Genomic DNA, 57671 nt, shown 5'->3' with positions numbered 1-57671 from the left:
GGCACGCACGGCTCCACCTTTGGTGGTAACCCGCTCTCCTGCACTGCAGCACTGACGGTGCTGGAGGTGATCGAAGAAGAGTCACTGCTGGCCAATGTGAAGGCGCGTGGCGAGCAGTTGATGCAGGGATTGAAAGCGATTCAGGCCCGCTTTCCGGTGATCAAAGAGGTGCGTGGACAGGGGCTGCTGATCGGTGCCGAGCTGAGTGTTGAAGCTGCCCCCCTCATTGCGCAGGCACGCGAGGCAGGGCTGCTGGTGCTTTCGGCAGGGCCGAATGTGTTGCGGCTGTTGCCACCGCTGAATGTGAGTGAGGCGGAAGTCGATGAGGCTCTGGTAACGCTGGCTACCGTCATGGAGAGGACGCAATGAGACATTTTCTGACACTGCTGGACGTTTCAGCTGAAGAGGCGCGTTATATTCTTAAGCGCGCTGCCAAGATCAAACGCAAGCTTAAAGAGGGCAAGGCAACGCACTCGCTGCAAGGCAAAACGCTGGGCATGATTTTTGACAAGGCGAGTACCCGCACGCGGGTCTCCTTTGAGACCGGCATGTTCCAGCTTGGTGGTCATGCACTGTTCCTGCACTCCGGCACCACACAGTTAGGTCGTGGTGAACCGATTGAGGATTCGGCACGTGTGCTCTCGAGCATGGTGGATTGCGTTATGATTCGCACCTTTGGCCATGATATTGTGCAGAAATTTGCCGAATATTCGGCGGTGCCGGTGATCAACGGCCTGACCGATCTGACGCACCCCTGCCAGATTCTTGCCGATGTCTTCACCTACGAGGAGCATCGCGGTTCGATCGAGGGTAAAACCGTGACCTGGATCGGTGATGGCAACAATATGGCCCACTCCTGGATCAATGGTGCGGTCTCTTTCGGCTACAGCCTGAGAATTGCCAGCCCTGAGGGTTATCGGCCCGATGCCAGGCTGCTTGCTGCAGCTACCGCACTTGGTGCCGATGTCTCTCTGATCGATGATCCGGTTGCCGCTGTTGATGGTGCTGATCTGGTGACCACCGATGTCTGGGCATCGATGGGGCAGGAGCAGGAGCAGGCTGAGCGTGAAGTGGCCTTTGCCGGCTATCAGGTCAATGACCGGGTTATGGCGCATGCCAATGCTGATGCGCTGTTCATGCACTGCTTGCCGGCCCATCGTGGCGAAGAGGTGACCGCTTCGGTGATCGACGGGCCGCAGTCGGTGGTCTGGGCAGAAGCTGAGAACCGCCTGCATGCGCAGAAAGGGCTGCTCGACTTTTTGCTGCGCGGTCAGCAGTAATCACACGCGCCTGATAGCGCGTTAGCGGCGGCGCGTGTAGTCTGCGCGGCCGAATTAGAAAATATTTAATCCAACGATGTTGAGGACTCAATCATGGCGCATTCCGATGTAAAGAAGGCTGTACTCGCCTACTCTGGAGGTCTGGATACCTCTATTATCCTGAAGTGGCTTCAGGACACCTACGATTGCGAGGTGGTCACTTTTACGGCCGATCTCGGGCAGGGTGATGAGGTTGAAGATGCTCGTGCCAAGGCTGTAGCCGGTGGTGTGAAATCGATCTATATCGAGGATATGCGCGAAGAGTTCGTACGCGATTTCGTCTTCCCGATGTTCCGTGCCAACGCCATCTATGAGGGCGAGTACCTGCTCGGCACCTCCATTGCCCGTCCGCTGATCTCCAAACGTATGATTGAGATCGCCAATGCTGAGGGTGCTGATGCGGTATCGCATGGCGCAACCGGCAAGGGTAACGATCAGGTGCGTTTCGAGTTCGGTTTTTATGCCCTCAAACCTGATGTGAAGGTGATTGCACCGTGGCGCGAATGGGATCTGGTTTCGCGTGAGGATATGCTCAACTATGCCGCCAAACACGGCATTCCGGTTGAGCGCAAGCGTGAAGGTTCCAAGTCGCCATACTCGATGGATGCCAACCTGCTGCACATCTCCTACGAAGGTTATGATCTTGAGGATCCGTGGTGTGAGCCGTCAGAAGAGATGTGGCGCTGGAGTGTCTCCCCTGAAGCGGCACCGGATGTACCTGAATACGTCGAGCTGAAGTATCAGGGTGGTGACATTGTGGCGATCAATGGCGTGGCCATGACTCCTGCAGAGGTATTGACCGAGCTCAACCGTCTGGGTGGCAAGCACGGTATCGGGCGTATTGATATCGTTGAAAACCGTTATGTTGGTATGAAGTCACGTGGCTGTTACGAGACACCGGGTGGCACCATCATGCTGAAAGCGCACCGTGCCATCGAGTCACTGACACTGGATCGTGAAGCGGCGCATCTGAAGGATGAGTTGATGCCACGTTATGCCAAGATGGTCTACAACGGTTACTGGTTTGCCGCGGAACGTGAGATGCTGCAGCAGGCGATCGATTACACGCAGATCACAGTCAACGGTGATGTGCAGCTCAAGCTGTACAAAGGCAATGTTATGGTTGTCGGACGCCGTTCTGATCAGTCGATGTTCGATGAGCGCCTCTGCACCTTTGAAGATGATCAGGGTGCCTATGATCAAAAAGATGCCGGTGGTTTCATCAAACTCAATGCGCTGCGTCTGCGTATGCGCGCTCTGGCAGGCAAATAGCACAAATCCGGGCATCGGAAACCGGCTGGCAAAGCCGGTTTCCCCCTGCTAGTTTGAGTGCACAGGAGACCTGCTCTGCAGGTGGCCGATGTGCAGGGGGAGAAGATGATGAAGCATAATAAGATTCTGGTTCCATTCGATTTTTCAGAACAGGCAACTGAGTCGATCAGGCGTGCCGGAGTGATGGCAAAGAAGTTCGATGCCGAAGTGCATCTTCTGCATGTGCTGGAGTCCTCCCTCTTCTTTGAGACAGACATGGTCTCTGTGCCGCCTGTAAACAAGGTGGATCACGCCGCCCATGAAGGCGCTGAACAGCGTCTGCATGAGGTGATCAAGCAGTTTGATTTTGATCTGGTCACCCATATCAAAGAGGCGGGTGGCGATCCCTCCCGTTTTATCTGCAGTTTCGCCAGATCACTGCCTGCTGATCTGATCGTAATCGGCCGCCATCATGAAAAGGGGTTGCTCGAACATATGCTCAAAGGCTCCACCTCAGAGCGGGTCGTGGCGCATGCTCCCTGTTCGGTACTGGTCGTTGTTGAGCATGATCTGCTTGAAGATAGCGAAAGCTGAACACCATTTTTATTAACATCGATGACGGGGCTCTGAATGTTGAATCCGGCCGGGACCTTTAAAGCACTGGGTGAACCGGTTCGCTTGCGTCTGTTTGCACTGCTTTCAGCATGCGGAGAGCAGTGTGTCTGCCATCTTACCGATGCCCTTGAGTTGCCACAGAGCACAGTATCGCGCCATCTCGGCGTCTTACGCCATGCGGGATTGGTGAGCACCCGCCGTGATGGCAAATGGATGTATTATCAGCTTGCTGAGCAGGTGCCTGTTGAGCTGACAGTGCTGCTGCAGCGTGTTGAGCAGCTTGAGACGCAACAGGATATGCAGCGACTGCAGCGATCCAGAGGTTGTTAGGCCGCGCACCTGTCTGATTTACATATCCGCATAGGCGGATATAATGCTATCCAGTCAGGAGGCATCAATGAGTGAATCAAAACAGATGGGCCTGTTTGCCCGCTACCTCACGGTCTGGGTGTTCCTCTGCATCGTGGCAGGTATTGCTCTGGGTTCAATGATGCCAACACTTTTTCACGCTTTAGGTGGCATGGAAGTTGCACATATCAACCTGCCTGTAGCACTACTGATCTGGGCAATGATTCTGCCGATGCTGCTCAAGATCGATTACTCCGCCCTGCATGAGGTTTGGCAACAGCGGCGAGGCATTGCCGTCACCCTTGGCGTCAACTGGTTGTTCAAACCATTTTTTATGGCACTGCTCGGGTATATCTTTATCTATCATATCTTTGCGTCACTGCTTGCTGCCGATCAGCTGGATGATTACTTCGCGGGCTTGGTGATTCTGTCAGCAGCGCCATGTACAGCGATGGTCTTTGTCTGGTCAAAACTGACCCATGGCGATGCCCAGTTCACACTTTCCCAGGTGGCACTCAATGATCTGATCATGGTCTTTGCTTTTGCCCCCATTGTTGCACTGTTACTTGGCTTTGCTGCAGTCACCATTCCCTGGGATACCCTGCTACTGTCGGTGCTGCTCTATATTCTGGCGCCTGTATTGGTAGCATATTTCTGGAGGAATCATCTGCTTAAACAGGGATCATTTGATCGTGTGTTGCAGCGTATGGATCCTCTCTCTATGGCGGCACTACTGCTTACCGTGGTGCTGCTCTTTGCCTTTCAGGGCAATGAAATTTTACAACAGCCTCTGGTGATTGCCATGCTGGCGGTGCCGATTGTGATTCAGGTCTATGCAACCTTTGGAGTGGCTTACCTGCTTAATCGCAAGCTTGGGGTCAAACACAGTGTGGCCGCACCGTCCGCACTGATTGGTGCATCCAACTTTTTTGAACTGGCTGTGGCAACAGCGATTGCGCTGTTTGGTTTTGAGTCGGGAGCGGCACTGGCGACGGTGGTTGGCGTACTGGTGGAGGTGCCTGTGATGTTGACACTGGTGGCCATCGTGAACCGCAGCAGAGGCTGGTATGAGCGTGGCAGAGCGTGACATGAAGATGACATATTCACATATCAGGATGTGTCCGGCGATGTTTTTCGGGAGATAGCAGATGACAATCAAGGTTGGTATAAACGGCTTCGGTCGCATGGGACGTCTGGGGCTCAGAGCCGGATGGGAGATGTCTGGTTTTGAGGTTGTGCAGGTCAATGAAACTGCCTGTGGGGCTGCCTGCTCTGCGCACCTGCTGAAATTTGATTCAGTGCACGGCACCTGGCCATTGAATTGTGAAGCGGATGGTGAAACCATGCTGATCGATGGTGCCAGAATCGCCCACACAAGCAATCGGGCTATCGGCGAAACCGACTGGTCAGGCTGTGATATCGTTATTGAAGCCACGGGCGCATTTCGCAAGCCCGAGCAGTTGCAGGCCTATTTCGATCAGGGTGTGAAAAAGGTGATTGTGGCGGCCCCTGTCGATGGCGCGCTGAACATCGTCTACGGCATCAATGATCATCTCTATGACCCGGAGCAGCATGATCTGCTGACTGCCGCCTCCTGCACCACCAACTGTCTGGCACCGGTGATCAAGGTGCTGCATGAGAAGGTCGGTATCAAACACGGCTGCATGACCACCATTCACGATATCACCAACACCCAGACCATTGTCGACAGGGGGCACAAAGATCTGCGCCGGGCCCGCTCCTGTGGTCAGTCTCTGATTCCAACCAGCACAGGTTCAGCAAAAGCGATCACCAGGATTTTCCCTGAACTGGAAGGCAAACTCAATGGCATGGCGGTGCGTGTGCCACTGCTCAATGCATCCCTGACCGACCTGGTCATTGAAGCGGAGCGGCCGGTGACGGTGGAGGAGATCAACACACTGTTTCAGGAGGCTGCAGAGGGAGAGCTCAAAGGGATCCTCGGTTATGAGGAGCGGCCACTGGTCTCTGTCGATTATACCAATGATGCCCGCTCTTCGATCATTGATGCACCGAGTACGATGGTGGTCAATGGTACACAGGTGAAGCTCTATATCTGGTATGATAATGAGTGGGGTTATGTGAACCGGATGATGGAGCTGGCGCAAAAGGTGGCTGGTTCTATCTGATGCAGGTGTGCTGATGGAGCAGGGGTTTAAACACTACCTGACGGTTACCGGCGGTTACTGGGCTTTTACCATAACCGATGGTGCCATCCGCATGCTGGTGGTGCTCTACTTTCACGGCCTCGGTTATTCGCCGCTTGAGATCGCGATGCTGTTTCTCTTCTATGAGTTCTTCGGCATTGTCACCAATCTCGTTGGCGGCTGGCTGGGGGCTCGCGTTGGCCTGAATCGCTGCATGAATATCGGCATGATGATGCAGATCGGGGCGTTGTTGATGTTAACCGTGCCCGACGCATGGTTGTCGGTGGCCTATGTGATGGCAGCCCAGGCACTCTCCGGCATCGCCAAGGATCTGAATAAGATGAGTGCCAAGGCGGGTGTGAAGCTCTTTCTGCCTGAGAGGTCGGAGAAAAAGCTGTTCCGCTGGGTGGCAATCCTCACCGGCTCCAAGAATGCACTGAAAGGGGGCGGCTTCTTTATCGGTGCCCTGCTGCTGGCATGGCTGGAGTTCCGCGGAGCACTTCTGGCTCTCTCCGCACTGCTGCTTGTGGCACTGATCATCACCTCGATCCTGCTGCCGGGTGAGCTGGGCAAGAGTCCCTCTAAGCCGAAATTCTCACAGATATTCTCCAAGTCACCGCAGGTAAACCGCCTCTCTGCCGCCCGCTTCTTCCTCTTCGGCGCCCGTGATATCTGGTTTGTGGTGGGGCTGCCTCTCTTTCTCTATGCAGAGCTGGGCTGGAGCTTTACCGAGGTGGGCGCCTTCTTTGCGTTGTGGGTGATCGGTTACGGTTTTGTGCAGGGTTCTGCGCCGGCAATGTTGCGCACTTTTAGCAGCAGGGATCCCGATGGCTCTCTGGTGGCAGGTGCAGCGTTTGTCCTGCTTGTGGTTCCAGTCGCCATTGCCCTGGCAATGAGTCAGGGGTGGGATCTGCAGCTTGTGATTATCTTGGGGCTCTCCCTGTTCGGCATCGCTTTTGCCATCAACTCGGCTGTGCACTCCTACCTGATTGTCTCATGGTCAGAGCGTGAACATGTCTCGATGAACGTCGGTTTCTACTACATGGCCAATGCCGGTGGTCGCCTGACCGGAACACTGCTCTCCGGCTGGGTCTATCAGAGTCAGGGTCTGACAGGTTGCCTCTGGTGGTCGGCTGCTTTTGTACTGGCCGCCGCACTGATCTCACTGCAGCTGCCGAAGCAGGTTACGCCTGTCGCTCCCGGATAACCGGACAGGTTGCCCCACTCTCAGTCTCTTGCAGAGGCGGGATGGTTGCAGTGCAATGGTTGTTTGCTTTATCATCAGTAGCAGGCAACGTATGCACATCATCTGCCCTGATGAGATGCAGGCGGTGGAGGAATAAGATGATCGCTTCGAATGTAATGACAACCGATCTCATCACGCTTGGTGAAGATGCGACGGTGAAAGATGCAATTGTTCTGTTTCAGGAGTCGCCGCTGCACGATTTCCCTGTTATTGACGGCAAAGGCAGGCCCATCGGCATTGTTACCACCCGTTCGGTTCTTCACCATGCGGTTCCCGAATATGCGACCGATGATCTGCTGGCCGTGATGCGCGGCGGCCCCGATATCGGCTCGGTCTATGAAATGCTGGCTGCTTCTGCCGGGCATCGGGTGGTTGATGTGCTGGATCGTCAGTTTCCGGTGGTCAGGCAGAGCATGCCAACCAGTGCGGTGGCGGCGATGCTGATTAACCTGAAAGGGGACAGCCATAATGTGTTGGTAGTGGATGATGATGGAAAGCTGATCGGTATTATCTCAGCACGTGATATCATCTGCCGACTGCCGGAGTGACTCGTTTTAACTACTGAGGGTGCTCTGAAAGGTCTAATCCAGCCGTGGAAGCGAACGCCTTTTTTCTCAAGTGGTTTTTATGGCTGTATTGGTCATCATCTGATGGACAAGGGGTCTAAATCGTAGATGTTCAGATTTTATCGCTATTTTCTTGATGGTAAGCCGGCCTATCTGGTGCGCCACTACTGGTGGGCCTACCTCTGGCCGAAATCGGTCTGGTTTTTTGATCACCAGCCGATTATCAATGCGATCCTCTTTGGTCAGTATAAAAAGCTGATGAACGCCACGCTTGCGCGCTTAAAGCAGGCGCCGCTTGATCGCGTCTTGCAGCTCACCTGCGTCTACGGCTCTCTGACACCTCACCTGATCCGGCAGGTGCATCCGCAAGCGCTGCATATTACCGATGTCGCTGAGGTGCAGCTTGAACTGGCAGCAAGCAAGGTGGAGGCGGGGCAGCAGCTCTGTGCCACGCGTATGAATGCCGAATCACTCGCTTATAAAAGCAACAGTTTCTCCACTGTGGTGCTCTTTTTTCTGCTGCATGAGATGCCGGCTGAAGCGCGGCGCAATACACTGGCTGAGTGTATGCGTGTGATCCGTGATGGCGGGGTCCTGCTGGTGACCGAATATGGCAAGCTGCCGAAACATCACTGGCTCTATCGCTTTGTGCCGATGCGCTGGCTGACCACAAAGCTGGAGCCATTTCTGGAGAGCTTCTGGCATGAGGATGTTGAGGCGCTGCTCAATGAGCTGGGTGCGGCTTATGAAAAAGAGGTGAGCATCACTGCACACAAGGATATCTTCTCGGCATTCTACCGGGTGACTGAATTCACCATCTCAAAAAAGGCAGATTAGGACACGAGACGCATGGAAGCATTGATTCAACAGATCAGCGATTTTTTTGAAACCTGGGGCTGGTGGGTTGCGGTCGGTTCCGTGTTGATGTTTGTCATCAGTCTGGCCGCAATGCCCTATATCGTCGCCCGTATTCCGGTGGACTACTTCACCCATCATGGTCGCCACCGCATGAGCCAGAGCTCACGCCATCCGATCATTGAACTGGTACTGGTTATCCTGAAAAACCTGCTCGGTGCCGTGCTGCTGATTGCCGGAATCATCATGCTCTTCACACCGGGGCAGGGGCTGTTAAGTATTCTCTTCGGCCTGATGATTATGAACTATCCCGGCAAATATCGCCTTGAGTGCTGGATCATCCGCAAGCCGCTGATCTTTGGCGCAGTCAACGCCATGCGCGAAAAGCAGGGCGAACCTCCGCTAACAGAACCTGAAATCAGCTAACATCTGAATAGCTTCTTTCGGCCAAAAACGGTCATTCAGAATCTATACAGAACATTTATAATATGCTTAAATTACCTGTCTTTAACGAATAGCTATTACGAGGAGATTTGGTTGCCTATTGTACCTGAATATAAACCAAATGGAGTTATTGTCTGGCACAGTGGTATTGTTACTGGAGATGAATTTTTTTCAGCAAACGGGCAGGTTTATTCCCATAAATATGATGAAGGTCTTCTGTTTCAGCTGCTAGAATTTTCTAATGTTGAAGAGGTGAAGTTGTCTTCTCACGAAATTAAAAGTCTTGCAAATATGGACAAAAACCGTGTAAAGGAAACTGAGCAGTTTGCCTGCGTTGTAGCACCAACGGATACGCTGTATGGATTTTCTAGACAGTGGAATATTCAAGCCGAAAATGATGCATTTCACACCAATGTTGTACGCAGTATGGACGAAGCCATTACTTGGTTCGCATCAAAAGGAATTACAGTCACTCTCGAAAAACAAGCAACAAGATGAATGTCGCTTTTCCAAATTTAACGCTCACACTGTTTCCGGCGACATCAATTTCGATGGCCTATATGTAATGAAAGTACAGTAGGAGCGGTTTCATGGCATATTCAAGCACTTGGAAATCTACTGGAATATATAGAATATTCTCAGGCTTAGTCAGCGGTAGTGAAATTTTAAAGTCAAATCTTGAGCTGTATAATGATGTGCGCTTTAATAGCGCTAGATATATCATTAATGATTTCGCAGAAATATCAGGCCATTCAATAGAAGCCTCTGATTTGCAAGCCTTTGCATCAATGGATGAAATGATAGCTCAGGAAAAGCACGAATTTAAAATCGCTCTAGTAGTGCCTCAGGCAGCCTATGTTGGTCTCGCAAACGGTCTATGTGAACTAACAAACAATAAATTGTTTGAATATGCTACTTTCCAGACAGTTGATGATGCTCTGAAGTGGGTAAACAGCAAAGCCTGATTGATTCCTGAATGACCGAGGTTGCCGTAAATGTCTGCTGCGCATCAAACGCGACCAAAAGCCTGCCTCTCCACTTCGTCTGACTTCTGCGTGCAGCTAGTTGGCTCAATCGACTCGACTGCGAAAAGGAGCGTGACCCACCACGAGAGACTAAACCGAGTATAACTAGGCATATTTTAGGTGCTTGACTGAATGGCCCGATCAAAGGAGCAGACATTCAAGCGCAAGATGCAATGTACTTCGACAAATAAGGCTGTAGGAGCTATATTTACAAGTATACGGTGGAGTGGGTGTAATTCCTCGGAGGTGCTATGCGCTGCTACGAGTATCTTGGATGCAAACAGACAGAGTGCCCCATGTTTGGCAAGGAAGATGGGCCCCAGTGCTGGGAGATTGATGGAACGCTCTGTTATCATCATGTGATTAAAGAGGTGAGGCAAGAGCTCTCCGGCATGGAGAAAAAGGATTCGTGCAGGCTTTGCGGCTGCCTCTATTACAGTGCAGGGACCCCCAAATAATCAGACTGATTGATCATCTGCTTTTGGCCTTTACGTTGCTCGATCATAAAAGTACGTTCCGAAAGATTATCATGGTTGGAAACAGAGGTGATTATGTCAGAGAGTATGGTTGAATTTTTCGAAGTATTTCCATGGAATGATAATTTTGAAACGGGAATCCCAGAGATTGATGATCAGCATAAGCAATTAGTACACCTTTTGAACCAGTTGGCCGCACACTTGGCCCATCAGTCTGATTCGATCGAATTAAATAAAGTTTTTGGAGAATTGGCAGCTTATGCTGATCATCACTTCAAAACCGAAGAGGGTATTTGGAGACCTTATTTCAAAGATGATGACTGGTTTATCAACCATGAACAAACTCATAACTCTTTTATGGAGAACGTAGTTAAGTTAAAAGAAGAGGAGGGTACAAAACCTCTGGATGAGGTGATTGAAGACATCCTTAAATTTCTTACACACTGGCTAGCCTATCATATTCTAGACAGCGATAAGCGGATGGCTAAAGCCGTGTTAGCAGTCAACTCAGGCCTGTCACTGGAGCAAGCCAAAATGCATGCTGATCATGAAATGAGTGGTTCAATGAGGCTTCTGATTGAAACAGTGCTTGGCATGTATGATAGCCTTTCCTCACGCACTCTGGAGCTCATGAAAGAGAAAACAGAGCGCAAACGTTTCGAGAAGGAGCTGCAACAGGCACATGATGAATTAGAGGCCCGTGTTGTTGAACGTACGGAGGCTTTAGCAAAAAGTCAGGAACAGCTTTATCAAGCCCAGAAGATGGAGGCTATCGGTACACTTGTGGGAGGTATTGCCCACGATTTTAATAATATGCTGTCGGGTATTACAGGCAATCTCTATTTAGCCAAAAAGCGTACTTTGGAAATGCCAGATGTGGCGCAAAGACTTGCAAGTGTTGAAGAGCTCGCCTTTCGAGCATCTGAGATGATCCAGCAGTTACTAACATTTGCTCGTAAGGGTGACGTTACAATGGTGCCGTTACCATTGAACTCCTTTGTTAAAGAAACACTTAAATTCCTGAGGACATCCATTCCTGAAAATATTGAAATTCACCAGAGTATTTCTAGTGATTCGATGAAAATTGTAGGCAATGCGACCCAGCTTCATCAAGTATTGATGAACTTGGTGAATAATGCTTGTGATGCCATCGAGGGTGCAATTGATCCATCCATTACTATTAAGCTTGAGGAGTATTATCCAGACACGGCATTTATTGAAATGCACCCGGAGTCTAGTTTGACTCCTTATGCACATTTAAGTGTTGAAGATAATGGGGGCGGTATTCCAGAGCATCAAGTTAAACATTTGTTCGAACCCTTTTTCACCACCAAGGAACAAGGCAAGGGTACAGGCCTTGGTTTAGCAATGGTTTTTGGAGCAGTAAAAACCCATCAGGGCTTTATTGAAGTAAGTAGCAGCATAGGTAAAGGCTCAGCTTTTCACATCTACATACCTATTCATAAACTGGTGGAAATTGACTATACAGCATCTTCGGAGAACGTTGCTGAAGGTAATGGGGAGATGGTCTTAGTCGTAGATGATAACGAAATAGTACGAAAGAGCACCAGAGACATCTTAGAGAGTATAAATTACAAGGTATGTGAGGCTTCTAATGGATTGGAAGCAGTTGATATAATTGCAGCCAATCCAAATGAAATTGCTTTGGTGATACTTGATTTGGTTATGCCAAAGCTCGGCGGCGTAGAAGCAGCCAGGCGCATCAAAGAAATTCAACCTGAAATGAAAATTATACTTTCTACTGGCTATGACAAAGATGAAGCATTGAAGGGTGAGCTTCCTTCAGAAGGGGTCTCAATACTTTCCAAGCCCCATAGTGTTGATGAGCTTAGTAAAGTGCTCAGGGATCAGCTGGATTCGTAGACGTTCCTCCCTTTTGAGAGTCCGATTTTGGCCGGAAGCGGCCAATCGCGGCTTGAATAAATTTGATGCATCGTGGTTAATCAAAGTGAAATAAGCGCCAAATTATCCCCGTACATTTAACACCTTGAAAGATAATGGTTGATGTTTCGAGCTGCGTTCGATTATTGTTCGAACATTGTTCGTTTTTATGGCGGGGTGAATATGCAGCGGCGAGAGAAGCGTGAACTGCGCGAAAAAGAGATTGTTGAGACAACGATCAGGCTGTTGTCGCAGCGCGGGTTTCTTGATCTGCGTATGGCCGATATTGCCAAAGAGACCAGCTATTCGATGGGTACGATCTACTCCCACTTTGAGAGTAAAGAGGATCTGCTGGTGGCCTGTGCCTATGCACTGATTCTGGAGCACAAGGTGCTGTTTAACGCCATCGGCAGTCAGCCGATCTCTGCCATTGAGAAGATCATCACCACCGCCCAGTGCAGCTGGCAGATATCCATGCGCCACCCCGACCTGATTGAGATCGACAACCTCTCACTGATGCCTTCGGTCTGGCGCAGGGCGACCAAACAGCGGGCCAATGAACTGAATCTGCTGCATGTTGAGCTGGCGCAGCTGTTTCTCGGGATCGTGCATGAGGCGATTGAGACGAGTCTGAATGGTTATGATCAGCTGGATCAGCCGCAGATTGAGCAGCTGGCCAACTATCTTACCCACGGCATGTGGGGCTTGTGCGTGGGGCTCTCCAGTACCGCGCAGTCGGGTTATGCCAGTACCCTCTGCCCGGATAGTGGTGATGAGAGTGACCGATATTTCGCCACCAACTATACCAATTTCCTCAAGGGGTATGGCTGGCGGGAGGAGAATCCGGAGGCGGTCTTCGCGCAGTGCAAGGGTATCGCACAGGCGTGCATGGATCAGACCACCTGGTTCTCAGCCAGCAGGGAGCAGTCGTCGTGAAAATAATGCCGAAAGTCATAACAGCAGCCGTTCTGTCATTGTTGATCAGCGGCTGCGCGGTAGGTCCCGATTTTTCATCGCCTGCCTCCCCCGAGGTGTCAAAGTACTCCAATGAGCTAATGGACGTTGCATCCGCGACTGCATCGACTCAGCCGCAGCTCAAGCAGAGCGCTTCGATTCCGGCACTCTGGTGGCAGCTGTTTGAATCAGATGAACTGGAGCAGCTGGTTGCGCTCGGTCTGCAGCAGAGCCCTACCCTTGCTGCAGCCAAAGCCAGACTGAAAGCAGCAGAGGAGACATTCAGTGCGGATCACGCATCCATCCTGTTTCCGGCCGTGGATGCCAGCTTGAACAGCTCACGTCAGAAGATCTCCGGCGCCGCCTTTGGCAATGCCGGCAACGGTAGTCTGTTTACCGTGCACAATGCTTCCGTGGGTGCCAGCTACTCGCTTGATCTGTTTGGTGGCGGACAACGCTATCTGGAGTACGGACTGGCGCAGGTAGAGTTTGAGTCTTATCAGTTAGAGGCGGTCAAAAACACACTGGCCACCAACATCGTGACAGCCGCAATCAATGAGGCATCACTGCGTCAACAGATCATAGCCCTGCAGGAGATTATCACTGCAGAGGAAGAGCAGCTGAAGGTGGCCGAATTGCAGTTTGAGATTGGCGTGATGGCCAAGGCGGATCTGTTAAGTCAGCGCACCGCCATGGCGCAGACACGCACGCAACTACCGGCCCTGCAGAAGGCGCTGGCACAGACCCGGCATCAACTGGCAACGCTGACCGGGCGATTGCCTGGCGAGGCAGCGCTGCCGCAGTTCAGCTTTGAGACACTGACCATGCCGCAGGAGATACCGCTGACACTGCCCTCCACACTGACGCGCCAGCGACCGGATGTGCGGGTGGCTGAGGCGGCCCTGCATCAGGCCAGTGCACAGGTGGGGGTAGCCACGGCCAACCTCTACCCCAACATCGGCCTCTCCGGCAGTTATGGCACAGAAGCGGTGAAGTTCGGCGATCTGTTCAGTGCCGGAACCGCCATCTGGGGCTTGGGTGCAGGCGTGCTGCAACCGCTGTTCAGAGGCGGCGAGCTGCATGCCAGGAAACGGGCAGCGGTGGCAAAATATGAGCAGGCCGCTGCCGAGTATCGGGGCAGTGTGCTGGCCGCATTTCAGGATGTGGCCGATGCACTGCTGGCGATTGAGATGGATAGCAGGCAGCTGGAGCTGCAGAAGCAGTCGGAGAAGATGGCATCAGAGACGTTGCAGCTGGTGAATCTGCAGCATGAGCAGGGGGCGGTGAGTTTTCTTACCCTGCTGAATGCCCAGCAGCAGTATCAGCAGGCACGTATCAGCCTGATTCAGGCGCGCGCCATCCTCTATGCCGATACCGCAGCACTGATGTATGCACTCGGTGGTGGCTGGTGGAACAGCGATGAGCAAGATCAAACAGTTGAGAAAAAGGCGGAGAAACAGTGATGAAAAAATCGATGAGTAAACGGATGATCATTATGCTGGTCATCGTCGGGGCGGTATTTGCGGCGATTATCGGTTATCAGATGTTTGTTGCCAGTATGATGAAGCAGTTTCTGGCCTCCAATGCGCAGCCGCCAGCTACGGTGACTGCGATGCAGGTGAAACGTGAGCTATGGCAGTCACAGCTTGGTGCGGTTGGCACCCTGCGTGCGATTCAGGGGGTGGAGATCAGCGCCGAGATTGCCGGCATTGTGAAGAAGGTTCACTTCAAATCGGGCGATGAGGTGAACAAGGGTGATCTGCTGCTGGAGCTCAACAGTGCAGAGGAGGCGGCTCAGCTGCAGTCGCTACAGGCCAATCGTAAGCTTGCCGAAATTAATCTGGATCGCGATAAGCGGCAGTTTGCCGTGCATGCGATCAGCAAGTCGAAGCTGGATGCCACTCAGGCTGAACTGACCAGCAGGATTGCACAGGAGGCGCAGCAGCAGGCGATCATCGATAAGAAGCGTATTCGCGCCCCCTTTGCCGGTCGCCTTGGCATCACCCGGGTCAATCCCGGCCAGTACCTGAACATGGCCGAACGCATTGTCTCGCTGCAGAACAGCCGTGCTCTCTATATCGATTTCAATCTGCCTCAGAAGTATGTCGGTCAGATCAGGCAGGGGCAGACTATGACTGTTGTTGATACGCAGAACAGTGATCTGGCCATCAGCGGCACGATCAGCACCATCAACAGCGTTGTCGATAACAGCACCCGCAATGTGCAGGTCGAGGGGCTGATTGATAACAGCAGTGGCACACTGCTGCCCGGCATGTTTGTGAATGTGAAGGTGGATAGCGGAGCACCGCAAAAGCTGTTGACCCTGCCGCAGACGGCTATCAGCTATAACGCCTACGGCTCCACCCTGTTTGTTGCCAAAGAGGTGCAGGGGGATCAGGAGGGTAAAAGCCAACTGGTTGCGCAGCAGGTGTTTGTGAAAACCGGAGACAAGCGCGGCGATCAGGTCGTTATCCTCGAAGGCCTTGAGGAGGGCGATACCGTTGTGACAAGTGGTCAGCTGAAGCTGAAGAACGGCACACCTCTGATTATCAATAATAGTGTGCAGCCGGCCAATGATGCGGCTCCAAAGCCGCAGGAGAAGTAGGGTGCGCTACACCGATATCTTTATCCGCAGGCCGGTACTGGCCACCACCATCAGTCTGTTGCTGTTGGTTCTGGGACTGCAGGCGATCATGAATATGCCGATCCGCCAGTATCCGGAGACACAGAATGCCGTGGTAACAGTGAGTACTGCCTACTATGGTGCTGATGCTGAAACGGTATCCGGCTTTATCACCCAGCCACTGGAGACAGCCGTGGCGCAGGCAGAAGGTATCGATTACCTCTCATCCGTCAGTGTTAGTGGTGTCTCCACGGTGACCGCCACCCTGCGCCTGAACCACGACTCCAACCGGGCATTGACCGATATCAATGCCAAGGTGAATGCTGTGTTGAATCAGCTGCCTGCCGAGGCGCAGCAGCCTGTACTCACTGTGCAGGTCGGCGAGACCATCGCTTCGATGTACATGGGTTTTTTCAGTGAGGTGCTGCCGGGCAACAGTGTGACCGATTATCTGCTGCGCGTGGTGAAGCCGCAGATCGATGGTATTGAAGGGGTGCAGCGTGCCGAGATTATCGGTGCACGTCAGTTCGCGCTGCGCGCCTGGCTCGATCCGGCCCGTATGGCCGCTTATGGTATCTCAGCATCCGATGTCTACGGCGCACTGGCAGCCAATAACTACCTTGCGGCTCTGGGCAGCAGTAAGGGGCAGATGGTCAGCGTTGAGCTGAATGCGGCCACCAGTCTGCACTCTGTGGAGGAGTTCAAACAGCTGGCCATCCGTGAGAGCAATGGCGCTATTGTGCGCCTGCAGGATGTCGCCAATGTGATGCTCGGGGCGGAGGATTATAATCTGACCACAGCCTTTGGTGGTAAGAAGTCGGTCTTTATCGGTGTCAAAGTAGCACCCGATGCCAATGTGCTGGAGGTGATTCAGCGCGTGCGCGACGCCTTCCCGGCGATTCAGGCGCAGATGCCCAACGGTCTGACCGGTAAGATTGTTTATGACGGCACCAAATTCATTGAGAGCTCGATTGATGAGGTGATCAAAACACTGGTTGAGGCGCTGCTGATTGTCGCCTTTGTCGTCTTCATCTTCCTGGGCAACTGGCGAGCCGTGGTTGTGCCGCTGGTGGCCATTCCGCTCTCGCTTGTCGGTGCATTTTTTATTATGCAGTCGCTCGGATACACCATCAATCTGCTCACCCTGCTCTCGCTTGTGCTGGCCATCGGACTGGTGGTCGATGATGCCATTATTGTGGTGGAGAATGTCGATCGCCATATGCATCATGAGGGCAAGAGTCCGTTTGAGGCGGCGATTCTGGCCGCGCGTGAATTGGGCGGGCCGATTATCGCCATGACTGTGGTGCTCATCGCCGCTTATGTGCCGATCGGTTTTCAGGGCGGATTGACCGGTGCCCTGTTTTCCGAGTTCGCCTTTACACTGGCCGGTGCCGTGACCATCTCAGGCATTGTCGCACTGACCCTCTCGCCGATGATGACCTCGAAAATGTTCAAGCCCAAACAGGATGAGAGTCGGCTGGTCATCTTTATTGATCGCCAGTTTTCGCGCCTGCACGATGGCTATAAGCGCAGGTTAACCGGCACTCTGGCAACATGGCCGGTGATGGTGGTGATGGGTGGCCTGCTGCTGGTGGGCGTGGTCTATCTCTTTGCCACCTCCAAGGCGGAGCTGGCACCGCAGGAGGATCAGGGCATTGTACTGGCCCATGTAGCCGGTGCCCCCAATGCCACCGCACAGCAGATGGGCGTCTATGCCGATCAGGCCTTCGCGCTGGCGAGTGACCTGCCCGAATATGATCAGATGTTCCAGCTTACCGGCATGCCGACGATCAATCAGGGCATAGGCGGTGTGATGTTCAAGCCGTGGGATCAGCGTGATCGCAGCGCCGCAGAGCTGCAGCAGATTCTGCAGCAGAAGTGGAACACGATTGCCGGCGCCCATGTTGCCGCCTTCCAGTTCCCGGCGCTGCCCGGCTCAGGCGGTCTGCCGCTGCAGTTTGTTATCAAAACCACCGAATCGTTTGAGAACCTGAATGAGATTGTCGGCAAGGTGCTGGCCAAAGCGCAGGCCAGCGGCATGTTCTTCTTTATCGATTCCGATCTGAAGATCGACAAGCCACAGAGTACGCTGGTGGTGGATCGCGATATGGCGACCAGCCTCGGCCTGACCCAGCAGGATATCGGTGCATCCCTGGGTGCTGCCCTTGGTGGCGGTTATGTGAACTACTTCTCCATCGGTGGCCGCTCCTATCGGGTGATGCCGCAGGTCGGGCAGGAGTTCCGCCTTAACCCTGAGCAGGTGCTCGATTATTATATCCGCACACCGGCCGGTAAGATGATCTCCGCATCGACCATCGCTTCGATCTCCTATGAGGTGGTGCCGGAGTCGATCAACCGTTTCCAGCAGCTCAATTCAGCCACCATCATGGGCGTCTATGCGCCGGGTGTGTCACAGCAGCAGGTGCTCGACTTTATGGCCAATACCCTCCATGAGGAGGCGCCCAGCGGCTACAGTGCCGACTATGCCGGCCCATCGCGCCAGTACATGCAGGAGTCCGGCGGTTTTGTCTTCACCATGCTGTTTGCCATCGTGATTGTCTTTCTCGCCCTCTCCATCCAGTTCAACAGCTTCCGTGATCCAATGGTAATTCTGGTCTCTGTGCCGCTGGCGCTGCTCGGCGCACTGCTGTTTATCAATGTCGGCCTCGCCTCGATCAATATCTATACGCAGGTGGGGCTGGTGACACTGATGGGGCTGATCAGTAAACATGGCATCCTGATGGTACAGTTTGCCAATGAGCTGCAGCTGGCCGGACGCTCGAAGGTTGATGCCATTATCGAGGCTTCGGCGGTGCGTCTGCGTCCGATCCTGATGACCACCGCAGCGATGGTGCTGGGTGTGATTCCACTGGTCATGGCCAGTGGTGCCGGTGCGGCAGGGCGCTACTCGATGGGGCTGGTGATCTTTACCGGTCTCTCCATCGGCACGCTGTTTACCCTGTTTGTGGTGCCTGCGGTCTACGTGCTGCTGGCCAAGGATCGTGCCGCTGAGGTGGTGAGTAGTGAGGCGGAGCTGGAGTTAGCGGAGAAACTGGCATGAGCCATATCTATTCAGATACCGACCATCAACGAATCGAAGTAACGGATGAGGATACGCTTCTAACCTCATCCCTAAAGGCGGGCATCAATCATACACACGCCTGTGGCGGCAATGCACGCTGCTCCACCTGCAGGGTGCATGTGGTTGAGGGGCTACAGCATTGCCAGCCGCGCAACAGTGCGGAAGAGCAGATGAAAAAGCTGATCGGGCTTCCTGATGATATCCGCCTTGCCTGCCAGACCAGGATTACGGGTGATATCAAAATCCGTCGCCTGGTTGTTGATGATCTGGATGCTCAAATCATCAGAGATCAGTTGGCTACACATGATGAGAACTCACTGGGTCGGGAAAAAGAGATTGCGGTGCTGTTTACCGATCTGGCCAACTACACCGCATTTGCTGAATCACTGCCTGCCTATGATGTGGTGCATGTGCTCAATCGCTACTACATGACGATGAATGATATCGTCACCAAATATGGTGGTGTGATCAGTGATGTGGCTGGCGATGGCATGTTGATCCTGTTTGGTGCCTGCAAAAAAGAGGATGGGCTGGTGATCGATGCGATTCGCACCGTGCAGGCGATGCGCCGGGAGCTGACCCATTTTAATGAGTATCTGGAGAGCATGTATGGTCGCTCATTCGGTTTAAGGGCGGGTATCCACTATGGATCGGCCATTATCGGCCATTTTAGTACCGGCCCGATGAGTAAGGTGGCAGCCATTGGTGATACGGTGAATCTGGCGGCCCGGATTGAGCAGGCGAACAAACAGTTCGGTTCCCAACTGCTGATCTCGGAAGCGGCCTACCAACAGGTGGCTGGTGAGATAGAGCAGATCGGCTGCCATAAGGCGGAGCTAAAAGGTAAAACCGGCAGCTACGCGCTCTATGAGATTGAGCTGAAGTAGCCTCTAGTCTGATCTATTAACTTTTGGTGTTAGCGGCGATCTCACGCGTGGCCTGCCAACCCTGTTTAGCCTTCTCACCACTCCACTCGGCAGCATCTTCAGCCGCTTCGCTGGTCACGTGCCAAGCTGAGCGCGACTTCTCTACAGTCCAGTCAGCCACATTTGAGGCGAAGGATTTGGTACTCTTCCAGGCTGAGTCTGCGGTCACTTTTGTCTTCTCCCACATATCCTCTTCAGCCGCAGCAATCTGCGGTGCATTCATCAGTCCAAAAATCATCAGGGAAACAATCACCAGTTTTTTCATAGTCAGACCTCCAATCAGGTAATTCAACCCGATTGCTACGGGGGATTTGGAGGGATATCCGTGTTTTTCATCACATTGGTGTTTAACCAAGGGAGGGTGTAATTAGTAAACTGTCACCGTAATACGGAGAATCGTTTAGAAAACGCAGATCTGTAAGCCAAATGCACTTGTTGAGCAAGATTGAGTGAACAGCTCCAGCATCTGTGTAATGGAGAAGTGTTTTTCTTTTCATATCTTATAACGCCTTGCATGACACAGCTATTTTACCCCATTGCGCCTTATAAAATAAACCAATGACTCCAGAAAGGATAAAAATAGAAAAGCCTAAAGTCATAAGCGCTGAATTAAATGGGCCAGTTGAAGTCTTGAATTGAATGAGCATATTTACTGACCCAGCCAGCAGGCTGACACCGATAGCTAACCACCCATACATTGTTATTTTATAATGATGCATAAACTATTCAGTTCTAACTAGGTAATACGTGTACTAGATTTTCCATGTATTACCCTCCTATATACGCCCTTTTTTCCGCCATATCTCATATTCTGGATCGAACAAGGAATATGACTGGTTAATTAGATGTACTATAGACTAATTCTGGAAGTTTGCAGGATTAGCGTTGTTTCAGATGAGGGTTTCGATGCCGGTGAGGGAGAAGCGCAAGCTTAGGGCGGCGCTTCAGGTTCTCCGAAACGCCGCCCATGTTTTGCAGGTTTTTATCTGACTGGATCAGGCGAGATCGAAGCGATCGAGATTCATCACCTTGTTCCAGGCTTTAACAAAGTCATGCACAAAGCGATCCTGCGCGTCAGCTGCTGCGTAGACTTCCGCCAGAGCGCGCAACTCGGAGTTTGAGCCGAAGATCAGATCGACACGTGTTGCACTCCATCTCACTTCACCGCTATCGCGGTCACTGCCTTCAAACAGGCTCTCATCAGCAGAGCTCGCTTTCCAGCTGGTCGCCATGTCGAGCAGATTGACGAAGAAGTCGTTGCTCAGCACCTCCGGCCGGTCGGTGAAGACACCGTGCTGCCTGCCTGCGAAGTTGCTGTTGAGCACGTGCATGCCACCAATCAGCACAGTCATCTCTACCGGGGTAAGGGTGAGCAGTTGCGCTTTGTCGACCAGCAGCTCTTCTGCAGAGAGGGAGTATCTGCCCTTCTCATAGTTGCGGAAGCCATCGGCGACCGGCTCCAGAACAGCGAATGACTCAACATCTGTCTGCTCCTGTGAGGCATCGGTGCGGCCCGGTGTGAATGGTACAGTGACAGGCTTGCCAGCGCGTCTGGCGGCCTCTTCAACAGCTGCACATCCGGCCAATACAATCAGATCAGCCATCGACACCGGTTTATTAAAATCACTGCGGATCGATTCGAGTGTTGTAAGCACTTTGGCCAGCTGCTCCGGCTCATTCACCGGCCAATCCTTCTGCGGTGCCAGGCGAATGCGGGCACCATTGGCGCCGCCCCTCATATCCGATCCACGGAAGGTGGAGGCCGATGCCCATGCTGTTGCAACCAACTCACCAATCGTGAGGCCGGAATCAAGGATCATGCTCTTGAGTATGGTGATATCGTTATCATTGATCAGCTGATGATCCACAGCAGGCAGAGGATCCTGCCAGATCAATACTTCGACAGGCACTTCAGAGCCCAGATAGCGGGAGCGTGGCCCCATATCGCGATGGGTCAGTTTGAACCATGCGCGGGCAAAAGCATCGGCAAATTGATCGGGATGCTCATAGAAGCGGCGCGAGATCTTTTCGTATGCCGGATCAAAGCGCAGGGCGAGATCTGTGGTGAGCATGGCTGGTGCATGCTGTTTGGATGCGTCATGCGCATCAGGCACCAAACCCTCTCCGGCGCCGCCTTTCGGTCTCCACTGCTGTGCGCCGGCTGGGCTCTTGGTCAGCTCCCACTCGTAGTTGAAGAGGTTGAAGAAGAAGTTGTTGCTCCACCGGGTCGGCGTGGTGGTCCAGGTCACCTCCAGGCCGCTGGAGATGGTGTCTGCCCCCATGCCGGAGCCATGGCTGCTCTTCCAGCCAAAACCCTGCGCTTCGATGGCTGCGCCTTCAGGTTCAACGCCTACAGCTGCGGCATCAGCGGCACCGTGGGCTTTACCGAAGGTGTGGCCACCGGCAATCAGTGCCACAGTCTCTTCGTCGTTCATCGCCATGCGGGCGAATGTTTCGCGAATATCTCTGGCAGCAGCCAGCGGATCGGGGTTACCGCCCGGGCCCTCAGGGTTCACATAGATCAGTCCCATCTGAACGGCAGCCAGTGGATTTTCCAGCTCCTCGTGCTCACCGCTGTGACGCTGGTTTGCCAGCCACGCTTTCTCACGGCCCCAGTAGACATCCTTTTCAGGCTGCCAGATATCTTCGCGGCCACCGGCAAAACCAAAGGTTTTAAATCCCATCGACTCCAGTGCCACATTGCCTGCCAGAATCATCAGGTCTGCCCATGATATCTTGCTGCCATACTTCTGTTTAACCGGCCAGATCAGTCGGCGCGCTTTATCGAGGTTGACGTTGTCCGGCCAGCTGTTGAGCGGAGCAAAGCGCTGGCTGCCGGAACCTGCGCCGCCACGACCATCGGCAGTGCGGTAGGTGCCTGCACTGTGCCATGCCATGCGCACAAACAGCGGCCCGTAGTGACCGAAATCGGCCGGCCACCAGCTTTTGGAATCACGCATCAGGGTATGCAGATCGCGCTTCACCGCGTCAAGATCAAGGCTGTTGAAGGCCTCAGCGTAATCAAAGGCCTCCCCCATCGGGTCGGATTTTGAGTCGTGTTGGCGCAGAACATCCAGTTTCAGCTGGTTGGGCCACCACTCTTCATTGGAAGTGGATTGTGCTGCGGTGTGATTGAACGGACATCTCTTTTCAGTCATGGGAGGCCTCCTTAAAGGGATCTGCAGTTGCTGGCTGCTGTGATGTTGCCACTGTGTTGATCTCAGTGGCCGGTTGTTGGCTGGAGATGCATCGCCAGTGCATCGGCGTTTTGTCTGCGACTTTTTGATTCCCAGAATTTCTCGTGAAAGAAATAGGCGATGGTATTGATCATGGGTTCAACCAGAGCAATGGCACCACCGACCAGCAGGCTTCCAGTCATCAGATAAGCGACAGTGAATGCGACGGCCATGTGGAGAACGCCAAATGAAAATGTCTTTTTCATAGCAACCTCCTGATTCATCAACTTACAAAGGGAGTATATGCGTGCCACCATCATAAATAAAATTGGATATATCTATGATAACGATTCATTATTTAGATTGATGGTGATTCAGGAGGTGTGCCGTGACCCCGACAATCAAACAGTTGAAGTATCTCATTGCACTGGATGAGCATCTGCATTTTGGCAAAGCATCGGCGGCCTGCTTTATTTCGCAGTCAGCCTTCAGCATTGCCATCAAAGAGCTTGAAACGGCACTGAATGTACAGCTGGTTGATCGCACCAATAAGAGTGTTGTTATAACCGAGGCGGGGCGAGCGGTAATGAGTCAGGCGCGCCACTGCATCCGTGATCTGGAAGTGCTGATGAGTATCGCCAGCAGTGAGCAGGAGCCGTTGAGTGGAAAATTGACGCTGGGCGTTATACCGACCATTGCACCGTTCCTGTTGCCGCCATTGATCCCTGAGGTGCTGAAACAATTCCCCAAACTGCAGCTCTTCCTGCGTGAGGACAAAACTGCCGTGATTCACGAACAGCTGCTGGATGGCAAGCTCGACCTGATTCTGGTTGCGCTGCCGTTCCAGATGCGGGGTGTAACGGTGATGCCGCTGTTTGAAGACCCCTTTCTTCTTGCCTGTCGTCGGGATAGCCGATGGATCAACAATGCCAGGCTGGATCTGGCTTCACTGCCTGATGAGAGCATTCTGTTGCTTGAGGATGGACACTGCCTGCGTGATCACGCTTTGGAGGCGTGTCATCTGCGCAACACCAATCAGATCAACCGCTTTGCTGCAACAAGCCTGCAGACACTGCTGCAGATGGTTGTCGCGGATCTCGGCATTACATTCGTACCTGCTATGGCGAAAGGGGCATTGATAGGAGGAAACGCTGCATTAGAGCTGCATGCGCTGCCTGAACAGCATAGTCGTGAAATCGGCCTGGCATGGCGAAAAGGGAGCAGTCGAAGTGATGAGTTCACCAAAATAGGTGAGTTGATTCAGCAGCTGCAGCAGTAATTAAAGTTTCATCGCGGGAGTCTGGGAAAGAAGTCTTAGTAAACCAGAACTGAAGACGCGTCTTCTCTAGCTATGATGGTGGGACTGTTTGTTCATTTCTTTTGATTCGGGCCATCCAATGGCCCTCACCGTGCAGGCGAGCTAAAGCTCGTCCAAACGGCTCCTGCCTTTTTGTCCAGAAAAGAAACGAACCAAATTAAGCCCTACGGCTATCGCATTTAAACTTAGATAAGGGTTTCGATGCCGGTGAGGGAGAAGCGCACGATCAGGGCGGTGATCAGGGCAACACCAATGGAGAGGGCGATGGAGAAGAATGCCTCTTTGCGGCCGATCACCTTGAGCATCACAGCAAAGGTGGAGATGCAGGGGATATAGAAGAGCAGGAAAACGAGAAACGTGGTGATCTCAATCCAGTTCATCACCAGCCCCACTTCAAAGGTTCCGAGTGCCTGATAGATCATCACCAGCGAGAGCTCTTTGCGCAGCACACCAAAGAGAATCGGTACACCGAGTGCCACAGGCAGGCCGAGCGCCCAGACGGTGATCGGGGCAAGCGCTGTGTTGATCACCTGATCCGCACCATAGAACTGCAGCAGCGCAAGGATGACACTGCCGCCGACCAGCAGCGGGGTGACGATGGTGAGAATATCACTGGTACGGTTCCAGGTGGAGTGTAGCAGTGGCTGCATCTTCGGCCAGCCGTAAGCGGGAATCTCCTGAATCAGACCGGGACTGATCTCCGGATAGCGGTGCGAGAGCAGGCGACCGAGAATGGCAATCACCAGCAGACTCAACGCAAAGAGCAGGAATACACCGAGCACTCCGAGATACTTGGCACCGAGCGCAAGCACAATAGCCGAGCGCGCCGAGCAGGGGACAAAGGTGATCAGCAGTGATGCGACCACACGGTCGCGTCCACTGGTCAAACCTTTGGTGGCGGCAATGGCCGGTACGTTACAACCCAATCCAAGCAGGAAGGGTACAGCTACCTTGCCATGCAGACCGATGGCGTGGAAAAAACGGTCTACGACAAAGGCGATGCGGTGCATGATGCCGCTCTCTTCCAGTGCCACCAGCATCAGCACCAGTGGTAGCATGTAGGGGATCACAATACCGATCAGGCCGATCAGGCCATCCACCACAGCGCGGCCGACCACGCCTGACGCGGTCTCCGGTTGCCAGCCCGAGACCATATCTGCCAGTCGGGCTGCAGTCATGGCATCGAGTGTCGTGCTGACCTCAAAGACCATAAACAGCACGGCGGCAAAGACGCCGAGTGAGCCAACAAGCCCCCACTTCGGATGCAGGAAGAGCATATCCAGGCGCTCCTCCCAGCTGATTTTCGGTTTATGTACAAATCTGGCGACACTCTCAAACAGCTGGGCAGCACGATGGTGGCGGTCGGCCTCCACCTCTTCAGCCAGAGAGCGGGGTAGCGCCTCCAGCGCCTCGTTTTGCAGTGATTTCACCTCGGCAAGCGTATCCGGGAAATGGCTTGCCAGCTCATGCATAAAATAGCTGTCGGCCTCCAGAAGGTGCATGGTCAGCTGGTTTTTCGGCATAGCAAATGCAGTCTGGATCTCGGGAGTGTCCAGCCGCTGCTGCATCTTTGCCGCCCACGCCATGATATGCGGATTGGGCAGCTGCGGCAGGGGGCAGCTGCGCTTGCGTGCGCACTGCAACACCTGGTCAAACAGCGCGGTCAGGCCGTGACCTTTGAGGGCGACGGTAGGGATGACAGGCACACCGAGTTTTTCCGAGAGGGCCTCAATATCGATCTCAACCCCTTTGCGATGTGCCTCATCCATCATATTCAGCGCCACGACAACCGGCAGCCCCAGTTCAGGCAGTTCAAGAGCCAGTTCAAGACTCTGCTGCAGGGCGCTGGCATCAATCACATAGACGAGCACATCGGGTCTGGAGAAGGGGGCGGGAGGCTCAGAGCGTTCATGACGCGATACCAGTGGTCGCGCATCGCCCCAGAGCAGGTATTTCAGCGCCTCAAGATCAGCACCGGCAAGATTGCGCAGGCAGTGAAGATCAGGCAGATCCACCAGATGGATCTCATCAACGCCAATCTGTACCGGACACTCGGCATAGGGTTTCTGGGTGCCGGAAAGTTTACCGGTCTGGTAACTGGTACTGGCTACGGCATGGAAGATGGTGCTCTTGCCACTGTTGTGCTGGCCGACCAGTGCCACGCGCAGCCGGTTGGCTCCACGGTAGAGGTGGCGGTGTAGCGTGATGGGCTGACTATTATCGGAATCGTGGCTGTTCAAAACGGAATCAGACTGAGAGTCGCAGGCTACAAGTCAAGAATATCCTCTTAAGGAAACTCTGAATAACTACGTCCATGTAGTTTTTCAGCACGCAAAGGCAAAAGCGTGGTTTTTCCTTTGCTTACAAAACCAAGCACTTACTGTGCATGATTTTGGCAAGCCATCCATGGCTTGCACGGATACCCTGACTTTTTCAGAGCATCCTTAAATTTGCAGTTTGGCTGTTTCTGCAATATGTTAGAGATAGGGACGCAGTTGTCTCAACTGCGTCGAGGGAGGGGCAAGAGAGCAGCGGCACGATATCAGTGGAGGTGCGATGACCTATAGCTATCTTAATGAAGCGCTGATGATTCTGCTGGCCACGGTTGCTGTGGTGGTTCTCTTTCTGCGCATCGGACTGCCTCCGATTATCGGTTATCTGGTGGCAGGGCTTCTGGTTGGCCCCTACGGCTTCGCACTGATTCATGATATCGAGCATATCAAAACCTTCGCCGAGTTCGGCGTGGTCTTCCTGCTCTTTACCATCGGCCTTGAATTCTCCATTTCGCTGCTGATTCGCATGAAAGGGTTGGTGCTGGGATTGGGCGGAGCACAGGTACTTGTCACCACGGCGGTAACAACGGCTGTCGCCTATTATGCCGGACTGAACGTTGAGAGTGCGCTGGTGCTTGGCGGTGTGGTGGCGATGTCCTCAACTGCACTGGTGACCAAGCAGCTGGTGGATCAGGTGGAGTTGCATACACGCCATGGACGTAACAGCCTCGGTATCCTGCTGTTTCAGGATATGATGGTGGTGCCATTCCTGATTCTGGTGGCCAATATGAGTGGCACGGCTATCGAGCTCACGCCGACGGCTGTGCTGATCATCTTCGCCGAGGGGGTGCTGGTACTGGGGTTGATCTTTGTTATTGGCCGCCGGGTACTGCGACCGCTGTTTCATGAGGTGGCACGTTTCCACTCTGCTGAAGTATTTACCCTGACCGTGCTGCTGGTTGTGCTCTGCTCCTCATGGCTTACCCACTACATCGGCTTGACCTTTGCCCTGGGTGCTTTTCTGGCCGGCGTGATGCTCAGTGAGACTGAATTCCGGCATCAGGTGGAGTCGGAGATCCGGCCATTTCGGGATGTGCTGCTGGGACTCTTCTTTATCACTGTAGGTATGATGCTCGATATCGGTTCGCTTCCTGAGGTTTGGGGCAGGGTGGTGCTGCTATTGGCCGGACTGATGCTGTTCAAGCTGCTGCTGGTTGCCGGTTTGTGTCGGATGTCCGGTTATAACGGTGCGGTTTCGATGCGCACCGGGCTGATTCTGGCCCACGGTGGCGAATTTGGTTTTGCCATTCTGATTCTGGCGATGGATGGCGGCATCCTCAATACACCGGAGGGGCAGATCGTGTTGGCGGTGATGCTCTTCAGTATGGCGCTCTCGCCGCTGCTGATTCGCCATAATGGCCATATTACGGCGCGCCTGCTGCCACAACAGATGGCACGCAGTCGTGATGAGATCAAGAGTGAAATTCTCGATGCCACACGTGGGTTGGATCATCATGTGATTGTCTGCGGTTTTGGCAGGATCGGGCAACATACGGTGATGATGTTAAGCGCCGAGAAGATCCCCTGCATGGCCATTGAACTGGATCAGCAGCTGGTGCGTGAGGGGAGAGCCGCTGGTCAGCCTGTCTCCTATGGTGATGCGGGCAGTCTGGAGCTGTTGCATGCCTGTGGTCTGGCGCGGGCATCAGCGCTGGTGATCAGTACGATTGATCTCAATACAACGATGAAAATTCTATCGCGGGTACGACAGGGTTATCCGAAGCTGCCGATTGTGGTGCGTACACGCAAAGAGATTGATCTCTATCGACTCTATCAGGCCGGGGCAACCGAGGTGGTCGCTGATACCTTCGGCAGTGATCAGATGTTTACGCAGGAGATGATCAGGCGCTTCAAGTTAAGCCGGTGAGATTGCTTTTGCCTCACGCCTTGCGCCACGCCTACGACTGCAGATAGAGCAGGTAGAGGTAACCGACAAAACCGGAGAGCAGCAGGCCGCCCTCAAAGCGGTTGATCTTGCCACCCACCTTAAAGCCGAGGGAGACAACCAGAAGGGCAATGGTGAAAGCGAGCATGATCGGAAAATCACGCATCAGCGCTTCCTGTGCAAAGGCTCCGGGGTAGATCAGTGCAGGCATGGCCAGTACGGCCAGCAGGTTGAACATATTTGAGCCGATAACGTTACCGATCGCCAGATCAGCTTCACCTTTCACTGCACCGGCAACGGAGGCGACCAGCTCAGGCAGGCTGGTGCCGATAGCGACAATGGTCAGACCGATGATCAGATCACTGACGCCGAAGAAGTGGGCGATCTCCACTGCACCCCAGACCACCATGCGTGAGCTGATGATCAGCACGACCAGCCCGACGATAAACCAGAGGATGGAGCTCTTCATGCTCATCCCTTCCGGAATCGATTCGGTGAACTCCTCAACCATGGGGTCATGGCGATCCTTCATGCCGATACGGGTGATCCAGCCCATCATCAGTACCAGTCCGATGATCAGGATGATGCCATCAATCTGGCTCAACACACCATCAGCAAGCAGGGCAAAGGCGAGAAAGGTGACCAGCATCAGTACCGGCATCTCACGCCTTAGGGTCATCGACTGCACTGCCAGAGGAATAATCAGGGCAGTAACACCGAGTACAAGGCCGATATTGGCGATATTGGAGCCCAGTACATTGCCGATACCCAGATCGCGATTACCATCAAGGGCGGCCATCGCCGCTACAATCATCTCCGGCAGGCTGGTGCCGAGGCTGACAATGGTCAGGCCGATCACCATCGGCGGTACTCGCAGGTTTTTTGCTACTGAGGCGGCGCCATCAACAAAGCGATCTGCACCCCAGACCAGCAGTGCGATGCCTGCGATTAAAGCTCCAATTGCCAGTAACATTAAACCCTCCCCTCTCTATGGACTGCTCTACCTATCGGTTCAGCTGGACAGCGTCTTTAATGCCTCAAGGTACTTCTCGGCTGTTTTATCCTTAATTGCATCGGGAATCACAGGGCCAGGAGCCTTCTTGTTCCAATCCAGCGTCTCCAGCCAGTCGCGTACGATCTGCTTGTCGAAACTTGGCGGGCTCACGCCCGGCTTGTACTCGGAGATCGGCCAGAAGCGTGAAGAGTCAGGGGTGAGCACCTCATCGATCAGCGCCAGATTGCCATCGGCATCAAGGCCGAACTCAAATTTGGTGTCGGCAATGATAATGCCCTTCTCCAGTGCGAAAGCTGCAGCCTCCCTGTAGAGCTGCAGGCTTATATCACGCACCTGGGTGGCCAGGTCGCTGCCGATAATCTCGCACATACTTTCGAAATCGATGTTCTCATCATGATCACCAACCGCTGCTTTGGTGGATGGGGTGAAGATCGGCTCTGGCAGCTGATCAGCCAGGATCAGGCCATCCGGCAGCTTGATGCCGCAGACAGAGCCCTGCTTCTGGTACTCTTTCCAGCCTGAACCGATCAGGTAGCCGCGTACGATCGCCTCAATCGGCAGTGGTTTCAGCCGCTTGACGACAATGGCGTGGCTGCGAACGCGCTCACGCTCATCTGCATCAGGAATCGCCTCTTCAAGTGTCATCGCTGCTGAGTGGTTGGGTACGATATGAGCGAGTTTTTTGAACCAGAAGTCGGATACTGCATTGAGCACCGTACCTTTGCCCGGAATCGGGGTAGGCATTATCACGTCGAAAGCGGAGAGGCGATCGGTCGTGACGATGAGCAGATGGTTCTCATCAATCTCATACATATCTCGCACTTTACCGCTATGCAGTAGTTTCAGGCTTTTGATGTCGGCATGCATCATGGCATTCATGGCAGGTTCTCCCGAGGGTGTCTGGTTTACGAAAGCGGCGAAAAATGCCCGATTATTGTGAAACAGACAAGACAAAGAGGGTTATGATATCACAGGCAATGTCGATATGTTATCTGTTTGGCAGAAGGATCGACCACGCCGGGCTGAGTCAGCATGAAGCTTGCTTTCATGATGTTTTATGTAAAACTAATGCTTTAGAAAGGATTTCTTGGCAGACAAAGGATTTTAATTATGCATCTCGATCCCATGATGATGAACATCTCGATCGTGCTCCTGCTGGCGCTGGGCATAGGCTATCTCACCGTGCGTATGGGGCTACCGATTGTGGTGGCCTATATTGTTACCGGTATTATGCTCGGGCCGTCGATGCTCGGGGTGATTGATGATCAGCACATGGTAACCCGTGTCGGTGAGATCGGCGTGGTGATGCTGCTCTTCTTTGTCGGCATGGAGGTCTCGATACCCAGGCTGATGCAGCGCTGGAAAATTGCGGTGATTGGTACAGCGGTGCAGGTGCTGGTCAGTGTGACGGCCTGCGTGGCACTGGTATGGGCCTTCTCGATGCCGACAACGCTTGGCATCCTCTTTGGTTTTGTCATCTCCCTCTCCAGTACCGCCGTGGTGCTGAAAGAGTTGCAGGACTCCGGTGAGATGGATGAGCCGTTCGGTCAGAATGCCGTGGGCGTGCTGCTGGTACAGGATATGGCGATTGTGCCGATGATGATTGTACTCTCCCTGATGGGTGATGGTGAACTGGAGACGGCAGCCCTGATCAAGCAGGTGGTTGGTGGTGTTGCCGTGCTGGCGCTGGTGATCTTCCTGATGCGTACCGGCAGTTTTCATATCCCTGAGTTTCTTAAAGGCAGTGTAGAAAAGCGTGTATTGCTTGGCCTGCTTCTCTGTCTGGGGGCTGCAACATTGACCTCATGGCTTGGTCTCTCCCCGGGATTGGGGGCATTTCTGGCCGGTATGCTGCTGGCCTCCAGCGATCAGTCCGAATGGGTGCATGATCATCTGGAGTCGGTCTATATCATCTTCGTGATGATCTTCTTTCTTTCGGTCGGCATGATGGTGAATGTCGATTATCTGCAGTCGCATCTGCTGCTGGTGTGTGGTGCTACGATGCTGGTCTTTCTCTTTAACTCTGGTGTGAATGTATTTGTGATGCGTGCACTTGGAGAGGATTGGGAACATGCACTGATCACCGGCGGCCTGTTAAGCCAGATCGGGGAGTTCTCCTTTCTGCTTGCAACTGTGGGCGTCTTTGCCGGCATCCTGTCGCCTGAGTTGCAAGAGCTGACGGTGATTGTGATTGCCATGACGCTGCTGTTCAGTCCGGGCTGGATGATGATGGTGAAACGGCTGGCGCGGCGGGATGGTGTTCTTCCAAAGCACGAGTAGACGAATGATAAAAATTGAAGGATATTGGCGCTTGTGCTGGACAGACTCGCATTGCAATGGTTCAAATCTCCCCCGCTCTGGTTTAATATGCTGCGAAAGGAACTAATCATGACTCGAATCTCATTATTGATACCAACGCTGCTGGCACTGCTGCTGCCATCTGTGGCGCTCGCATCCGGTGCTGCGGCCCCGATTGATATGACCACCACATGGTACGGTATCTCTGCTCTGGTTCTGTTTGTTTTCGCCTACGCGCTGGTCATTGCCGAAGAGGCGCTGCATCTGCGTAAATCCAAGCCGGTCATGGTTGCTGCCGGATTGATCTGGATACTGGTGGCTATTGCCTTTAACTCTGTGGGGGATACGCACTCTGCGCATGCACTGGTGCAGCATAATATCCTTGAGTATGCCGAGCTGCTGCTTTTCCTGCTTGCTGCCATGACCTATGTTAATACGATGGAAGAGCGGGATGTGTTTTCAGCGCTGCGGGCATTCCTGGTTTCAAAAGGGTTGTCGCTGAAGAGCATATTCTGGCTGACAGGCTTGCTGGCCTTCTTTATCTCGCCTGTTGCCGATAATCTGACCACCGCACTGGTGATGGCCGCTGTGGTAATGGCAGTTGCCCGGGATAATGCGAAATTTGTGTCGCTGGGTTGTATTAATATCGTGGTGGCAGCCAATGCCGGTGGCGCATTCAGCCCGTTTGGTGATATCACCACATTGATGGTTTGGCAGAGTGGACAGGTTCATTTCCAGGAGTTCTTTGCGCTGTTTTTCCCCTCGCTGGTCAACTGGCTTGTGCCGGCAGCGATCATGGTGATGTTTGTACCCAATGCCGTGCCCGAAGCTGTGAAAGAGGATATTCAGGTAAAACAGGGTGGTTTTATCATTATTGCCATGTTCCTGTTTACGATCGCCCTGGCCGTCTCTTTCCACAGTGTTCTTCATCTGCCATCGATGCTGGGTATGATGACTGGTTTGGGCCTGCTGAAATTCTATGGCTACTGGTTGAAAAAGTCTCAGATGGGCTTTGAGGTGTCGTTCGAAGGCAATACGCAGCTGGATGGCACTCCAGGAGGCCCTCCATTTGATATTTTCCATCAATTGCAGCGCTCGGAGTGGGATACGCTGATGTTCTTTTACGGTGTTATCCTCTGCGTGGGTGGCCTGGGTGCGCTGGGATACCTGAACCTAACCTCGCATCTGATGTATGATCAGCTGGGAGCGAGCTGGGCGAATATCCTTGTCGGCTTCCTCTCTGCGATCGTTGACAATATTCCTGTGATGTTTGCCGTGTTGAGTATGGTGCCTGATATGAGCGTGAATCAGTGGCTGCTGGTGACGCTTACAGCAGGTGTGGGCGGCTCGCTGCTCTCGATCGGCTCTGCGGCAGGCGTTGCTCTGATGGGCCAGGCCCGCGGCGCCTACACCTTCTTTAGCCACCTGAAGTGGACATGGGCTATCTTTCTGGGTTATGCCGCCTCCATCGCTGTCCACTACTGGATCTCTGGTATGGCATTTTAACTGCTGGAAGCTACCACTCTGCAATCTATATATAGTATGATGATTCCGTAGCGGCCCTGGTCGCATTGCGATTGGTGTAGAGAATATCTGTTGGATCTGTGTTAGGGTGCGCCGCAATGGCGGAGTAGTCAGCCGCCAGCCCGGTCTGATGAGGGTGGCCCAACAGCCCTGTTGCATCTGTAGAAGGCTCTGATGGCTATGCCATTGAAGTGGTTGAGAGGGGCAGATAGAAGATTATCTGCATGCAAATCGATCAATCAGAGAAAAACCTCGTTTTAGTGCTTGATTAACCGGAGCAGGGACGCTAGAAATCGCGCCCCTTAAAAATTGACGGAGAAATGACGTGAAAGCAGACATTCATCCAGAATATCTCGCATCCAAGGTAACTTGTTCTTGCGGAAACACATTTGAGACGCGCTCTAGTAAAGGCGACATCCACGTGGAGATTTGTTCTTCCTGCCATCCGTTCTATACCGGTAAGCAGAAGATCATGGACACGGAAGGTCGTGTTGAGCGCTTCTATAAGAAATACGGCAAGCCTGCGAAAGCTGCGTAAGGCGATTGGAGTTTTAGATGTACGCTGTAATCAAAACTGGTGGCAAACAGTACCGTGTTCAGGAAGGTGATCTCCTGCGCGTTGAGAAGCTGGATGTTGAGACCGGAAAAAAAGTAACATTTGATGATGTTCTGATGGTTGGCGAAGGCGAATCCATCAAGGCTGGCGAAGATGCTGCAAAAGCATCGGTAACCGGTGTCGTCACTGAATCAGGCCGTGGACAGAAGATTGTTGTCTTCAAGAAGCGTCGCCGTAAAAACTATCGTTTGACCCAGGGTCATCGCCAGAGCTTCACCTCTGTGCGTATCGAAAAGATCAAGGAGTAAACCATGGCACATAAGAAAGCTGGTGGTTCCAGTCGTAACGGACGCGATTCCAATTCCAAACGCCTCGGCGTTAAAAAATATGGCGGCGAAGCTGTAATTGCCGGCAACATCCTTGTTCGTCAGCGCGGCACTAAAATCCGCCCGGGCGATAACGTAGGCTGTGGTCGCGACTACACCCTGTTCGCTCTGACCGACGGTAAGGTTGAATACTACAAGAGCGCTGGTCGTACGACTGTACGTGTAACTGCCTGAGGGTAGTTAAGCTCAAAACTTTAAAAAGGGGTGCGCTTGTCGCACCCCTTTTTTGTTTGTGAAAAATTCACCACGATGCGCCAGATTGAATGTGCCCAACGGACAATTCATCTGCTGCCTTTGTGGTTCGATGTAAATATGGTGTAATACAGCATGCGATTTATTGATGAAGTAAGGGTTGAAGTACGTGCCGGCAACGGTGGCAAAGGGTGTAGTTCATTCCGACGAGAGAAGTATATCCCCAGAGGTGGCCCCGATGGTGGTGACGGTGGTCGCGGAGGCCATGTCATCTTCGTTGCATCAGCGCGAAAAAACACGCTGCAGGAGCTCTATCTGCGCAAACGCCTGATCGCCAAGAATGGCCAGTCCGGCATGGGCTCTGACTGTCATGGCAAATATGGTACCGATGTTGTGGTTGAGGTGCCGATCGGCACGATCGTGAAGGATGAGGATGGCCATATTCTGGCTGATATGTCTCACGATGGTGAGGAGTTCTTTGTCGCCCGTGGCGGTGCCGGTGGCATGGGCAACGCCCGCTTTGCAACCAGTACCAACCGCGCTCCGCGTTACTGTCAGCCCGGCATGGAGGGTGAGCAGGGCATCCGTTATCTGGAGCTGAAGCTGATGGCCGATGTCGGTCTTGTTGGCCTGCCCAATGCAGGCAAATCCACCCTGCTGGCACGCATCTCCAATGCACGTCCGAAGATTGCCGACTATCCGTTTACCACGATTAAACCGATGCTGGGTCAGGTATTTATGGATGATGGTGACGGTTTTGTTGTTGCCGATATCCCCGGTTTGATTGAAGGGGCGCATGAAGGTAAAGGGCTGGGACATCGCTTCCTGCGTCACATTGAGCGTACCGCCGTGCTGCTGCATATGGTGGATGCGGCGTGTGAGGATGGCAAACCGGTTCGTGAGCAGATTGAAGAGATTAACGGTGAGCTGGCGGGGTATGGTGATGCCCTGACCGATAAGCCGAAGCTGCTGGTATTTAATAAGTGCGATGCACTGCTTGATGAAGAGCGTCTGGCCATCGAAGAAGAGATTGCCACGATGGGGCTTGAGACCTATTTTATCTCGGCAGTCAGTGGCGAAGGGGTGCAGCAACTTCTGCACCGTATCTATGAGCAGGTACTGAATCTGCGGGCCAGACTGGCTAAAGAGGCTGCTGACAGGGAAGCCGATAAAATTGAGGCGATTGAGGAGTTAAATGATTCGTTCGAGGAGTGATCTGGGCCATGCCCGCCGCGTTGTCGTGAAGATCGGCAGCTCGCTGCTGGCCGATGCCGAGCACGGTGTCCGTCAGGATGTCATTGACCGGGTGGTGGATGAGCTGCAGAGCTGTATGGGCAGTGGTGTGGATGTGGTCGTGGTGACTTCAGGTTCGGTTGCGCTGGGTCGTGTGCAGTTGGGCTGGCTGGGGCGCACCCTCTCGGTACATGAGAAGCAGGCTGCTGCAGCCATAGGTCAGCCGATGCTGATGAGTGCTTACGCCAGATCATTTGCCAGACATGGCAGAACCGTGGCGCAGATGTTGCTGACCAAGGATGATTTAAGGCACCGTCGTCGTTATCTCAATGCCAGCAATACCAGTGAAACACTCTTCTCTGCAGGCGTGGTGCCGATCGTCAATGAGAATGACACGGTCGTGGTGGCAGAGATCAAGTTTGGCGATAACGACTCACTTGGTGCACTGGTCAGTCTCGTGGTTGATGCCGATCTGCTGGTGATGCTGACCGATGTCGATGGTCTCTACGATAAAAATCCGACAACACATAGCGATGCCAGGCGTGTCGGTGTGATCGAACACCTGAACGAGGAGCATGTGGAAATGGCCGGTGATACCGGCTCCGCATTCGGTACCGGTGGTATGGGCAGTAAAATATCTGCAGCCAGAGTGGCCACCACCGGTGGTGTCACCGCAGCCATTATCAGCGGCAAGGAGAGTGGCAGGTTATCACGCCTGCTGGCCGGCGAGGATGAGGGCACGCTGTTTCTTTGTGGTGTCGACAGGCAGACACGACGCAAACACTGGATTCTTGAGGTGCTCTCACCCAAGGGCGAAATTTATGTTGATGCCGGAGCTGAGCAGGCCATTGTGGGCAAAGGCAGCAGCCTGTTGCCTGTTGGCGTGAAACAGGTGAGCGGCCGTTTTGATAAGGGTGAGTGCGTAGAGATTGTCGGCGCTGAGGGTGTGATTGCGCGCGGATTGTGCAACTACACCTCTGAAGAGTTGAAGCGAATTATGGGGCACGCCAGCAGTGATATTGAAGCGATACTGGGTTACCGCGATTTCTCAGCGGTGATTCATCGTGATAATCTGGTGTTGTGCAGAGAGGACACTGATTGATCTGAACAGATACTGTTCAGAAAGGTTCGGGAGTATACGAGCATGGAAGTAGATGCGGTAAATATGATCAATGTGCTGGGCAAGCAGGCCCGGGTTGCAGCCAAAGCGATGCGTATGGCCAACACCAGTGCCAAAAACAGAGCGCTGACACTGGCTGCGGCGGTGATGCGGCGTGAGATGAAAGAGATTCTCGCAGCCAATGCGCTGGATATGAAGGCGGCTGATGAGAATGGCCTTGATGCAGCGATGAAAGATCGCCTGATGCTCAATGGTGATCGTGTTGAGGCGATGGCTGAAGGGCTTGAGCAGATTGCTGCCCTGCCAGATCCCGTTGGTGCCGTGGACAATTTAAACTATCGCCCGTCCGGCATTCAGATCGGCCATATGCGCGTACCGCTGGGCGTGATCGGGATTATCTATGAGTCGCGCCCTAATGTGACGGCTGATGCCGCCGGGCTCTGTCTGAAATCGGGCAATGCGGTGATTCTGCGTGGTGGCTCCGAGGCGATTCACTCCAATCGTGCGATTGCCGCGTGTCTGCGTCGTGCGCTGGTGGACAGTGGTCTTTCACAGGATGCGATTCAGCTGATTGATTCAACCGATCGGGCACTGGTTGGTGCGCTGTTGAAGAGCGAGCAGTATGTCGATGTAATTATCCCGCGTGGCGGCAAGTCACTGATTGAGCGTGTCTCTGCTGAATCACGTGTGCCGGTGATCAAACATCTTGATGGCATCTGCCATGTTTATGTGGACAGGGCTGCCAAAGCTGAGATGGCTGTGAAGATTGCCGTGAATGCCAAGACCCATCGCTATGGCGTATGCAATGCCATGGAGACACTGCTGATCCATCGTGATGTGGCTGCTGAAACTGTGCAGGCGCTGGTGCAGGCGATGCTTGAGAAGGGTGTTGAGGTGCGTGGCTGTGCGCAGACACGCGAGTGCTGTGCCGGACTGGATGTGAAGATCGCTACAGAAGAGGATTGGGCCACTGAATATCTGGCGCCGATTCTCTCGGTGCGCATCGTTGATTCACTTGATGCGGCGGTGGATCACATCGCCACCTACAGTTCAGATCACACCGAAACGATTGTCACCGAGGATTATGAGGCGGGTAGCCGCTTCCTGCGCGAGGTGGACTCATCTTCCGTGATGTGGAATGCCAGCACCCGTTTCGCCGATGGTTTTGAGTACGGTCTGGGTGCTGAGATCGGTATCTCAACTGATCGTTTGCATGTGCGCGGCCCTGTCGGACTTGAGGGGTTGACGACGCAGAAGTGGATTGTCTACGGCCATGGCGAGGTTCGTTCTTGATTCACCAAAAGCCGTCCATGGCTTTTGGCTTTGCCACCCATCCATGGGTGGGGTGGCCGCTCTGATTTGGCGGTGAAAGCACACCGTGTCGGGCTGTTCGGCGGGACATTTGATCCGCCGCATAATGGACATCTGGCTCTGGTTGAAGCCGGATTGCAGGTGATGGGGCTGGATGAGGTGCTGGTGATTCCGGCGGAGCCGGTGCATCGATCGCTTTCAGGCCGTGCCGACGGGATGCAGCGTTTGCGCTGGTTGCAGACTGTTTTTGCTGCCAATGAGCGCGTCAGCGTTGTGGATTGGGAGGTGGCACGAGGTCGGCCGGTTGCAGCGGTTGAGACGCTACGCGAGTTTCGCAAGGCCAATCCTGAGATAGTGCCCTGGTTGCTGCTTGGGGCTGATGCATGGGCCGGGTTGCCGGGCTGGCGTGAATACCCGGCACATCTGCAGTTGTGTAATGTGGCAGTGTTCGCTCGTCAGGGCCTGGATGCTGAGATGGTTGAGCATGCAGGCTGGCAGCAGGTGGAGCCTGATATGTGGCGTTCGTGTGAGAGTCCGGGTCACTACTGTTATCTGCAGCCGGATTTACCGGATATCTCGGCTACCGCATTGCGCCGGGATGCAGAGATGGGACGATCACTTGCAGGCAGGGTTCCTGAACAGGTGATCGCTGAAGTTGAGAAGAGTTATCAGATCGTGGATTGAGGAGTCCTGACATAGTCAGCGGCTTTTATTAAGGAGAAGTTGTGGTTGAAGTGGTAGCAAAAGATAACGAGAGATTTGAGAAGATGACTGCAGAGCTGGTTGAGGCGCTGGAGGATAAAAAGGCACAGGATATCCTGGTCATTGATGTACACGGACGCTGTGATTTTGCTGATCGCTTTATCGTGGCCAGTGGCCGATCAGACCGTCAGATCAAGGCGCTCTCCCAGTCTGTCTCCGAAGTGGCGCACCGGTATGGTCTGCCTGCCAAGGTGGAAGGGCTGGAAGCGATGGAGTGGCTGCTGGTTGATATGGGAGATGTGGTTGTGCACCTGTTCCTTCCTGATGTGCGCGAGAGCTTTCAGCTTGAGCGGCTGTGGCGTGTGCCGAATAAGGGTGCTGACGCGGCATCGTGAAGTTACGCCTGCTGGTTGTCGGACGCGGATCACGCGAGCTCGCCGATTTCGAGGATCGTTTCCTCGAACGGTTGAAACCTTTTGCACCCTGCCAGGTTGTTGAGTTGCCGGAGGGGCGTGGTAAGCAGGTAGCCCAGCGCAAGCAGGAGGAGGCGAAGCAGATTCTCAAACAGGCCAAACCCGGTTTTGTGCTGTTTGATGAGCATGGTTCGCTGCATGGCAGCAAGCAGTGGGCTTCGCATATGGCGACACTGCAAGGGGATGCGCAGCAGGATTTTGTTATAGGTGGTGCTGATGGTGTCTCTGATGAGGTGCGCAGGGCCGCTTCAGCCTGCTGGAGTCTCTCTAAATTGACGCTGCCGCATCAGCTGGTGCGGGCAGTGGTGCTTGAACAGCTGTATCGCGCATTTACCATTATTCAGGGTCACCCTTACCACCGCGTATGAGATACTGGCCCTCTCTGCCCCTTGTTGTGCTGGCGCTGCTGTTGTCGTCTGCTGCAGCACCTGATGCTGTTGCTGCAGGTGCGGCTACGCAGTCAAAAATCGAGAAGATCAAGGCTGAACGGCAACGTTTGAGTCGGGTGCGCAGTCAGCTTGAAGGGCAGATGGGCGGTATCGGTCGCGAGCTGAGGACACTCGATTCAGCCTTGATTGAGGCGCGCAAAGCCAGTCGTAGTGTGCAGGCGCAGGTGCAGGCTGCAGATCAGCGACTTGCTGATCTGAAAAGGCAGCGCAGCCAGCTTAAAGGCCATATTCAAGCGCTGAAAAAGCTGATGCTGGATGAGACAGTGGCAGCCTGGCAGCGCAGTAGTCGTACCTCTGAATGGATGGGCATTTTTACCGGGGTGCCGGTCAGTGACATTCCGCATCGGCGTTATCTGCTCAATGTGGTGATGCACTCTCAGGAAGAGGATCGCCACGCCTATATCAGATCGGTAAAAGAGCTGGCACAGGTTGAAATAGATCTTCAACAGCAACGTGATCAGCTTGAGGTGCTTTACCAGCAGAGGCAACAGGTTGAAAGTCAGCTCGCTGCGCGTGTGAGTGACAAACGTGGCATGCTCAATCGGGTACGCCAGGAGGTTGCCTCAAAAAAGAGTCGCGACCTGCAGCTGGCGCGTGAAGAGAAGGCGCTGCTGCGGCTGCTTGATGATATGAGCGAAGGGCTGCTGGCGATTGAGAAGTCTTCAACCTCAGATCAGCAGATCCGTAAGCGCAAAGGGCGACTGAAGTGGCCACTGCCGGGCAATATTATTGCAAGCTTCGGTTCGCGGCCATCCCCCTCCATGCCGACCCTGCAGGGGGTGCAGCTCAAACCGAAATCAAATTTCCGCGAAGTGCGGGCTATGGCTTCCGGGCAGGTGCGTTATGCTGACTGGTTTGGTGGTTTCGGGCTAATGACCATTGTCGATTATGGCGACGGACTGCTCGGTGTTTATGCCCATAATGACGTGCTCTACAAGCAGTTGGGTGACTGGGTGGAGGAGAATGAGACAATAGCCGATGCAGGCAGTACCGGCTGGATCAACAATGTAGCCGTCTATTTCGAAATCAGGGATCGCGGTAAAGCCGTAGATCCGAAACGCTGGTGTCGGCGCTGATCGGCTGGCATGCTGCTGGCTGATACAGGGGTGGAGCCAGAAGTCAGTTTGAAACCCGCTCAGTGCAAGCTGTAGTGCGGTGAAAAGAGAAGTGATAATCCACCCTGTGCTGGGTTTATGGAGAACGGTATGTCTTTAAATTTTCGTCGAGTGATTTTGGGCGCAGGCGCTATCGCCCTGCTGGGTGCGGGTGTGATGGCCTGGCAGCCGGGTACAGATGGTTATCGTCAGGCCAATGCTGCCACCGACTATCAGCAGCTGCAGAAGTTTTCGCAGGTGATGGAGATGGTGCGCCAGGCTTATGTTGAAGAGGTCACTGACGAGCAGCTGATTGACGGAGCGCTATCGGGGATGCTGTTAAGCCTTGATCCCCACTCCACCTACCTTGATAAAGATATGTACAAGCAGATGAATGTCGATACCAAAGGGGAGTTTGGTGGCTTGGGTATTGAGATTCAGTCGGCTGAAGGTGGTATTCGCATCGTCTCTCCGATTGAGGATACGCCTGCTGATCGGGCTGGCGTTATGGCCGGTGATCTGATCATCAAGATTGATGAGGATCTGGCGCGTGATATGTCGCTGATGGAAGCGGTTAAGAAGATGCGCGGCAAACCGGGCACCAGCATTATGCTGACGATCTTCCGTGAGGGTGAGAGTGCACCGCTTGAGGTGAAGATTACCCGTGCTGTTATCAAGGTGAACTCTGTGAAGAGCGATATGCTGGCTCCCGGTTATGCCTACCTGCGCATCACCCAGTTCCAGCAGCCTACCGTACAGCTGCTCTCCAAGCAGATCAGGGAGTTGAAGAAGCGTGCCGGAGGAACGCTCTCCGGAGCGGTGCTTGATCTGCGTAACAACCCGGGTGGACTGCTTAATCAGGCGGTAGCTGTCTCCGACCTCTTCCTTGAGAAGGGCAATATTGTCAGTACAAAATCACGAGCCGGTAAAAGCCTCTCCTTTGATGCTGAGCCTGGCGATATTCTGAATGGTCTGCCGATGGTGGTGCTGATGAATAACGGTTCAGCCTCTGCCTCCGAAATTGTCGGTGGTGCACTACAGGATCATCATCGTGCTATTGTCATGGGCACCAAATCTTTCGGTAAAGGCTCTGTGCAGTCGGTTGTGCCTCTGAATGACGGCACAGCGATCAAGGTGACGACTGCTCTCTATTTCACACCAAGCGGTCGCTCCATTCAGGCTACCGGCATCGATCCGGATATCCTTGTCGAGCAGGTTGTGTTGAAACGGGATGAAGAGGCCAGCAAACGTGCCTCCAATGCGGTTTCTGAGCGCAACCTGAAGGGCCATCTGGCCAACGGTAACGGCAAGGATAAAAAGAAGAAGAGCGAGGAGCTGGGCGAAGGGCCGAGTGAAGTGATGCAGGAGCGTCTGAAGCTTGATACCCAGCTGCAGCGTGCTCTGGATCTGCTTAGAGGGTTACATGTACTGCGCGGTTAAGCGTTGTTAACCGGGGTAGCAACATCGAGAAGCCTGATCACATTATGAGTCGAAAAAAGCAACTGCCCAAGTGGCTGGCGCTGACGCTGGTTTTGCTGCTGGGGGTACTGCTGCTTATCACGGTATTGAAGCCATCGGATCAGAGCCGCCTCTCCGGAGATGCGCTTAAACCGCGTGTTGAAAAGCCGGTGATGCCGAAAATTGTTGTGCCGGATGTAACTCCTGATGTGGTGGAGGAGCCGGTGCGGCCAACCTTGCAGCGTGTAGAGTCTGGGCTGGCGCTGATTGTTGATGATGTCGGTTACGACCTGTCTGCACTACAGCGCATCCTCAAGCTCTCCGTACCTGTGGCGATCGCCGTGATTCCCGATGCCCCCTATGCAGAAGCATCGGCAACACTGGCCCATGAGAGTGGCCAGATGGTGATGCTGCATCTGCCGATGGAGCCGGCATCGGAGAAGTACCGGAAAAAAATGACCTCCTATTTTCTGCATGAAAAGATGGATAGAGAGCAGCTGCGTGAGACCTTTCTTAAGGGGCTTGCGCAGGTGCCTTATGTCGAAGGGGTCAACAACCACATGGGCTCATATCTGACCGAGCTGGCCGAGCCGATGCGCTGGGTGATGCAGGTTTGCCGGGAGAAGGAGCTCTTTTTTGTCGACTCCAAAACCAGCCATAAAAGTGTCGCTGCAGATATGGCACAAGCGATGGATCTTCCGTGGGCATCCAGACAGATCTTTCTCGATCACGATCTGGCACCTGAGGCGATGCAGGCTGCCTGGCAGAAGGCTGAGGCCTGTCTGGCCAAGGGCTATCGCTGTCTGGTGATCGGCCATCCACACAGGGAGACTGTGGCCTTTCTTGAGGCGCAGCTCAGCGCAGAAAGACTGGATAGCCTGATTCCTGTCGCCCAACTGCTGCGTGGTGGTGATGCTGCAGTGCAGGCGAAGTTGAGCACAGAGGAGCGGTTTTAATGGCAGCACTACGCCGATATCTGCTGGCAGGCATTGTGGCGCTTGCCCCCCTTCTGGTTACCGTTGCCCTGATCAACTGGTTGATTGAACTCTCTGATGCGGCAATTGCATTGCTGCCGTCGCAATACAGGCCGGAGGCGCTGGTTGGTATCGATATTCCGGGGCTGGGTGTCGTTCTTGCTGTTCTGTTCATTATTCTCATCGGTATGGTTACAACCCATTTTATCGGTAATCAACTGATGCGGTGGATTGATCGTATCATGGAGCGTATTCCACTGGTGCGCACGATCTATAAGGCGACCCGGCAGCTCTTTGAGGCGACGTTAAGTGATAACGCCAAGGCTTTTGAGCGGGTGGTAATGGTCCCGTTTCCCGACAGATCAACCATGGTCATCGGTTTTGTTACCGGTGAGATGGCGGTTCTGATGCATGGAGCCCGGCAGCAGCGCATCTCGGTCTTTGTCCCTTCCACACCTATGCCGACTACCGGCTGGTTGCTGTTTGTTGATGTTGCAGAGATTGTCCCTCTCGAGATGAGCGTGGAAGAGGGGATGAAGCTGGTGCTTTCAGGTGGCACCTTGCCGGCTGCAAACAGAGAAGAAACACAGTAAACAAAGCAGATAGAACTTGTTCCTTTTTCGAATGCCGTTACGATGTTCACATGTCACTTAAAAGCCTGATTTTCGCACTTCTTGTTGTTGTTTCACCAGCTGTTTCTCTGGCTGAGAAGGCGCCTGTTGCTACGGCTGAAGGGCTTATTTCCGAGGGTAAGGATCTTGCCGCTATCAGTGTGCTTAAGCGCGCTGTCCAGGAGCATCCCGATGCGTATCAGGCGTGGTTTCTGCTCGGTGTGACGCAGGCTAGAAAACGCCATTTTGACGATGCCATTGCCGCCTTTGGCAAGGTGGTGCAGCTGCAGCCCGAACTCGCCGAGCCACATAACAATCTGGCCGTGATCTACAATGAGATGGGCAACCTGACCGCAGCGGTCAGGGAGCTGGAGGCATCGCTTAAGCTGAATCCGGATTATGTCACTGCACATGAGAACATCGGTGATCTGTATGTGAAACTTGCAGCGCGCTCCTATAAAGAGGCCCTCTCGCAACGCGAGAATGCACAGCTTAGAAGCCGTTATGAGAACCTGTTGCTGATTCGCAAGCCGGCAACGGTGCAACAGACCCCGACGGAGCATCTGAATGTTGAGACAAAGCGTGAGCCGGTTGTGGCTGCAACTGATGCATCCTCTCCCTCTGATCAGGCACTGGCTGCGATTGAGGCCTGGCGCATAGCGTGGAGCAGCCGCGATCTGGATGCCTATTTTGCTGCTTACGCAGCCGATTTTGATCCCGGCAGCAATTTCGATTCAGTGGCAGAGTGGAAAGCCTATAAGCAGGCGGTCATCAGCAAGCGCTCCTTCATCAATGTCACAATCAACAATATCGTGGTCAGTGAAGTTGCCGCAGGAGAGATCAAGGCTGTGTTTTTGCAGAATTTCATTGCTGACTCCTTTCAGAGTAACAATCAAAAAGAGCTACTGCTGAAGAGGGTTGGAGAGCGCTGGAAAATTACGCATGAACTTTCGAATTAATCTTTTTTACCTGTCTCTGCTCGGTTCGCTGCTGACCATGCCGTTGGCAGCGCAGGCTGAGCCCGATCAACTGGCCTACGCCTCGAAGATTCTCAAAGAGGGCAATCATGCCGCAGTTCAGAAGCTCTCTCATCAGGAGCGTACCATTCTGCAGGCAACCGCAGCCCTGAAAGGCGACCACCCCGGAGAGGCGCTGGCGCTGCTCGACTCTGCCAAAAGCAGGGATCCGCTGGTTGCACTGCTTGAAGCCGAAGCGCATCGACAGCAGGCGATCCATGCCATGCGTGAAGCGGGTAGCTTTGGCGGCAATGTCGGAGAGGAGGAGATGCTCGCCTCAGCTGATCTTAATCGTGGCCTTGGCGAGGCGGATGCGCGCTTGAACTCCTTTATCGATAAGGTCAATGAGGTTTCAGGTAATCCTCTGGATATTCTGCTGCCGGGGCCGGATGTGGAGAATATCTTCATGTTCGATAAGGCACGTAACCGGCTCTATATTTATCAACCGGCTGCAGACGGGCAGTTGAAGAAAATCGCTGATGAGTATGTGGTGACCGGTTCTGTGGCGGGTGATAAGCAGCGGCAGGGCGATGGTAAAACACCCAATGGCATCTACCGCTTCATTAAAAAACTGCAGGGAAAAGAGCTGGAGTCCCGCTATGGCCCGGTCGCTTTTCCTATCGATTATCCCAACGAGCTGGATAGGCTGCACAATAAGGATGGTTATGGCATCTGGCTGCATGGCTATCCGATGGATGTCAGCCGTCGCCCACCTCAGGATACACGCGGCTGCTTCTCGCTCTCTAACACCAGCCTGACCAGGGTTGCCAGTCTGGTGAAGCTTAAGCGAAGCTGGGTGATTGCCGGAGAGAATTTCGAATTTGATCGCGATCTGGAAAAGCAGACCCTGCTGGACTCTGTAAAGAGGGATATCGAAGCCTGGAAACAGGATTGGACATCACTCGACAGTGAAGCCTACCTCTCGCACTACCATCGCGACTTCCGTTCAGGCCAACGTGATCTGAAAGCCTGGAAATCCTACAAGCGACGGGTCAATGCCAATAAAGCATTTGTAGAGGTGGAGTTTAGCAACTTTACACTGATGCGTGATCCAACGCGCTGGCCTGAGGGGGAGGTGGTTCTGGCTGAGTTTGACCAGCATTACCGCTCCAGTAACTATGCTGATCAGGGGCGTAAACGCCTCTATCTGGCACGTGACTCCAAATCCAGCCCGTGGAAAATTTTGCTGGAGGAGAGTCTGAAACGATGAGTGAGAAGGGGGTAGTATCCAAGGTGGAGGATCTCTCCACACGCCGTTTTCAGCAGCTGGCCGATGAGAACAGGGAGCTTAAAAGTTATGTCGCGGAGGTGATGCAGCGCTTGCGCCAGAATGAGCGCCTCTTCTCGCGCATGTTTGAGCTGGAGTCGCAGGTGCTCAAATCTACCGATCCGGAAGATCTCTGTTTCACCCTGTTGCGAGGTCTGCGTTCAGGTTTTGAACTTGATTTTGTCCGTTTCTGGCTTGATCGCTCCAGCTTTATCGGTGGTCATAAGCTCGATTCTCTCTCTGAGCGTGACCTGGTCTGGGTGGAGAAGGATGAGATCAGGCAGATGGGCATTGGTCGCAAACCGGCCTGGCTGATTCAGCTCTCTGCCGATAACGCTTTTGACTGGCTCGATTCTCAGGATCAGCATCTCGGTTCCCTGGCACTGCTGCCGCTGGGTGATGCTGAGAAACCGTTTGGTGTGCTCGGTGTCGGCTCCATTGATCGGGATCGCTTTGCACCCGATCAGAGCAGTGATTTTCTGCAGCATCTGGCTCAGGTGGTGGGTTTAACACTGGAGCATGCAGTGGCGCGTGAACATCTGGCCCGACTCTCGGTCACTGATACGTTGACCGGCAGCCATAATCGCCGTTTTCTGCAGCCTCACAGCCATCAGCCGCTATCCCAGTGGTTCGGAGAGACCAAAGTTGCCTGCATCTATGCGGATGTTGATCACTTTAAAGGCTTGAATGATCGACTGGGTCATGAGTCCGGGGATGCGGTGCTGAGCATGGTCAGTCAGGCGCTGCGCCAGCATGTGCGCTCCAATGATCCGTTGATTCGCATGGGTGGTGATGAGTTTGTACTGTTGCTACCGGGTTGCTCAGCAGATAAGGCGCGTGAAATTGCTGAACAGGCCGTTGCTGAGGTTGCTGAGAGTTCCCTGCTGGAGGGTGAATCGATCACCATCAGTATCGGAGTGGCTTTTTCATCTTCCGATCAGGACCTGGCAGTTAAGCAGCTGGTCGCTCTGGCGGATCAGGCGATGTACGTCGCCAAGGCGCTCGGCGGTAACCGCTTTGAAGTGGCCGACTCAGGTGCAGGCAGCGGTCACTGATCCCTCTCTGCAAGAGGCGGTTGAACAGTTCCTGCAGGAGCTGGCCGATGTTCGCCTGGCATCTGAACATACTGTCGCCGCCTATCGGCGCGATCTTGCCCGTTTTATAGATTTTTCCGGTGATCGGTCACTAAGCCAGATCACCCGTATGCAGGTACAGGATTGGCTGGTTTCCGGCCACGCCTCTGGCCTTGCTGCCTCCACGCTGGCCAGACGTCTCTCTGCCCTCTCCAGCTTCTTTGATGCTGCTGTGCAGGCCCACTGGTGTAAAACCAATGTGGCGGTAGGGGTGCGCCCGCCCAAAAAGCCCAAGCGACTTCCACGCACGCTGCCACCGGAGCAGACCGCAGCCCTGATGCAGAGCAGCGATCGCAGCAGTGAACTGCGTGATCTGGCGCTGCTGGCGGTGATGTACGGCTGTGGTTTGCGTGTCTCTGAAGTGGTGGGTCTGAACCTGCACGATATTGATCTGCATCAACTCGAGCTGCGTGTATTTGGCAAGGGGCGCAAGGAGCGCATTGTACCGCTTCCGGATGGGGCGGTTGACTATGTGCAGGCTTATCTCGCCGAGCGCAGCGCAGCAGCGGAAGAGCCGGCAGTGTTTCTCAATCGTTTCGGTAAGCGCTTATCGGTGCGCAGTGTGCAGCGTATGCTCAAAGATCGGGCGCTGGAGAATGGGGCTGATATCTCAGTGACGCCGCATCGCCTGCGTCACTCCTTTGCCACCCACCTGCTGGCCGGCGGCGTCGACCTGCGCGCCATTCAGGAGCTGCTCGGCCATGCGTCGCTGGCCACCACCGAGCGCTATACCCATCTCGATATCGCCAAACTCACTGAGGTCTATGATCAGACCCACCCAAGGGCCAGAAAGAGACCGGAGTAAGCCGGTTCAGGTTGTGATGGTATTAGACCGGTTTTATCAGATTATGGCGTATTGCCAGCCGGGTCAGTTGGCCCAGGTCACTAACAGCCATTTTTTTCTTGATTTGGGTATAGTGATTGGCGACTGTTTTTTTGCTGATATGCAGTCGCTTTGCGCACTCATCGCTATTCAGCCCTTTCAGGATCAGGTGCAGAATCGTTTGTTCTCTTGCCGAAAGGATATCAAACGGGTCGATCAGCTGCTGGTAAGGCCTATCAGCCAGTGCCTGCTGCAGAGCGGGATCAACAAATTGCTGGCCCGCAGCAACGGTGCGGATGGCTTGAAGCAGCAGGGCTTGATCCGCCTCCATTGCAATCACGCCCAGAGCTCCATTATTAAGGGCCTCATTAACCTGAGTAAAATGATCGCGCCAGATGATAACAAGGATTTTTACATTGGGATGTCGCTTGGTGATTTGACGAATGCAGTCAATGCAGCTGTGTTTTCCGGCGGTGGTATCCATCACAACAAGGTCTGTTTTATCTGAATGGCAGGCTTGATAGCAGCTGGGCGGTGAGCATGTGACTTGCGGCGAAATGACACATAAATCCATCTCACTCTCCAGCAGGCAGAGCAGTCCACGGCGAATTAAGTTTGTCTCGCTGATCAACTGAATCTGCATAAGCATCAAACTCCTGCTGCCTGTAGCGCAGCGTGCCCTGATATATGTGTGGATATCAAAGCATTATGCGTGCCAATGTCAAAATATGAAGCTGGCCTGTAAATTCGGGAACAACTCCTATTCACTTTATCTGATTTGTGGTCTTAACTAATACCTTAAGTGAGGTGGTGATGCAGATTCCGATTTTTTCTCAAGTGAAGCATCTTGAGATTGCAAGATGAGTGTGGCGGCTATGGTCAATAGCAGGCCTGTTGCTGCGTTGGGGGGGCTGCTGATTGTGACCCTGCTGGTGCTGGTCTGGACGCATCAGTCGGGGCAGGAGCTGTTAAAAAACAGTGCGCTACTGGTTGATAAGGTTATGCAGCTCAGGGTGGAGTTATCCCAGACCCACTATCAGATTCATGAAGAGACAGAGGTGAAGCCGTCATCGCTCGATATGAATTTTGTTGCCATACTGCTGGAAAGAATCAATAAGAGTGCCTCCTTTTTGCAGGGTGACCGGGTTCAGATGGGGCGTATCTCTGACGATCTCTCTTTGGAGCATCTCTCATATGAATCCCTGAACCATCTGAAAGAGCACCTTGATTTTTTATCCAGTTACCTTGAAAAGAACGCTGAGATTTTGAATCGGGATGCGGATGAGGACTTTGTGCATGATCACCTCTTCTCATCAACAGAGATGGTTGCCAATCAGCTTGATGAAGAGGTGCATGAAGGTGTTGCCGTCAGCATGGAGAAGCAGCGCAATATTTTCATGGTGTTGTTTGGACTCACTCTGCTGCTGTTCACTCTGTTACTGTTGATGCTAGCGCGTAGTCAGAAAGGGCAGGCTTTGGCACTCCAGCAATCGACTCGGCTTTCGCAGGCACTGGAGCACTCTGGCGAGGCGGCAATCATTGCCAATAGAGATGGTGTGATTGAATTTGTAAATGATGCCTTTTGCCGCATGACCGGCTATTCAGCCGAAGAGACGCTTGGTAATAATCCCAATATGTTAAGCAGTGGTAAGCAGGAGCGAACATTTTATGAATCTTTGTGGTCTACGATCACCAGCGGCATGGTTTGGCAGGGGGAGCTGATCAACCGCAGAAAAGATGGCACCTTATATCCGGCTCTGATGACCATTGCCCCCATTTTTGATAATGCCGGTGAGACGACCCACTATGTAGCCAATCAGTCTGATTTGAGTGAGTACAAGCGGCTGGAAGAGAACTTTTTCAAGAGTAAGAAACTGGAAGCACTCGGAACACTTGCCGGTGGCATAGCTCATGACTTTAACAATGCCCTGGCTGGCATTACCGGTAATATATATCTGTTAGAGAAAGGACTGGCCAATAAGGACAGGGATACGATCAGGCATATATCAGCCATAGAGGAGATCTGTTCCAGTGTTGCAACCCATATTCGACACATCCTGAGTTACGCGCGTCAGGATACAGTCTTGATGGACTCTATAGAGTTGAATCAATGCCTTCAAAAGGCCTGTTTAATGGTAAGTTCAATGATTCCCACCTCCATTCAATTTGAATTTCTTCCCTGCGAGAGTGATGTGTATGTCTATTGGAACGAGTCACAGGTACAGCAGATACTGATCAATCTCATCAAGAATGCGCAATATGCCCTGAAGGGGGTGAAGAACCCAAAGATCACGTTAAAAGTACAGATATTTAACAGTAAGGATTCGCTGCTGCGCTTAAGGCCTGAGGTGGAGGAGGAGCGGCATATCTGCCTCTCATTAAGAGATAACGGCTGCGGCATGTCAAAGGAGGTTGCTGATAGGGTGTTTGACCCCTTCTTCACCACCAAGCCGGTTGATGAGGGGAGCGGACTGGGTCTCTCGATGGCTTATGGTGCGATTAAGCAGGCGGGGGGGAGTCTGGTTGTTGATAGCGAGGTTGGCAGGGGAACAGAGTTCCGCATCTATCTTCCTCTCGACTTTGAGAGGCAGGAAGAGGTCAAAGTCACAGATCAGTCGGTGATAAAAGGGCACGGAGAGTGCATATTAATTGCGGATGATGATTCGGTTCTTCTGCAGGCACAGGGCAGGATCGTAGAGTCATTCGGTTATAGAAGCATCGTCGCCAACGATGGCCTTGAGGCAGTGCATCTGTTCGAGAAACATCTCGATGAGATTGATGTTGCCATTCTCGATTTGGTGATGCCCGGCATGACAGGGGTAGATGCTGCAAAACAGATTCTCTCTATAAGACCAGCAACCAGAATTATTTTTTCTACGGGTTACGATATGCATGACACTCTGGAGAGTGATGTTGGTTCCGTTGATGCACCAGTGATTTACAAGCCCTGCCAAGCCGCGCTACTGAGTCAGATTATACATGATCAGCTCAGAAAATAGTCTGGATTAATCCTTAAGCTTTGCTTGAATGATATGCAATAGCGCCTTGTTGGCATCGGGCATCGGATAGCTCGATAGCTGATCGGGTTCGCTCCAGAGGTGGCTGGATTCACAGGCAAGCGCTTCGGGATGGTGACACTGGCAGCTGAAGAGGAAAAAGTGGAGCAGGCGGTCAGGGTATTCAAAGGTGGAGTCACCAAGGAGTTGCCAGTCGTTGCCTTCCAGTCCGGTCTCCTCGCTTAGTTCGCGAATAGCAGCTGTTTTGGGTGATTCACCTGTCTCAATTTTACCACCGGGGAAAGACCAGAGGTCGCCGCAGTGTTGACCGGAGTCCCGCTTTAACAGTAGCACATTGCCATCACCATCGAACGGGACAACCAGTGCAATAGCGATGCCCTTCAGGTGCGGTACTCGGCATTGATGACAATATATTCGTGGGTCAGATCACCTGTCCAGATGGTGGCGGATGCGTCGCCCATGCCCAGATCGAGCGAGATGGTGAACTCATCGTTAGCAAAGATCGCCATGCCCTCGTCATCCCTGTAATCAGGGTGCAGATTACCCTTCTCAAACATCAGCAGATCATCGGCTGACAGGGTGATGGCGTTGGTGTCGATCGCTACACCGGAGTTACCCACGGCAGAGAGGATGCGTCCCCAGTTGGCGTCAGATCCGGCAAAGGCTGTTTTCACCAGTGGCGAGACGGCAACGGCACGGCCAACAGTGCGGGCATCCGCTTCACTGGCAGCACCAGTAACTTCAATGGTGACAAATTTCGAGACGCCTTCGCCATCGCGCACAATCTGCTGTGCCAGTTCGATGCAGAGATTGGTCAGCGCCTGTTCAAAAAGTGCTGTATCAGAGAGAGGTGCATGGCCGAGGCCGATACCCGATGAGAGCAGATAGAGGGTATCATTGGTTGAGGTGTCACCATCGACACTGATGCAGTTGAACGAGCGGTTGGCGACGCGTTTAAGCATCGGCTGCAACACTGCTGCAGCAATTGGAGCATCGGTGGCGACAAAACCGAGCATGGTGGCCATATTCGGATGGATCATACCGCTGCCTTTAGCGATACCGGTGAGTGTGTAGCTGTTGCCATCGATCTCGATCTGCGCTGACGACCATTTGGCAAAGGTGTCGGTGGTGCGGATAGCATTGGCGGCAGCTTCCCAGTTGTCAGCAGTGAGTGAGTCGGCAGCCTCAAACATATTGGCTTGAATGCGCTCAATAGGGAATGGTGTGCCGATCACGCCGGTGGAGGCGGAGAGTACGCACGCTGCATCCACACCGGCAGCATCGGCGCCCGCCTCAATCAGCTGTTTGCCCCAGACGGTCTCCATCTCGCCAAGTCCTGCATTGGCATTGCCGGCATTGGCAACAATGGCTCGCACTTGCTCAGCATGGCTTGCCAGTGTCTTCTCACCCCAGCGTACACAGGCGGCACGAAAGCGGTTACGGGTGAATACGCCTGCCGCATGACAATCGACATCGGAGACGATCAGTGTCAGATCCTGACGTTTACCTTTAAGCGCCGGTGATTTGACGCCGCAGGAGGCAGTGCCGACTCGAAAGCCGGGTACTGGCAGGGGTGGTGAAAGCTCAGGCTGATTGACTGGCATAAGCGCTGTTCCTCGTCCGAATTCGAACTGATTTATTAAGCCACAACGACTGCATCGTAAGGCTTTTTCATGTTACAACAAGCTGAATCAGGCGTGTTTTCCGTGGCACTGCTTGTATTTCTTGCCCGATCCACATGGGCAGGGATCGTTACGGCCAACCTTGGGATGGTCACGTTTGTAGGTGTGTGAGCCCTCTTCAGCGTCATCTGATTCGCCATGGTTATAGCTCACCGGAGTCGCTTCGCGCTGCTGCTCGATCACAGGTGTAGTGGCCTCCTCCTGCTCAACAACAGGGGTCGGTCTCTCTACCTCAACACTGTGCAGGGCAATCATGGTCTGCTCGCGCACCTTATCGAGCATCGCTTCAAAGAGTTCAAATGATTCACGCTTGTACTCCTGAATCGGTTGCTTCTGGGCGTAACCGCGCAGGCCAACACTCTGGCGCAGGTGATCCATCGCCAGCAGATGCTCTTTCCAGTGATGGTCGAGAATCTGCAGTACCAGATACTTCTCAAAGCCGCGCATCTGCTCGGCACCGGTGATCTCCTCTTTGGCTGCCATGTGCTCTTTCAGTGCATTTTTGATCTTGGCATCCATATCTTCAGATGTTTCAACATCATCGTGCGAGAGCCACTCTTTGGGGTCACCATCAACGGTGAGTCGCTCCATCAGTGCTTCCTGAAGCTCATCCATGTGCCACTCTTCGGGGTGTCCCTGCAGGAATTCAGCACCAAGGCGTGCGGCAATGTCTGCCTGCATATCATCAATCACATCATGCACATCTTCGGCACTGAGCAGTTCACGGCGCTGGGAGTAGACCACATCACGCTGCTGGTTCATCACATCATCATATTCGAGCAGCTGCTTACGGATATCGAAGTTGCGACCTTCCACCTTCTTCTGCGAGTTCTCAATGGCTTTGGTCACCCACGGGTGCTCAATCGCTTCACCCTTCTCAAAGCCCATCTTGGTCAGCATCGCCTGCATCTTCTCACCGCCGAAGATACGCATCAGATCATCTTCAAGCGAGAGGTAGAAGCGGGTTGTACCCGGATCGCCCTGACGACCTGAACGGCCACGCAGCTGGTTATCGATACGGCGTGATTCATGGCGTTCGGTACCGAGAATATGCAGGCCACCGAGTGCTACAACCTCGTTATGCTCGGCCAGGCAGGTCGCTCTGATCTCTTCAGCTTTGGCTGCACGCTCTGCATCGCTGAGCTTGTCAGACAACTGGGCAATCAGCATGTCCGGATTGCCACCGAGCATGATATCGGTACCACGGCCCGCCATGTTGGTGGCGATGGTGACTGCACCTTTACGTCCGGCCTGAGATACGATCTCCGCTTCACGCTCGTGGTGTTTGGCGTTGAGCACCTCGTGTTTGATGCCCCTCTTTTTCAACTGTTCGGAGAGGTATTCCGATTTTTCAATCGAGATGGTGCCCACCAGCAGCGGTACGCCCTCTTTATGGACAGCTTCGATATCGTTGACAATCGCTTCGAACTTATCCTCTTCATCGCGATAGATCACATCGGCGACATCGTTACGGATCATATCCTTGTTGGTCGGAACAATGACCACTTCCAGTTTGTAGATCTTCTCGAACTCTTCAGCTTCAGTATCAGCAGTACCGGTCATACCTGCCAGTTTGCCATACATACGGAAGTAGTTCTGGAAGGTGATCGAAGCCAGCGTCTGGTTCTCAGGCTGAACAGTGACACCCTCTTTGGCCTCCAGTGCCTGATGCAGGCCATCGGAGTAGCGGCGACCGGGCATCATGCGGCCGGTGAATTCATCAATAATGATCACCTCATCGCTGCGCACGATGTAGTCGGATTCGCGGGTGAAGAGGGTGTTGGCACGCAGCGCCTGAGTGGCGGCATGCATCAGGTTTACATTTTCAGGGTCGTAGAGGTTGCCGTTGGTGAGCAGGCCGGCATCGCGGAAGAGCTGCTCCACATGATCATTACCGATCTCGGTGTAGGAGACCGCACGATCCTTCTCATCTTTATCATAATCCTCTTCATTAAGCTGTTTGATCAGGCCATCAGCCTGACTGTAGAGCTCGGTGGCCTGCTCGGCAGGGCCGGAGATAATCAGCGGCGTACGTGCCTCATCGATCAGGATCGAATCGACCTCATCGACGATGGCGTAGTGGTGGCCGCGCTGAACCAGCTCTTCAGCGGTAAAAGCCATGTTGTCGCGCAGGTAGTCAAAGCCGAATTCGTTATTGGTGCCGTAGGTGATGTCGCAGCCATAAGCAGCCTGGCGCTCATCATTGCTGATGCCATGCACGATGACGCCGGTCGTCAGACCGAGGAAGCCGTAGAGCTTGCCCATCATCTCGGCATCACGACGTGCAAGATAATCGTTCACAGTGATCACATGTGCACCTTTACCCGGCAGGGCGTTAAGGTAGACGGAGAGTGTGGCGGTCAGGGTTTTTCCCTCACCGGTCTTCATTTCGGCAATCTTACCCTGATGCAGAATGATACCGCCGATCAGCTGGGCGTCGAAATGACGCAGGCCGAGTGTGCGCACAGAGGCTTCACGAACCACGGCAAAGGCTTCGAAAAGCAGATCATCAACAGTGGCGCCATCAGCCAGACGCTGGCGGAATTCAACCGTTTTGGCGGCCAGCTCTTCATCAGAGAGGGCCTGCATATCAGCTTCCAGTGCATTGATCTGCTCGGTCATAGGCCACAGTTCTTTTAATAAACGGTCATTGCGGCTACCGAACAGCTTGGTCAGGACTTTAAACATGATGGTGTGTACTCCGATTGAATCTCAATGCAGCGCCATTTCCGGCAGGCATCAGGGATGCGCAGCATAACACTGACGATGGCAAAGTCGAAGCGAATAGGGGAAAAAGGCGTCAGCCTGAGTCTGAAAAGGGGGTCAGAGGCCGGAGATGAATTCGGCGACGGCCTTCATATCATCCACACTCAGCGCTGCGGCAACATCCGGCATGGTATCGTTTTTGCGCGCACCACTCTTAAATGCCTTGAGCTGTTTGACGATATAGACCGATTTCTGGCTGGCCAGACGGGCGATATTCTCATCCCCCATGCCAGAGGCGCCATGGCAGGCGATACAGACCTCTTCAAAAATCACCTTGCCTTTGGCGGCCAGTTTGGCATCTGCCTTGTTTTTCGCAGGGGTGATTTTGGCATAGGCCTCAGAGATCTTCTGAATATCTTCATCACTGATCGCTTCAACCATCATGGTCATGGTGAAATCGTCGCGGCTGCCGTTTTTGAAATTCTGCACCTGATTGAAGATATATCGGGCATTCTGACCGGCAAGGTTGGGGTATTCGGGCGAAGTGCTGCTCTCAAGCCCGTGGCAGCCGATACAGATCTGCATCTTTTTCTCGGCATCAGCAAAAGCCGCTTGTGTTGTAAACATGGCCAGCAGTGTGATGACAAGTCGAAGCGAATATTTGAACATGACCACCTCCCCAGATAATCGGCAGTCACACTAACGCTGAAAACAGAATCTGTTCAAGCAATAATCTTCAGTTTTTCTCGATAAGTGCAGCCTTTTGGGGAGAAATAGCCCTAAATGGCCAGATGTTGGCGAATGCGTTTGATGCCTTCGCGAATGTCATCCAGGCCGGTGGCGTAGGAGAAGCGCAGATGACGGGCCGATTTGTAGCTGCCGAAATCCTCACCCGGCGTGATCGCCACACCAGCCTCTTCAAGCATCTGCCAGCAGAATTCGCGCGAATCATCGGTGATGCCACTGACATCGGCATAGATATAAAATGCCCCCTGCGGCTCCACCACAATATTGAAACCGAGCTTGGGCAGTTCAGCCAGCAGGTAACTGCGACGCTCACTATATGCCAGTCGCATGGCCTCAATATCATCGCTGTTCTGCAGTGCCGCTGTGGCGGCATACTGGGAGAGGGTGGGGGCAGCGATAAAGATATTCTGCATCACGCGACGACAGGCATCGATCAGCGCATCGGGCACAATGACCCAGCCGACACGCCAGCCGGTCATCGCCCAGCGCTTGGAGAAGCCGTTAACAATGATGGCATGTTCATCGAACTCCAGCGCGCAGCGCGCTTTGGTGCCGTAGGTGAGTCCGTGATAGATCTCATCGGAGATCAGATAACCGCCGAGTCTGCGGCAGGTTTCAGCAACCGCTTTAAGCTCACGATCCTCAATCAGCGTGCCGGTCGGATTGGAGGGGTTAATCACCACCGCAGCGCGGGTGCCCTTTCGCCAGTTGTTCTCAATCAGTTCAGCGGAGAGGTGATAACGCGTCTCAGGCCCGACCGGAACATTGATCGGTTCTGCACCCGTCAGGCGGATGAAATTACGCTGGCAGGGGTAACCGGGGTCAGAGAGCAGTACCGATTCACCCGCTTCAAGCAGGGCAGCATAGATCAGGCTGAACGCACCGGAGGTGCCGGGGGTGATCAGAATGCGCTCAGGTGCAACGGAGAGTCCGTACTCATCCAGATACCAGTCACTTAATGCCTTTTGCAGCACAGGGCTGCCGGTAGAGGGGGTGTAGAAGTTGTCACCGCTATCAAGTGCGACCTTTGCCGCTGCAACCACCGAGGCAGGCGTTGGAAAATCGGGCTCGCCGATCTCCATATGGATGATCTTGCGCCCTTCGGCCTCAAACTCCTTGGCGCGCTCCAGAAGCTGCATCACCCGAAACGGTTCAATCTGATCAATTCGTCGCATGCCAGCAGCTTAACTTGCCCGCTTCATCCGCGCCATCTGGTTCCTCACCCGGCTGCCCCAAAGGGCGACTTTCGGCCCAGAGTGTGTGAAAACGCAGGTCTGGGGTTAAGGTTTATCTCAACCGAGCAAGAAGCCCAAGATAGAGTCGTTTTTTTGTGTTCACTGATTCATATCGATCTAAAGAAGAATATGGGCTTTCC

54 protein-coding genes (1 of these 54 running past the window's edge) are annotated in these 57671 nt (G+C 53.5%); 41 read left to right on the top strand and 13 right to left on the bottom strand.

All coding sequences use genetic code 11. From position 1 onward, the window contains the following. The 19 genes from F3F93_RS09295 to F3F93_RS09205 form a co-directional block, all read left to right on the top strand. Positions 1–369, top strand: partial view of an acetylornithine transaminase gene (locus tag F3F93_RS09295; protein WP_206675416.1) — the end only. The gene continues 792 nt to the left of window position 1, outside the view; the window shows 369 of its 1161 coding nt (coding positions 793–1161); its start codon lies off the left edge, out of view; the stop codon is at positions 367–369. After that, positions 366–1280 carry an ornithine carbamoyltransferase gene (gene argF, locus F3F93_RS09290; RefSeq protein ID WP_176958904.1) on the top strand — a complete coding sequence of 305 codons (915 nt, stop codon included), beginning with the start codon at positions 366–368 and terminating at the stop codon, positions 1278–1280. The genes F3F93_RS09295 and argF overlap by 4 nt, the downstream gene beginning before the upstream one ends. Before the next feature lie 93 nt (positions 1281–1373). Continuing rightward, positions 1374–2591 (top strand): argininosuccinate synthase, encoded by a 1218-nt coding sequence (locus F3F93_RS09285; RefSeq protein WP_176958903.1) that lies wholly within the window; start codon positions 1374–1376, stop codon positions 2589–2591. A 105-nt stretch (positions 2592–2696) separates the two neighbouring features. Then, positions 2697–3164: a universal stress protein gene (locus F3F93_RS09280; RefSeq protein ID WP_176958902.1), complete on the top strand. Its 468-nt coding sequence runs from the start codon at positions 2697–2699 to the stop codon at positions 3162–3164. A 36-nt stretch (positions 3165–3200) separates the two neighbouring features. Further along, positions 3201–3515, top strand: a complete 315-nt coding sequence (locus F3F93_RS09275) for a metalloregulator ArsR/SmtB family transcription factor (protein WP_176958901.1) — start codon at positions 3201–3203, stop codon at positions 3513–3515. Between the two features lie 43 nt (positions 3516–3558). Next, positions 3559–4620: an ACR3 family arsenite efflux transporter gene (gene arsB, locus F3F93_RS09270; RefSeq protein WP_176958900.1), complete on the top strand. Its 1062-nt coding sequence runs from the start codon at positions 3559–3561 to the stop codon at positions 4618–4620. 61 nt (positions 4621–4681) lie between these two features. Continuing rightward, positions 4682–5680, top strand: a complete 999-nt coding sequence (locus F3F93_RS09265) for an ArsJ-associated glyceraldehyde-3-phosphate dehydrogenase (RefSeq protein WP_176958899.1) — start codon at positions 4682–4684, stop codon at positions 5678–5680. Between the two features lie 13 nt (positions 5681–5693). Continuing rightward, positions 5694–6905 (top strand): organoarsenical effux MFS transporter ArsJ, encoded by a 1212-nt coding sequence (gene arsJ, locus F3F93_RS09260; RefSeq protein WP_176958898.1) that lies wholly within the window; start codon positions 5694–5696, stop codon positions 6903–6905. 137 nt (positions 6906–7042) lie between these two features. Further along, complete coding sequence (locus F3F93_RS09255; protein WP_176958897.1) at positions 7043–7492, top strand: CBS domain-containing protein; 450 nt, start codon at positions 7043–7045, stop codon at positions 7490–7492. A gap of 126 nt (positions 7493–7618) precedes the next feature. Next, a complete protein-coding gene (gene rquA / locus F3F93_RS09250; protein ID WP_176958896.1) occupies positions 7619–8347 on the top strand; it encodes a rhodoquinone biosynthesis methyltransferase RquA in 729 nt (242 codons plus the stop codon). Between the two features lie 12 nt (positions 8348–8359). After that, positions 8360–8791, top strand: a complete 432-nt coding sequence (locus tag F3F93_RS09245; RefSeq protein WP_176958895.1) for a PGPGW domain-containing protein — start codon at positions 8360–8362, stop codon at positions 8789–8791. A gap of 111 nt (positions 8792–8902) precedes the next feature. Next, positions 8903–9307 (top strand): hypothetical protein, encoded by a 405-nt coding sequence (locus F3F93_RS09240; protein ID WP_176958894.1) that lies wholly within the window; start codon positions 8903–8905, stop codon positions 9305–9307. Between the two features lie 92 nt (positions 9308–9399). After that, complete coding sequence (locus F3F93_RS09235; protein WP_176958893.1) at positions 9400–9774, top strand: hypothetical protein; 375 nt, start codon at positions 9400–9402, stop codon at positions 9772–9774. A gap of 611 nt (positions 9775–10385) precedes the next feature. After that, the gene (locus tag F3F93_RS09230) at positions 10386–12194 is read left to right on the top strand and encodes a bacteriohemerythrin (RefSeq protein ID WP_176958892.1); all 1809 of its coding nucleotides are present in this window, start codon (positions 10386–10388) and stop codon (positions 12192–12194) included. Between the two features lie 141 nt (positions 12195–12335). After that, positions 12336–13148, top strand: a complete 813-nt coding sequence (locus F3F93_RS09225; protein ID WP_176958891.1) for a TetR/AcrR family transcriptional regulator — start codon at positions 12336–12338, stop codon at positions 13146–13148. 5 nt (positions 13149–13153) lie between these two features. Further along, positions 13154–14629, top strand: a complete 1476-nt coding sequence (locus F3F93_RS09220; RefSeq protein WP_176958890.1) for an efflux transporter outer membrane subunit — start codon at positions 13154–13156, stop codon at positions 14627–14629. After that, the gene (locus tag F3F93_RS09215) at positions 14629–15771 is read left to right on the top strand and encodes an efflux RND transporter periplasmic adaptor subunit (RefSeq protein ID WP_206675415.1); all 1143 of its coding nucleotides are present in this window, start codon (positions 14629–14631) and stop codon (positions 15769–15771) included. The genes F3F93_RS09220 and F3F93_RS09215 overlap by 1 nt, the downstream gene beginning before the upstream one ends. Position 15772: 1 nt before the next feature. Then, positions 15773–18850, top strand: a complete 3078-nt coding sequence (locus F3F93_RS09210; RefSeq protein ID WP_176958889.1) for an efflux RND transporter permease subunit — start codon at positions 15773–15775, stop codon at positions 18848–18850. Then, positions 18847–19758 carry an adenylate/guanylate cyclase domain-containing protein gene (locus F3F93_RS09205; RefSeq protein WP_176958888.1) on the top strand — a complete coding sequence of 304 codons (912 nt, stop codon included), beginning with the start codon at positions 18847–18849 and terminating at the stop codon, positions 19756–19758. Before F3F93_RS09210 ends, F3F93_RS09205 begins: the two co-directional genes overlap by 4 nt. Positions 19759–19774: 16 nt before the next feature. Here F3F93_RS09205 and F3F93_RS09200 read toward each other — a convergent pair whose 3' ends face one another. The 4 genes from F3F93_RS09200 to F3F93_RS09185 form a co-directional block, all read right to left on the bottom strand. Further along, a complete protein-coding gene (locus F3F93_RS09200; RefSeq protein WP_176958887.1) occupies positions 19775–20062 on the bottom strand; it encodes a hypothetical protein in 288 nt (95 codons plus the stop codon). Positions 20063–20297: 235 nt separating this feature from the next. Continuing rightward, complete coding sequence (locus tag F3F93_RS09195; protein ID WP_176958886.1) at positions 20298–20516, bottom strand: hypothetical protein; 219 nt, start codon at positions 20514–20516, stop codon at positions 20298–20300. A 276-nt stretch (positions 20517–20792) separates the two neighbouring features. Further along, positions 20793–22955: a catalase/peroxidase HPI gene (katG, locus tag F3F93_RS09190; protein WP_176958885.1), complete on the bottom strand. Its 2163-nt coding sequence runs from the start codon at positions 22953–22955 to the stop codon at positions 20793–20795. A 62-nt stretch (positions 22956–23017) separates the two neighbouring features. Then, on the bottom strand, positions 23018–23239 hold the full coding sequence (locus F3F93_RS09185; protein ID WP_176958884.1) for a DUF2061 domain-containing protein: 222 nt from the start codon (positions 23237–23239) through the stop codon (positions 23018–23020). A gap of 122 nt (positions 23240–23361) precedes the next feature. Between F3F93_RS09185 and F3F93_RS09180 the strand changes: the two genes are divergently transcribed. After that, on the top strand, positions 23362–24252 hold the full coding sequence (locus F3F93_RS09180; RefSeq protein ID WP_176958883.1) for a hydrogen peroxide-inducible genes activator: 891 nt from the start codon (positions 23362–23364) through the stop codon (positions 24250–24252). 224 nt (positions 24253–24476) lie between these two features. Here the strand turns inward: F3F93_RS09180 and feoB are convergent, their stop codons facing one another. Next, positions 24477–26531 carry a ferrous iron transport protein B gene (gene feoB, locus F3F93_RS09175; protein WP_194335025.1) on the bottom strand — a complete coding sequence of 685 codons (2055 nt, stop codon included), beginning with the start codon at positions 26529–26531 and terminating at the stop codon, positions 24477–24479. Positions 26532–26847: 316 nt separating this feature from the next. Here feoB and F3F93_RS09170 point away from each other — a divergent pair, with 316 nt between their 5' ends. Next, the gene (locus F3F93_RS09170; protein ID WP_176958882.1) at positions 26848–28491 is read left to right on the top strand and encodes a cation:proton antiporter; all 1644 of its coding nucleotides are present in this window, start codon (positions 26848–26850) and stop codon (positions 28489–28491) included. A gap of 31 nt (positions 28492–28522) precedes the next feature. Here F3F93_RS09170 and F3F93_RS09165 read toward each other — a convergent pair whose 3' ends face one another. Then, positions 28523–29482, bottom strand: a complete 960-nt coding sequence (locus F3F93_RS09165) for a calcium/sodium antiporter (RefSeq protein ID WP_176958881.1) — start codon at positions 29480–29482, stop codon at positions 28523–28525. Between the two features lie 39 nt (positions 29483–29521). Beyond that, on the bottom strand, positions 29522–30403 hold the full coding sequence (locus tag F3F93_RS09160; RefSeq protein WP_176958880.1) for a phosphoribosylaminoimidazolesuccinocarboxamide synthase: 882 nt from the start codon (positions 30401–30403) through the stop codon (positions 29522–29524). A 231-nt stretch (positions 30404–30634) separates the two neighbouring features. Between F3F93_RS09160 and F3F93_RS09155 the strand changes: the two genes are divergently transcribed. From F3F93_RS09155 to xerA, 19 genes are all read left to right on the top strand, one after another. Next, complete coding sequence (locus tag F3F93_RS09155; RefSeq protein ID WP_176958879.1) at positions 30635–31804, top strand: cation:proton antiporter; 1170 nt, start codon at positions 30635–30637, stop codon at positions 31802–31804. A gap of 108 nt (positions 31805–31912) precedes the next feature. Beyond that, a complete protein-coding gene (nhaD, locus tag F3F93_RS09150; RefSeq protein WP_241697075.1) occupies positions 31913–33328 on the top strand; it encodes a sodium:proton antiporter NhaD in 1416 nt (471 codons plus the stop codon). 343 nt (positions 33329–33671) lie between these two features. Then, positions 33672–33884: a 50S ribosomal protein L31 gene (gene rpmE, locus F3F93_RS09145; protein WP_176958877.1), complete on the top strand. Its 213-nt coding sequence runs from the start codon at positions 33672–33674 to the stop codon at positions 33882–33884. A 17-nt stretch (positions 33885–33901) separates the two neighbouring features. Then, complete coding sequence (gene rplU, locus F3F93_RS09140) at positions 33902–34210, top strand: 50S ribosomal protein L21 (RefSeq protein WP_176958876.1); 309 nt, start codon at positions 33902–33904, stop codon at positions 34208–34210. A gap of 3 nt (positions 34211–34213) precedes the next feature. Next, the gene (gene rpmA, locus F3F93_RS09135) at positions 34214–34462 is read left to right on the top strand and encodes a 50S ribosomal protein L27 (RefSeq protein WP_176958875.1); all 249 of its coding nucleotides are present in this window, start codon (positions 34214–34216) and stop codon (positions 34460–34462) included. Positions 34463–34615: 153 nt separating this feature from the next. Continuing rightward, positions 34616–35695, top strand: coding sequence for a GTPase ObgE (gene obgE / locus F3F93_RS09130; protein WP_176958874.1), 1080 nt, complete (start codon positions 34616–34618; stop codon positions 35693–35695). Then, entirely contained in the window at positions 35676–36815 is a 1140-nt protein-coding gene (gene proB / locus F3F93_RS09125; RefSeq protein WP_176958873.1) for a glutamate 5-kinase, read from the top strand. The genes obgE and proB overlap by 20 nt, the downstream gene beginning before the upstream one ends. Before the next feature lie 42 nt (positions 36816–36857). Then, positions 36858–38126 carry a glutamate-5-semialdehyde dehydrogenase gene (locus tag F3F93_RS09120; RefSeq protein WP_176958872.1) on the top strand — a complete coding sequence of 423 codons (1269 nt, stop codon included), beginning with the start codon at positions 36858–36860 and terminating at the stop codon, positions 38124–38126. Positions 38127–38198: 72 nt separating this feature from the next. Next, entirely contained in the window at positions 38199–38828 is a 630-nt protein-coding gene (gene nadD, locus F3F93_RS09115) for a nicotinate (nicotinamide) nucleotide adenylyltransferase (RefSeq protein WP_176958871.1), read from the top strand. 41 nt (positions 38829–38869) lie between these two features. Beyond that, a complete protein-coding gene (gene rsfS / locus F3F93_RS09110; RefSeq protein WP_347239239.1) occupies positions 38870–39241 on the top strand; it encodes a ribosome silencing factor in 372 nt (123 codons plus the stop codon). Beyond that, positions 39238–39687 carry a 23S rRNA (pseudouridine(1915)-N(3))-methyltransferase RlmH gene (locus F3F93_RS09105; RefSeq protein ID WP_176958870.1) on the top strand — a complete coding sequence of 150 codons (450 nt, stop codon included), beginning with the start codon at positions 39238–39240 and terminating at the stop codon, positions 39685–39687. The genes rsfS and F3F93_RS09105 overlap by 4 nt, the downstream gene beginning before the upstream one ends. Next, positions 39684–40844: a peptidoglycan DD-metalloendopeptidase family protein gene (locus F3F93_RS09100; RefSeq protein WP_176958869.1), complete on the top strand. Its 1161-nt coding sequence runs from the start codon at positions 39684–39686 to the stop codon at positions 40842–40844. Before F3F93_RS09105 ends, F3F93_RS09100 begins: the two co-directional genes overlap by 4 nt. Before the next feature lie 129 nt (positions 40845–40973). After that, positions 40974–42302, top strand: a complete 1329-nt coding sequence (locus F3F93_RS09095) for a S41 family peptidase (protein WP_176958868.1) — start codon at positions 40974–40976, stop codon at positions 42300–42302. A 44-nt stretch (positions 42303–42346) separates the two neighbouring features. Further along, positions 42347–43276: a divergent polysaccharide deacetylase family protein gene (locus F3F93_RS09090; protein WP_176958867.1), complete on the top strand. Its 930-nt coding sequence runs from the start codon at positions 42347–42349 to the stop codon at positions 43274–43276. Continuing rightward, the gene (locus tag F3F93_RS09085) at positions 43276–43887 is read left to right on the top strand and encodes a DUF502 domain-containing protein (RefSeq protein ID WP_176958866.1); all 612 of its coding nucleotides are present in this window, start codon (positions 43276–43278) and stop codon (positions 43885–43887) included. Before F3F93_RS09090 ends, F3F93_RS09085 begins: the two co-directional genes overlap by 1 nt. Before the next feature lie 50 nt (positions 43888–43937). After that, positions 43938–44864, top strand: a complete 927-nt coding sequence (locus tag F3F93_RS09080) for a tetratricopeptide repeat protein (RefSeq protein WP_176958865.1) — start codon at positions 43938–43940, stop codon at positions 44862–44864. Continuing rightward, complete coding sequence (locus F3F93_RS09075; RefSeq protein WP_176958864.1) at positions 44848–46131, top strand: L,D-transpeptidase family protein; 1284 nt, start codon at positions 44848–44850, stop codon at positions 46129–46131. The genes F3F93_RS09080 and F3F93_RS09075 overlap by 17 nt, the downstream gene beginning before the upstream one ends. After that, the gene (locus F3F93_RS09070; RefSeq protein ID WP_176958863.1) at positions 46128–47243 is read left to right on the top strand and encodes a DUF484 family protein; all 1116 of its coding nucleotides are present in this window, start codon (positions 46128–46130) and stop codon (positions 47241–47243) included. Before F3F93_RS09075 ends, F3F93_RS09070 begins: the two co-directional genes overlap by 4 nt. Then, the gene (xerA, locus tag F3F93_RS09065) at positions 47206–48126 is read left to right on the top strand and encodes a site-specific tyrosine recombinase/integron integrase (protein ID WP_241697074.1); all 921 of its coding nucleotides are present in this window, start codon (positions 47206–47208) and stop codon (positions 48124–48126) included. Before F3F93_RS09070 ends, xerA begins: the two co-directional genes overlap by 38 nt. A gap of 22 nt (positions 48127–48148) precedes the next feature. Here the strand turns inward: xerA and F3F93_RS09060 are convergent, their stop codons facing one another. After that, positions 48149–48787 carry a response regulator transcription factor gene (locus F3F93_RS09060; RefSeq protein ID WP_176958862.1) on the bottom strand — a complete coding sequence of 213 codons (639 nt, stop codon included), beginning with the start codon at positions 48785–48787 and terminating at the stop codon, positions 48149–48151. 217 nt (positions 48788–49004) lie between these two features. On the opposite strand from F3F93_RS09060, the gene F3F93_RS09055 reads away from it, so the two are divergent. Then, a complete protein-coding gene (locus F3F93_RS09055) occupies positions 49005–51143 on the top strand; it encodes a PAS domain S-box protein (protein WP_176958861.1) in 2139 nt (712 codons plus the stop codon). A 6-nt stretch (positions 51144–51149) separates the two neighbouring features. Here the strand turns inward: F3F93_RS09055 and F3F93_RS09050 are convergent, their stop codons facing one another. The 5 genes from F3F93_RS09050 to F3F93_RS09030 form a co-directional block, all read right to left on the bottom strand. Further along, a complete protein-coding gene (locus F3F93_RS09050; RefSeq protein WP_194335031.1) occupies positions 51150–51524 on the bottom strand; it encodes an NUDIX domain-containing protein in 375 nt (124 codons plus the stop codon). A gap of 17 nt (positions 51525–51541) precedes the next feature. Continuing rightward, the gene (gene argJ / locus F3F93_RS09045; RefSeq protein WP_176958860.1) at positions 51542–52765 is read right to left on the bottom strand and encodes a bifunctional glutamate N-acetyltransferase/amino-acid acetyltransferase ArgJ; all 1224 of its coding nucleotides are present in this window, start codon (positions 52763–52765) and stop codon (positions 51542–51544) included. Positions 52766–52852: 87 nt separating this feature from the next. Beyond that, on the bottom strand, positions 52853–55531 hold the full coding sequence (gene secA / locus F3F93_RS09040; protein WP_176958859.1) for a preprotein translocase subunit SecA: 2679 nt from the start codon (positions 55529–55531) through the stop codon (positions 52853–52855). 135 nt (positions 55532–55666) lie between these two features. Beyond that, a complete protein-coding gene (locus F3F93_RS09035) occupies positions 55667–56218 on the bottom strand; it encodes a c-type cytochrome (protein WP_176958858.1) in 552 nt (183 codons plus the stop codon). Positions 56219–56328: 110 nt separating this feature from the next. Then, a complete protein-coding gene (locus F3F93_RS09030) occupies positions 56329–57471 on the bottom strand; it encodes an aminotransferase class I/II-fold pyridoxal phosphate-dependent enzyme (protein ID WP_241697073.1) in 1143 nt (380 codons plus the stop codon). Between the last annotated feature and the right edge of the window lie 200 nt (positions 57472–57671).

The sequence above is a fragment of the Mariprofundus sp. KV genome (assembly GCF_013387475.1).
GTDB lineage: Bacteria > Pseudomonadota > Zetaproteobacteria > Mariprofundales > Mariprofundaceae > Mariprofundus.
Note: the sequence above shows the minus strand (reverse complement) of the source record. Positions and strands in the feature narration are given on the sequence as shown.

Bases quoted from the DNA above. Each gene is read 5' to 3' on its own strand.
- proB (WP_176958873.1), top strand. From the start codon at position 35,676: ATGATTCGTTCGAGGAGTGATCTGGGCCATGCCCGCCGCGTTGTCGTG.
- rpmA (WP_176958875.1), top strand. From the start codon at position 34,214: ATGGCACATAAGAAAGCTGGTGGTTCCAGTCGTAACGGACGCGATTCC.
- argJ (WP_176958860.1), bottom strand. From the start codon at position 52,765: ATGCCAGTCAATCAGCCTGAGCTTTCACCACCCCTGCCAGTACCCGGC.
- F3F93_RS09075 (WP_176958864.1), top strand. From the start codon at position 44,848: ATGAACTTTCGAATTAATCTTTTTTACCTGTCTCTGCTCGGTTCGCTG.
- nhaD (WP_241697075.1), top strand. From the start codon at position 31,913: ATGACTCGAATCTCATTATTGATACCAACGCTGCTGGCACTGCTGCTG.
- F3F93_RS09235 (WP_176958893.1), top strand. From the start codon at position 9,400: ATGGCATATTCAAGCACTTGGAAATCTACTGGAATATATAGAATATTC.
- F3F93_RS09225 (WP_176958891.1), top strand. From the start codon at position 12,336: ATGTTTCGAGCTGCGTTCGATTATTGTTCGAACATTGTTCGTTTTTAT.
- argF (WP_176958904.1), top strand. From the start codon at position 366: ATGAGACATTTTCTGACACTGCTGGACGTTTCAGCTGAAGAGGCGCGT.
- arsB (WP_176958900.1), top strand. From the start codon at position 3,559: ATGCTATCCAGTCAGGAGGCATCAATGAGTGAATCAAAACAGATGGGC.
- F3F93_RS09230 (WP_176958892.1), top strand. From the start codon at position 10,386: ATGTCAGAGAGTATGGTTGAATTTTTCGAAGTATTTCCATGGAATGAT.
- F3F93_RS09215 (WP_206675415.1), top strand. From the start codon at position 14,629: ATGAAAAAATCGATGAGTAAACGGATGATCATTATGCTGGTCATCGTC.
- rplU (WP_176958876.1), top strand. From the start codon at position 33,902: ATGTACGCTGTAATCAAAACTGGTGGCAAACAGTACCGTGTTCAGGAA.
- F3F93_RS09080 (WP_176958865.1), top strand. From the start codon at position 43,938: ATGTCACTTAAAAGCCTGATTTTCGCACTTCTTGTTGTTGTTTCACCA.
- F3F93_RS09285 (WP_176958903.1), top strand. From the start codon at position 1,374: ATGGCGCATTCCGATGTAAAGAAGGCTGTACTCGCCTACTCTGGAGGT.
- F3F93_RS09185 (WP_176958884.1), bottom strand. From the start codon at position 23,239: ATGAAAAAGACATTTTCATTTGGCGTTCTCCACATGGCCGTCGCATTC.
- arsJ (WP_176958898.1), top strand. From the start codon at position 5,694: ATGGAGCAGGGGTTTAAACACTACCTGACGGTTACCGGCGGTTACTGG.
- F3F93_RS09100 (WP_176958869.1), top strand. From the start codon at position 39,684: ATGAGATACTGGCCCTCTCTGCCCCTTGTTGTGCTGGCGCTGCTGTTG.
- F3F93_RS09090 (WP_176958867.1), top strand. From the start codon at position 42,347: ATGAGTCGAAAAAAGCAACTGCCCAAGTGGCTGGCGCTGACGCTGGTT.
- F3F93_RS09085 (WP_176958866.1), top strand. From the start codon at position 43,276: ATGGCAGCACTACGCCGATATCTGCTGGCAGGCATTGTGGCGCTTGCC.
- F3F93_RS09060 (WP_176958862.1), bottom strand. From the start codon at position 48,787: ATGCAGATTCAGTTGATCAGCGAGACAAACTTAATTCGCCGTGGACTG.
- rquA (WP_176958896.1), top strand. From the start codon at position 7,619: ATGTTCAGATTTTATCGCTATTTTCTTGATGGTAAGCCGGCCTATCTG.
- F3F93_RS09055 (WP_176958861.1), top strand. From the start codon at position 49,005: ATGAGTGTGGCGGCTATGGTCAATAGCAGGCCTGTTGCTGCGTTGGGG.
- F3F93_RS09265 (WP_176958899.1), top strand. From the start codon at position 4,682: ATGACAATCAAGGTTGGTATAAACGGCTTCGGTCGCATGGGACGTCTG.
- F3F93_RS09155 (WP_176958879.1), top strand. From the start codon at position 30,635: ATGCATCTCGATCCCATGATGATGAACATCTCGATCGTGCTCCTGCTG.
- obgE (WP_176958874.1), top strand. From the start codon at position 34,616: ATGCGATTTATTGATGAAGTAAGGGTTGAAGTACGTGCCGGCAACGGT.
- F3F93_RS09120 (WP_176958872.1), top strand. From the start codon at position 36,858: ATGGAAGTAGATGCGGTAAATATGATCAATGTGCTGGGCAAGCAGGCC.
- F3F93_RS09070 (WP_176958863.1), top strand. From the start codon at position 46,128: ATGAGTGAGAAGGGGGTAGTATCCAAGGTGGAGGATCTCTCCACACGC.
- F3F93_RS09035 (WP_176958858.1), bottom strand. From the start codon at position 56,218: ATGTTCAAATATTCGCTTCGACTTGTCATCACACTGCTGGCCATGTTT.
- F3F93_RS09255 (WP_176958897.1), top strand. From the start codon at position 7,043: ATGATCGCTTCGAATGTAATGACAACCGATCTCATCACGCTTGGTGAA.
- F3F93_RS09280 (WP_176958902.1), top strand. From the start codon at position 2,697: ATGATGAAGCATAATAAGATTCTGGTTCCATTCGATTTTTCAGAACAG.
- F3F93_RS09245 (WP_176958895.1), top strand. From the start codon at position 8,360: ATGGAAGCATTGATTCAACAGATCAGCGATTTTTTTGAAACCTGGGGC.
- F3F93_RS09200 (WP_176958887.1), bottom strand. From the start codon at position 20,062: ATGAAAAAACTGGTGATTGTTTCCCTGATGATTTTTGGACTGATGAAT.
- F3F93_RS09170 (WP_176958882.1), top strand. From the start codon at position 26,848: ATGACCTATAGCTATCTTAATGAAGCGCTGATGATTCTGCTGGCCACG.
- secA (WP_176958859.1), bottom strand. From the start codon at position 55,531: ATGTTTAAAGTCCTGACCAAGCTGTTCGGTAGCCGCAATGACCGTTTA.
- F3F93_RS09275 (WP_176958901.1), top strand. From the start codon at position 3,201: ATGTTGAATCCGGCCGGGACCTTTAAAGCACTGGGTGAACCGGTTCGC.
- F3F93_RS09165 (WP_176958881.1), bottom strand. From the start codon at position 29,482: ATGTTACTGGCAATTGGAGCTTTAATCGCAGGCATCGCACTGCTGGTC.
- F3F93_RS09030 (WP_241697073.1), bottom strand. From the start codon at position 57,471: ATGCGACGAATTGATCAGATTGAACCGTTTCGGGTGATGCAGCTTCTG.
- F3F93_RS09220 (WP_176958890.1), top strand. From the start codon at position 13,154: ATGCCGAAAGTCATAACAGCAGCCGTTCTGTCATTGTTGATCAGCGGC.
- F3F93_RS09160 (WP_176958880.1), bottom strand. From the start codon at position 30,403: ATGAATGCCATGATGCATGCCGACATCAAAAGCCTGAAACTACTGCAT.
- F3F93_RS09205 (WP_176958888.1), top strand. From the start codon at position 18,847: ATGAGCCATATCTATTCAGATACCGACCATCAACGAATCGAAGTAACG.
- F3F93_RS09095 (WP_176958868.1), top strand. From the start codon at position 40,974: ATGTCTTTAAATTTTCGTCGAGTGATTTTGGGCGCAGGCGCTATCGCC.
- katG (WP_176958885.1), bottom strand. From the start codon at position 22,955: ATGACTGAAAAGAGATGTCCGTTCAATCACACCGCAGCACAATCCACT.
- F3F93_RS09195 (WP_176958886.1), bottom strand. From the start codon at position 20,516: ATGCATCATTATAAAATAACAATGTATGGGTGGTTAGCTATCGGTGTC.